Here is a 57,671-nt window from a genome sequence, read left to right as displayed (position 1 = left end):
GATCTCACCAAACGCGATATCGAGCCGACCAGCTTCTTCTCCGAGTTTCGGAAAGCCGACGCTGCCAGCGATGCCACTGATCTTGTGCACAATGCCCTGCAACCCGACAATCGCCGGTAGCGCATAGTCGGGATCATCGAGGTATTTGCAGAACTCTTCCATCTGACCGATCTGGTTCACGAGATCGTTGAGAAAGCTCTCACGGATGTCCTTGAGAGCATCATAGAGTTCTTTGGTCATTGCCATCGTCATTGCTGGTCTCTTTATACTTGGTACTTGTGACTACACGCTTGGTTAGATGGCCATAAGACGTGTCGACACGCGGCTCGGCACGAAGGCATGGCGCTTCTGAACGGACTCCAGTGCCTGATCAATAATCTTAAGCGGGCTCGACCCGAAAAGGCTACCATTGATCTGTTCGCCGACAAGAACCCGGACTTCGTCCTCTGCATCGAACCCTTCTTCGGTACGGTAGTTGACGAGATGGGTGGTGATGAGGTCTTCGAGGTCTTCGCTCGAGAAATTGGGGCTGCGGGGCACAATCGCAATGAAGCAACCGCTTCCGAGGTAGGAAATCACCGGATTGACCGCGCGGGTCGCCTCGAAGATGCAGTCAGCGACATCCGTGAGTATTTCGCGGAACTCATCGCAGCCTTCGTGTGCGTAGAGACCATTCGCATTGCGGATCTGAAAGCCGATAGTCCCAAGCTTGAACATCCCGAGACGTCCAAGCTGTAGCAGGTAGTTCTCCATCGCCAGAGAATTCACCACGCGCGGCACATCTTCGATTTGGATCGCATCGCTGAAATCGAACTTCTCGCCCTCGCGCGCCGGCAGGGCGCCAACGCTCGGCTGTTGGTTGGTATTGGCCTCACAGAGAAGACGCGCCACACGCAACCGCGCCAGAAGCTCTGTCGCATCAAGCGGTTTCGTGAGGTAGTCCGTCGCCCCGTTGGCAAAGGACTCGTCAATATAAGACTTCTCCGAGAGCGCCGTCAGCATGATCACCGGCGTCGACCGGTAAGACGGAAGCTGGCGAATTTGCTTGAGGAGGTCGATACCAGACAGGTTGGGCATGCGAATGTCGAGGAGGATGCAGTCGAAAGGCTCCGGTGCTGCATTGAGGCACTTCAGAGCTTCGGCGCCGGACTCGGCAAACGTATTTTCGGAGTAGCCGAGCCCTTTCAGAGTCGTCTCCAAAAGCCGCAGGATTAGGGGCTCATCGTCAACGGCCAAAATCTTCATGTATCTACTCTCCAGCCATACGGTCTTATTCGGTCAACCGATTTCGGTTTTCTGCCTATGTGGTTCAGCCTAAAGGCGAATTAGGGCGAAAATCAGGCGAAGTTAAAAATTCCTTACGACGCGACATCTTTTCCGAAAATTCCACAAGCCATTATAATTAAACGACTTTATATAGGTAAATCGATCAAACGTCCGGTTTTTCTATGGCAACTGTGACACGCCGGAAGGTATTTGGGATTTTCGCCTTCACACGTTGCTTTGTTTCCGTCTACGATATATGCGAGCGGGCTTTCATCCTCCTATGGTTGTGATTTATGACGAATAAAAAGACACTGCGACCTGCGGGAAAACTCACGGTAGTCGCGACAAATGTTGTCTTGCTCTGTCTGATTGCAGCGTTCCTTTGGATGAAGACCCGGATCGACACGAGCGACCAGCGCGAGCAAGAACAGCTTACCGCGCATGCCGCGATTGCCGAATATGCAGAGAACGTCTCCAACGCAGTGACCAATGCGCTTTTGGTTGGCAGCGCCTTCAAAGGGGCGATCACGCTTGACCCCGATCTCACGCAAGAGAGTTTTACGCGCTTCGCAAAGGAGATCGTCAAAGGCCATGATGCGCTGGTGAATGTTGCGACGATCCGCGACTACACTGTCGAATATGTCCACCCCTTCGACGAGAATGCCCATGTCATCGGTCGCAAGCTCGACGATATTCCGGCGCAGCGCAGGCTCGCCGAAGCCGCCTTACGTGAGAACCGGAATATCCTTCAGGGGCCTGTGCCGCTCTTGCAGGGGTATCCGGGATTCATCCTTCGGGTGCCTGTGATCCTAGATTCCGCTGAGAACGCGCACCCCTGGGGCCTTATTTCCATCGTGTTCTCGGCCGAAGCCCTTCTGGCCGATCTTGAGCGCGACGCCATTCCCGCACCTCTTGTCGTCGCCATGCGCAAGACGGAGGATGGCACGCCGATCCTCGGGGATCAGCGCCTGTTTGAAACAGACGGCATTCGCCGGACGATCGACGTTCCGGACGGGCGTTGGACGCTTGTCGTGCGGCCCAAGGACGGATGGACAAGCGGAACTCTTAGCGCAAAGACAGTGATTATCTTCCTCCTGCTCGCGACCGCCGCGTTGGCCACCACGAACATGCTCTTCTGGTTGCGTCAGGAAGCGTCGATCAAGGCCGAACAGCTCCGCGCGGCGATTGATGTGCTGGGGGATGGGTTCGTGCTCTATGATTCCTCGGATCGGCTCGTGATCTGCAACGAGCGGTATCGCGAAATCTACAAGGACAGCGCCCCCGCGATCAAACCCGGCGTCACGTTCCGCGAAATCCTTCAGTACGGGCTCACGAACGGCCAGTATAAGGAAGCGATCGGGCGCGAGGAGGAGTGGCTCGAGGAGCGGCTCGATGCGCACCGTCAGGCCGATTTCACGCTCGAGCAGCAACTTGGTAGTGGCAAATGGCTCCGCGTGCGCGAGATGGAAACGCCGGACGGCGGGCGCGTTGGCATTCGGGTCGACATTACGGAGCAGGTCGAGAGCCGTAAGCGTGCTGAGATCGCGGAAACCCGGCTGCGCGACGCGATTGATACCGTTCCGGCGGCATTTCTTTTGTTCGACGCGGAGGGCGAGCTTGAAATCGTCAACGCCCGCGCAATGCAGTTCCTGCCGGATGCCCGAGCGCGTCTCAAGACCGGCACGCCGATCCGCAAATTGCTCGAGCGGCTTGTGTTCCTTGAGCTTCCGCATGCATCGCGCGATGAGCGTGAAGCGCGGATCGAGGCTCTCCTCGTGCAACTGCGCCGCAAGGGATCGCAATTCGACCTGCACCTTGGCAATGACCGTTTCTACAAGATCTTCAGCCACCGCACCCAAGAAGGCGGTGTGGTGTGCTTCGGAGTCGATATCTCGGACCTTATGGCCCAGGAACGTTGGCTCGAGCGCACCAACGACCGTTTGCGCGCGGCGATCAAGGAACGCGACACGGCTGAGGCCCGGTTCGCCGATGTCGCCGATATCGCGACGGAATGGTTCTGGGAGCAAGATGCCGAAATGCGGATCACCTACCTCTCGCCCGGTTTCGAAAAGGCGACGGGGACTCCGCGGGAGAACGTCATCGGACACACACGCGCCGAGATCATGCATGAAGGCGCGTATATGAACTACGAAGAGCACCTGCATCAAATGCAAGCGCACGAGCCTTTCCATAATGTTGTCTACCGCAGCAACCTCAATGAGGCACAGGAGACGTGGTTCCGCACCAGCGGTAAACCTGTCTTCGATGAAGCCGGTGTGTTTACAGGCTATATCGGCACCGCCGCCAACGTGACGGAGTTCTATGTCGCGCTTCAAAAGGCGAAGCGGGCCGATGAGGCCAAGACCCAGTTCCTCAATATGGTCAGCCATGAGTTGCGGACGCCGATGACGGTCGTGCTTGGGTTCAATGCTTTCCTGCGCAATCCGGAAGCGCTTCCGGCGACGCGAGCTTTGCGGGAAGTGGTGCAGGCAACCGGCGAAACAGCGCTGGAAGATGGCTATACGGCGATGGTCGACGAAGTGAGCACCATGGCGGGCAAGATCGAGTCCGCAGGCAAGCAGCTTCAGGCGCTGATCGGGGACGTGCTCGATCTATCCCGGATTGAGGCCAACAGCTTGCATATCGACATTGCACCTGTCGATCTGCAGCCGGTTGTGGAGTCGACCATTTCGCAGATGCAGTCTCTTGCGAAGGGCAAGGATATCGAGCTCGTGGCCGAGATCGAAAACGCGACTCTGAAATGCGACGAGACCCGCCTGCGCCAAGTGCTCATCAACCTCATCAGCAATGCGATCAAGTTTACCGACAAAGGCAGCATCACCGTGCGTTCGGATATCAAGGACAGCATGATGCAAATCTCGGTCCTTGATACCGGGATCGGCATCCCCAAGAACGCGCTTGAGGATATCTTTGACCGTTTCACCCAAGCCGATGCCTCGAGCACACGCAACGAAGGCGGAGCGGGTCTAGGCCTTGCCATTTCCAAAGACATTGTCGCCCTCCACGGTGGCGAAATCGACGTTGTCAGCACCTCAAACGACGGCACAACAATCACCTTCACGATCCCCCTTTGGGAGGAGGACGTCGCCGCATAGGGCCGCAAATCCGGTACAAACAGACCCCCGAACCGCCCTTCCCTGTTCACATTTCAGCCCGAATTCCCTGTCAGTGTATCCCGCAATGCGATGACACCTGGAAGAACCGGGGATCGCGTGCCGACATTCATTTTCTTGTCGGCAGGGAGAGCAAGAAAGATATGAAATGTTTGATTTGTGGAACATATCTCTAGCGCTGAACGCGCTGCTGGTCGGGATCATTATCGTCCTCAGCGGTATTGCCTTTGCGCGCAAGAACAAGATTACAGGCCTGCAGGAACAGAAACTCCGCGACAAGGAGCTTGAACTCGCGTTTCAGAAGAAGGCTCTGTTCGAGCACGGATTGGTCAGTGTGACCGACACCGATGGCGAAATCCTCGAAGTGAACTCGAAATTCCTCGGGGCATTCGGATACTCGCGAGACGAGCTTATCGGGACATCGATTCACGAGCTTTACCCGGACGAGGAGAAGCACATCTCGGACGCCATTCGTGCGCAGACCAAGACCGGGCGCATGTGGTCTGGAGAAACCCAGCTCCTGCGCGCGGATGGAAGTCGCGCGATGACCCAGAACACGGTTGTGCCGCTCATGGATGACGACAAGAAGCACGTCAAGAACCTGTCCTTGCGCATCGACATCTCCCGCCAGAAAATCAAGGAAAACCAGAAACTTGTCACAGCCGCCTTTGACAAGATGACGGATGCGGTCGTGCTTTATGATCCGAAGAATTTCAAGATTTTCTACATGAACGCCTTTGCCCTTGCCGAGCAGGGCTGGGACGCGAACGAGATTGAGGGTAAGACCCTTTGGGACACGCGCTATGTCTCCGATCGCGACGCCATGGTCGAAACCTGTCAGAACACGGCGACGCAAGGCAAATGGACCGCACGCATGGAAAACGCGATCAGCGGCGAGATCTACGAGGCGCATTCCTACCGCGTTGTCGTCACAAGCGATGCGCCGCGTATCCTCACGATGTTCCGCGAAGTAACCCGCAACGTCGAGCTTGAGCGCGAGCGCAATCGCCTGATTTCAATCATCACCCATGAATTGCGCACCCCGCTGACAAGTATCAAAGGCGCGATGGGGCTATTGGATTCCTGCGCTATGGGACCGATGCCTTCAGAGGCCAAGAACCTTGTTGGGATTGCCCTGCGCAACAGTGACCGGATGCTCGATCTCATTGCGCAAATCCTTGAGGCCGAGAAGGCCGAGCATGAGGCCCGCCACGAAGTTCTCGTGCCGATCAACATGGCCGAGGCCGTTGCGGCGGCGATTGCGTCCAACCAGGGCTACGGCACGGAGCTCGGGATCACCTACCGCGACCCGGTCGGGACCGAGGAGGTCTGGATCAATGGCAGCGAGCGGATGCTCGAACAGATCCTTGCAAACCTGATGTCAAACGCGGCGAAGTTCTCGCCCGAAGACAGCACGGTCGATGTCTGGGCCGAGCGGAAGGGGCGTCGCGTGGTGCTCTTTGTGCGCGACCATGGCATGGGGGTTCCGAAAGACCTGCAACCCCAGTTGTTCAGCCGGTTCGTCAAGACAGACCAACAGGTGCGCAGCAACGTACATGGCTCTGGGCTTGGGCTCTCGATTGTCAAATCGCAGGTAGACCGCCTTGGTGGCACCATCGACTTTGACACGGCAGAGAACGTGGGCACCTGTTTCCGTATTTCCCTGCCACTTCTCGAAGTCGATCCCGAAGCGATGAAGCCGGGAGCAGTCGGCAACCGGATCGGTGCCTAAGGGTTGAACATGCTGGACAGCATACAGTTCAAAGGGTAGCGTTGATACAAACCTTCCCCTAGCAGAATGAAGCCAGATGCCTGATCTCAAACGCGTTGTGCATATTGACGACGAACCCGACATCCGCGAGATCGTGCGCATGTCTCTTGCGCTTGTCGGTGGTCTTGAAGTCGAACAATACCCGTCGGGAGAAGAGGCGCTCAGCCATATTGCCGACGTCAATCCCGACCTTGTCCTGCTCGACGTGATGATGCCGAATATGGACGGCGAAGAGACCTACCAACACATCCGCGAGATCGACAGCCTCAAGGATATTCCTATCGTATTCATGACGGCCAAGGCGTCGAACGCAGATCTTGCCAAGCTGCGCGATCTTGGCGCAATTGATGTCTTGATCAAGCCATTCGACCCGATGACCCTCGCCGATCAGGTCAAGGCGATTTACCGCGACGCGAAGGCGGCCTAGGCGCGGGGTGCCGCCAGCAGGGCGTTGATCTTTGACAATGTAGCCACGCTGACCGCGACTCCTTCCGAGGCCGCGCAAGCACGTTTGGCACGGCGCCCATCCCCTGGCAAATGCGCTCCCTCTTGCGCATGGATCGCAGCGGCGAGGGCTGCAAGGCGATCCCCAAAAGCGCCACCGGAGGTCACGCCGGGATCGACCGCGACAAAGAACTGTCCGGTCTTGGGCGGACCACCCATCGTTCCCGAGAAAGGCGACGCGTCGATACCAAGAGTGGCTCCCGTCATTGCGGCCGCCATCAATTCCGTCAGTAGCGCAATGCCAACGCCTTTGTAGCCTCCGGACGGCGCCATGGAGCCTTTGAGGCCGATCTCGGGGTCGGTTGTCGGGGTTCCGTCCGGCGCAAGCGCCCAGCCTTCCGGGATCGGTTTGCCTTCGCGGGCGTGTTTCATGACTTCGGACTTGGCAATGGTGCTTGCCGATTGATCGATCAGGATCGTCGGGGCACCGTTTGGACCGGGCGCCGCGATTGAGAACGGGTTGGTCCCGACCACGGGCTTGGCCCCTCCCGAAGGCGCGATAGAAGCCGGTGCATTGGTGAATCCAAGTCCGAGCAACCCCGCCTGTGCAAGACGATAAGTATGATAGCCCAGCACGCCGCAGTTATAGCTGTTTCGAATGGCGAGCGCCGCGATACCTTGCTCTTTCGCGAAGGGCATGAGGCGTTCAAATCCGGCGTCGATCGCAGGGTGCGCAAAGCCCGTTGCAGCATCGACCACCACGACTCCGGGGCGCGGCAGGGACACCTGCGGCATGGCCTGACCGTCTACCTTTCCACATAGGACATGTTCACAGTAGATCGGGATATACGCCAGACCATGGCTTGCGACGCCATCCGCTTCGGTGGCCGCGGTCGCGATGGCGAGGGGGCGGGCATTGGCTTCGGATGTGCCTGCGGCAACGAGGGCGCGCAAGGCGAGATCCTCGATCTCGGCGAGGGTCAGTATTTGCGTGTTGGTCATGGGCACCTCGGATCAGTCATTGTCGGAAAGCCCCGCACCAGCACCGCGCAGGCGGCTATCTTCGGTCGCAGGGGCATAGGTTCTATGGGCATAACCTGTGAGGGTCTCCCAGTCGGCCGCGTCGGGCTGAGCGCGAGACTGATGCGGGCGTGGCGCCGAGAGCACCCCATCGACACAGATCTCGACGTAAGTGGCCTTGGGCACAAAGGGTCTTGTCATCGCAAGCCCCCGCCCGTCCGTGACCGCATGGGCCCCATCACATTCGACCCAAAGCGTTTGCGATGTTTGGCGCGCGGCCATCGCGATGAACGGCAAAAGGAGAACTGGCTGGGCCACCCCTTCTAGCCGCATCGGCTCCTTGAGAAGGTGGGCCGCCCGATCTGAGAGCGCACAGCCCAGCAAGAGCGGGCAGTCTGTGTCTGGATGCGCCCGCCCGAGCACAGAGCAGAGCGCCGCTACCCCATCAATCCCCTGCACGCAGAGCCAGCGCACAGCGCGGCCCGCGTCTTCGGCCACGCCCCAGTCAAACCCCGCACCGCGCGCGGCTTTGCGCGCCATGGCCTCCACCTCGTTCAAGGAAAAGCTCATTGCGAGACCTCCGGGTAGACCCAATCATCCGCATTTGCGATGCAAAGATCTGACGGATAGGGCGCGCCTGCATACATCGAAACCCGCACCCAGCGATCCGAACGGGGATCGAAATGCGTCACGCCGAAAAAAGAAAGCTTGGCGCGGAGCATGTCTATGGGCAGCAAATCCGCCCCGATCGTATTGGAGCGGATTTCGCCATAGGGGGCGAATTTGGTGATCTGGGCGCGGCGGATGGCATTGCGGTGCGCGGGATGTGTGGCAAGGACGTCGGCCACCGGCGCATCGGCGTCCCAACCACGCAGCAACGCATGGGCCGCGGCGGCATCACGCGCGGGAGCGAGAGGTTGTTCAAAGGGCGCAATCGGTTCTTCAAACCGCTCGCCAAGGCGCGGTTCAAGTTTTTCCTCAGAGACGTACCACGCCCGCGCGCAATTCTCCGGCGCGGCCCAGTCCACCTTGAGCGCCCAACCAAAACTGTCCTCTAGGCATTGCATCGCCGCGCGGACGGTCATGGCACCGTCGATGACATATGCATCTGTCGCTGCATCGGCCATGCAAGCGCCGAGGCCATCCACAAGGGCGCCATAGGGTTCAAGGATCAGTGACGCGAGCCATTCCTGCCCCTCGAGGCTCAGATGCGTCTCTGCCCAGCGCATGAGGCGGTCCCAAGCTGCAGCGCTTTGCAGGTCGGCGCTGTCGAGATGGGTGCGCAAGGATTCGACATCGCGGCGCAGGTCGGCCAGTTTGGCGATTTGGATCGGGTGCTCGGTCTTCCATGCCGCCACAGACAAAGCGGCGCGGGAAAAGAAGGCCCGGAACTGGTCACCCTCGGCGACACTGGCATCGCGAAGGCTACGGACGCGCGCAATGGCCTCTTCGCGCGCCATGATCCAGTTATTGAAAAGCACCGGATGGGTCACGAGGAAAGGCGCCATGCCAAGGCCGGTGGAATTGCCGATGCCAAGGCGTTGGGCCGATTGCGGCGCGAGCGGCACCGCGATCTTGCCGCCACGAGCGCGCGCCATGTGCTCGATCAGGTCGCGCACGAACCAACGTGTAAGGTAGACCGATAGCATCTCGGCTTGGAATGGGGCCTGCATCTCGGGGCGATCCGCGATCACTTCGCGATCCGCCGCGCCGAGTTTGCCCGATCCGTAGACAGCGGTTGTGCGCATGAGATAGCCGACCTCGGCAAGGCGCGCGGGGTCGGGCTGTTGCCCGCGCGAGAGCGCATCGACGATATGATCCCAAAGGCGCACCGACCGATTGGCGCGACTGACAGAAATCTCGCGTTCGCTAACGCGCCCGGCCTCTTGCAGGGGGACGTTGCGGGACAGACGGTCGATATCGTCTTGGGTTGGGATGCCGTCGAAAAGCGCGAATGTCGCGTCCCACGCCGTCGCGATCACCCTGTCAGAGCGCATCTCAGGCGGCAGGTCATGGGCGAAGGCGACAAGGGAATAGGCGCGCGCGGGGCCGTGAGCGGTAAAGACGGCGTGGCCAACACCGCCGTCGTCAATGTCAAACACCCTGCGATCAAAGCGCCATCCTTCGTTTGCCATACAGCGGGTCAACTGACGCATGAATGACAGGCGGGACTGATGCAACGAGCCGAGACGGGCCAGTGTCATGACCGTGTCAGGTGCGCGCCGTGCCACCATTACTCTTGCCCTTTCGGTTGGAAGTTCTCGGCGAAAAAACGGTACCAGTTGCCGCCCATGATGCCTGCGACCTCATCCGCATTCATGCCCACCGCGCGCAGTCCATCTTCGAGGTTTCCAAAATCCCGGTTGTCGCGAAACCAGTCTGGCATGGGAGGAAAGCCCGGCGCGGCGGCAGAGCCTTCGCCATAGTCGATCTCCTTGCTCCAGCGTCCAACACGCATCCATTCGACAACGCTATCAGGTTGATCCTGACAGAGGTCCGACCCGATCCCGAGATGGTCTACGCCATAGCGATCCGCGCTGCGTGCGATCATCTCGCAGAAGCCCTGCAAGGTGCAGGCGGATTTGTCGCGAAGATGGTGCGGGTAAAGCGAGAAGCCGAGCATCCCGCCGTTTTCCGTCACCGCCCGGATCACCGTGTCGCGCTTGTTGCGCAGCGCAGGCGCCCAGTCGTGCGGGTTGGCGTGGGTGATGGCGATGGGGCGTTCGGAGACTTCGGCGGCTTCGATCGTGGAGCGATCGCCGGAATGGCTCATGTCGATGACGAGGCCGACGCGGTTCATCTCCTTGATGACCTGCCGCCCCATACGCGTGAGGCCGCCATCCTCGGCCTCGTAACACCCCGTCGCGAGAAGCGATTGGTTGTTATAGGTGAGCTGCATAAACCGCGCGCCAAGCGTGTGCACGATCTCGACAAGGCCAATATCGTCCTCGATGGGCGACGGGTTTTGAAACCCGAAGAACACCGCCGTGCGTCCTGTCTCGCGCGCCCTGTCGATATCTGAAGCCCAAAGACCCTTCATGATGAGGTCCGGGTATTGTTCGAACCAACGGTTCCATTGCTCGAAGTTGAGAACCGTTTCGCGGAAATTCTCATGATAGGCGATGGTGACGTGGATCGCGTCCACGCCGCCTTGACGCAGTTGCCGGAAGATCTTTTCCGACCAATTGGCATATTGCAGCCCATCTATCCGCATCAGACGGGGCCTGCGCTGATATAGGCGGTCTTGACCGTGGTGTAGAACTCCGCTGCGGCCCAGCCCTGTTCGCGGGGGCCGTAGGAACTGTCACCACGCCCGCCGAAGGGGACGTGATAGTCGGTCCCGGCGGTCGGCAGGTTGACCGTCACGACACCGGTACGGACATTGCGGCGGAAATGGGTCGCCTTGGCGAGACTCTTGGTGACGATACCCGAGGTCAGACCGAACGCGGTATCGTTGACCACCGAGAGCGCCTCGTCATAGCCCGCGACCTTGATGACCGAAGTCAGCGGCGCGAACATCTCTTCGCGGTTGATGCGCATGTCATTGCGGGTATTCAGGAACACGCCGGGCGACATGTAGTAGCCCTCATGTGCGAGGGCCAGGCGTTCTCCACCACAGGCCAGTTCAGCCCCTTCCGATTTGCCGAGCTCGACATAGGCGAGGTTTTCCTCAAGCTGCTGCGCGCTGACGACCGGGCCCATCTGCATGCCCTCCTCGAGCGCGTGACCGACCTTCATCGCCTTGGCCCCGGCAACGAGCTTCTCGACAAAGGCATCGTGGATAGCCTCATGCACAACAAGGCGCGAGGACGCGGTGCATTTCTGTCCCGTGCCACCAAAGGCACCACCAAGCGCGAGAGTGACCGCAAGGTCGAGATCGGCATCCTCCATCACCGCCAGCGCGTTCTTGGAGCCCATCTCCATCTGCACCTTGGTGAAATTCTGGATCGCCGAGGCGGCGATGCCCTTGCCGACGGGCACCGACCCCGTGAAGGAAATCGCGTCGATCTTCGGGCTTTCGACAAGACGCTGGCCGATGTTGCTACCCGATCCCATGACGAGGCTGAAGAGCCCCTTCGGGATGTCTTGCCGCGCGATGATTTCGGTCAAGGCACAAGCGGACGCGGGGGTCATGTTAGCCGGTTTCCAGACCACGGCGTTGCCGTAGCAAAGCGCGGGCGCGATCTTCCAAGAGGCGGTCGCGGTGGGGAAGTTCCAAGGGCTGATGACGGCAACGACGCCAATGGGCTCGCGGCGCACATCAACCTCGATATCGGGGCGCACGGAGTCCGCATTCTCACCGATCTGGCGCAGACATTCAGCGGCGTAATAGGTAAAGAACTGCCCGGCGCGATAGACCTCGCCTTTGCCCTCGGCGAAGGGTTTGCCCTCTTCACGACTTAGAAGCGTGCCAAGTTCTTCGGCGCGCGCCATCAGCTCGTTGCCGATACTCATCAGAACGGCCTGTTTGCGCTCAAGCCCGTAGGCGGCCCATTCGCGCTGTGCCTGCCGGGCCTGATCGAGCGTTGCCTCAAGCTGATCGCGGGAGGCCTGCGCATAGACGCCAATCAGGTCCGAAAGGTCGGACGGGTTGCGGTTTTCGATTTCGCTTTCGCCAGCCAGCCAATCGCCGGCGATCAGGTTCATATGGAGCAAGAGAGCCCTCTTTATCTGATAGGTGGTATTGGCTCAGGATGGACAAGGCAGACCGCATCAGTCAAACTCAAACAATTGAAAGAAATTTCAGGAAACCTTAAGTGATGGCAATCAAGATCGAAATGCTGCGCAGTTTCTGTGCTGTGGCACAGGCGGGCAATCTCGCGGATGCGGCAGACCGGCTTGGCCGCACGCAATCCGCCGTCTCAATGACCTTGAAACAGCTTGAAATGCACCTTGGCAGCCCGCTTTTTGAGGGTGAGCGAAAGAACCGTCTCACACCACTTGGCGAACAAGTTTTGCGTCTCGGACAAAGCCAGATCAGCCAGTTCGACAGCACCGTTTCTGCCATCGAGCTTTCGGCGCGGGCACCGCAGGGTCTATTGCGGGTGTCGGCGGTGCCATCCGTCGCGTCTTTGGCCTTTCCGCACTTGGTTCGGCGCATGTCGGCACAGCACCCGGGCCTGCGCATCGAACTGCGCGACGCAGACACGAAGCAGGTTCTAGAAGCCTTGGTTCAGGGCTGGGCCGACATCGGGATTGCCTCGTCAGAACATATGCTGAACGGTGTCGCCACTTCGCTCTTGTTTCGTGATCCCTTCGGGATCGTGCTGGCGGACAGGCATCCGCTTGCAATGCGGACCACCCCCCTCACCATCGCGGATGTGTTTAGCGCGCCGTTTCTGCGCAATGCGCTATGCGACCAGATCGAGACCCCGGCCTTTCGTGCCGCGCTCGCCGGGGTCGATATCACGGTGCACAATACGCAATCCCTTCTCGCCATGGTACGCGAGGGGGATTGGATCACGGTGCTGCCGCAGCTTGTCACCGAGCTTGCCCCGGAGGGATTGGTGTTTCGCCCGGTCGCCGACCTGCCGGACATGCGGCAGGTCTTTCTCTACGCGCGAGAGCAAACCTCATCAGAAGAGATCCTCTCGGACGCCAAGCGCTGTCTTCATGACGCGACCAGTGCCCTAGCCCATACGCTCGCTTGAATAGCTGCCGGGCGAAGCTTGGAATACGACGGTCTTGTTGCCGTCAAGAAAGACGCGATGGTTGGCATGCGCGTGGATCGCGCGGGCAAGGACTTGGCTTTCGACATCGCGACCAAGCGAGACATAGTCCTCGGGGCTTTGCGCATGGGTCACGCGCACGATGTCCTGTTCAATGATCGGTCCTTCGTCGAGGTCCGCCGTCACGTAGTGCGAGGTCGCCCCAATGAGTTTCACGCCGCGCGCATAGGCTTGTTTATAGGGGTTTGCACCTTTGAAGGACGGCAAGAAGGAGTGGTGGATGTTGATGATCCGTCCCGACATCTTCTGACACATCTCATCCGAGAGGATTTGCATATAGCGCGCAAGGACGATCAACTCGGCCCCGGCCTCCTCCACAACTTGCATGATAGCGGATTCGGCCTGAGGTTTATTTTCCTTGGTGACGCGAATGCAATGGAATGGGATGTCGTTGTTCACCACGACCTTCTGGTAGTCCATATGGTTTGAAATCACTGCAACGATCTCAATGGGCAGCGCCCCGATGCGGACGCGATACAGAAGATCGTTGAGACAGTGGCCAAAGCGCGAGACCATGATCACGACCTTCATCTTGCTGGCAAGGTCATGGAAGGCGTAACGCATCTCGAACTCTTGCGCGATGGCGTCGAAAGCGGCGTCAAGTTGCTCCTGCGTGGCGCCCTTCTCAGAGGTAAAGCTGATCCGCATGAAGAAATTGCCGGTCTCCATGTCATCATATTGCGAAGAGTCGGTGATGTTGCAGCCGTGCTCGGCAAGGAAGGTCGCAATTGCGGCGACGATACCCCGGCGACTTGCACAGGCAACGGTCAGGCAATGTTTGGTCATGTCGGTCTCCAAGTGGTCATGGTCCCGCCGGGCGCGGTAAGGAAAAGAGAGAGGGATGTAGCATCCCGAAAGCGGGTCAGTTCGAGGATATTAGGCCGTCTGATCAATGCGCGCCGCAGCCGTCACGAGCGCATGCCAGAGCGCCGCTGCAAAGCTGCGCATCCCCATCACTGCTAGGTGTGTCTCCGACCTGCGAATAAGGTAAACACTCATGTGTTCCAAGCCCGTTCGCGCAGCGTGTCCCGGTGCTATTTGCGCGGGATCGAGATTGACCAATTTCTGCATCAACGCCTCAAGCGCCGCCGAATTTTTCGCCGTGATCTCGATGGCGGTCCAGGCATCGGTTTGCTCGGAGATGGAGCCCCCCGGAACCTCTTCTTCTAGACGTGCGGCAAAATCCTCGTTGGCACGGCCCGGCGCCTCGATCATCCATTGGCCGGGGGCGGTCCAGAACGCTGCGACCGAGCCTTTGTCTGCGCAGTGTCCGGGGTCCGGAAGGCGCAGACCGAAAGGTGATGGCGGGGTTTGATCGCGGCGCAGGGCAAGCGAGGCCAAGGCAAGCTCGGGGTTTTCGGAGAGTGTGAGCGCGTCGTAGGTTTCCTTGCGCGCGGTCTTGGCCCCGAGGGCGGTGATCGGTGTCAGGTCAGTCACGGAGACGCTCTCCTTCCGGGTCGATGAAATGGGCAGAGACGACCTTGAGTCGGGTCTCTTGTCCTTCGAGGGGGTTCGCGGCGACAAGGATTTCGCCCATGCGGGTCTCTCCATCTTCGAGAAACCCGAGGCCTATGGACGATCCCAGATGCGGCGAGAAGGCCGCGGAGGTGATCCAGCCCTGATCCGTCGCCATGGAACGCGCCGCACCTTCCGCGAAGAGATGCGCGCCGGGGGTGACGGTGGCGGCAGGGTCGACAGGAGTCAGACCGACAAGACGGCGACGGTCGGCGGCAAGGCCCTCGCGACGCGACATGATCGCGCCGATCGAGTCCTTCTTCTGCGACACCATGCGCCCAAGACCAAGCATTTGCGCCGTGGTTTGACCGTTCAACTCGGCCCCGGCGGCATGGCCCTTCTCGATCCGCAAGACGCCAAGCGCCTCGGTGCCGTAGGGGGTCACACCGAGGTCCGCGCCCGCCTCCATGAGCCGCGCCATGAGGGCTTGGCCATAGCGCGCAGGCACCGCGATCTCATAGGCAAGTTCACCCGAGAAAGAGATACGGAACAGCCGCGCACGCAGGCCCTTGCAGACGGTCATCTCGGCGCATGCCATGAAGGGGAAAGCCGCGTTCGAGAGGTCGAATTCATCGACGATACGTTCGAGCAGCGCCCGCGATTTCGGTCCGGCGACAGCGATCTGCGCCCAGGCATCCGTGGTCGAGATGACCTGCACGTCAAGGTCCGGCCAGAGGCATTGGCGCGCGAATTCCATATTGCGATAGACCGGCCCGGCATTGGCTGTCGTCGTGGTGACAACGTAGTGATCCTCGGACAGGCGCGCGCAGGTGCCATCATCATAGGCATGTCCGTCTTCGCGCAACATCAACCCATAGCGGACTTTGCCAACAGCGAGCGTGCCCATCATGTTGGAATAGAGGCGGTTGAGGAATTCTCCGGCATCCGCCCCCTGCACATCAACCTTGCCGAGCGTCGTGACATCGCAGAGCCCCACACCGGCACGCACGGCCTTGGCCTCGCGATCGACGGTTTCGCGCCAGTGGGTTTCGCCGGGGCGCGGGAAATACTGTGCCCGCATCCATGCGCCGACCTCGACGAACACCGCGCCCTGTTCCTCGGCCCAATGATGGGTCGGGGTGAGGCGTTTGGGACGGAAATGCGCACCGGTATCGCCACCGCCAAGCACCGAGAGCGACACACCGGTATAGGGCGGGCGGAAGATCGTCGTGCCGGTTTCCGGGATCGTCTTGTCGGTCAGTTCCGCCATCACGGCGAGCGCGGAGATATTGGCCGTCTTGCCCTGATCCGTCGCCATGCCAAGGGTGGTCCAACGTTTGAGATGTTCGACCGGACGCATGTTTTCCTTATGCGCCAGGGCAATGTCCTTGACGGTCACGTCATTCTGGAAATCGACCCATGCGCGACGCTTGCCTGGCACATGCCAGAAGGCAGCTTGCCGGATCGGCGCGTCCTCTGCGTCGGGCAAAGACAACGCAGTCGCGGCAATGCCGATCTCCGCGAGCGCTTTTCGTGCTGCCTCCATGCCGCTTTGCAAGGCGGCGGCGGTGCTGCCCTTACCAGCTGCGGCCCCGGCGGGGAACAGGCCGGACGGCCCGCCCGTGCCCGGCACGAAGGCAAGAAGCGTCTCTTCCCAGACTGGGCGCCCGCGATGGTGCGAGGCAAGGTGGACATTGGGGTTCCAGCCCCCGGCGACACCGAGCGCGCCACAACGGTGCCACGAGGAGCGGCCGTCCTGCGTGATGCGAATTGCGGAGAGGCCAAGCCGCCCCTTGGTGCCATCGATCACGCCGCCCGCGAAAAGGTCATAGTCTCCAAGGCGGGGCGCGTCCGGGCGCGGATCGATCACGCCGAGGACCGGCACGCCCTTGGCCATGAGGTCGAGCGCGGTGCGGTGGCCGTCATCGTTGTTCGCAAAGACCGCGACCGGATCAGCAGCGTTGCGCGTCGGGGCGGTCGCCCAGCGGTTGGCATAGGCGCGCATCGCCCCTGCGAGCATGATCCCGGGGCGGTCATTGTCCGCGAAAGGGATATGCCGCTCGGTCGCGCCCGCCGCGAGGACAGCGCGTTTCGCGGTGATCCGCCAGAGCGACTGACGCACGCGAGGACCGGGGGTTGCGAGATGATCCGCGACCCGCTCCACTGCGCCATAGACGCCATGGTCGTAGACGCCGAACACCGTCGTGCGCGTCATCAGGCGCACATTCGGCAGACTGGCGAGTTCCTGCGCCACGCTTGCGGCCCAACCGGTCGCGGGCGCATCATCAAGCGTATGGCTCTCTGCGAGAAGCCGCCCACCAAGGCGGAAATCTTCGTCCGCGAGGATGACCTGCGCGCCCGCACGGCCCGCCGTCAGCGCCGCAGCAAGCCCCGCCGCGCCGCCACCGATCACAAGGAGATCGCAATGCAGGAAGCCTTTGTCATAAGCATCCGGGTCGGCCTGCTTCGACAGGCGGCCAAGCCCCGCCGCGCCCCGGATCATCGGCTCGTAGAGCTTTTCCCAGAAGGCGCGCGGCCACATGAAGGTCTTATAGTAAAACCCCGCCGCGAAGAAGGGCGCGAAATAGTCGTTCATCGCGAGAAGATCACGGTTGAGCGGGCCAAGGTGGTTCTGGCTCCGGGCGATGAGGCCATCGTAGAGTTCAGTGACCGTCGCGCGGGTATTCGGCTCCTGCCGCGCGCCTTCGCGCAGTTCGACCATGGCGTTCGGTTCTTCCGATCCGGCCGAGAAAACGCCGCGCGGGCGGTGATATTTAAAGCTCCGCCCCATGAGCTGCACACCGTTGGCAAGAAGTGCGGAGGCGAGCGTATCGCCGGGGTGGCCTGCGTAGCTTTTGCCGTTGAAGGCAAACGAGAGCGTCGTGCCGCGATCGACAAGACCGCCATTGAGCCGGGTCATTGCGCGCCCTCCTCGTTAAGTTTCACATCGCGCGCCAGTTCCGCGCCGAGGATTTCATGGGTCACGGTATCGCGCGTCACGACGAGCCAGGAACGGTCGCCCTGTTCATGGAACCAAAGCTCGCGATGGACACCTGCCGGGTTGTCACGCAGGAAGACATAGTCGGTGAACGCCGCTTCGGCATTGCCGCCTGCGGGATCGGGGCGATCCATGAGCGCAGCATCGCCAAGGTAGGTAAACTCCTGTGAGTCACGTAGACCGAGAAGGGGATGGGGGATCAGCATACCGTCACCTCAATGCAGGTTGGGTTGGGCGCCAACGCCCTTTTCGTCGATGACATAGCCGCGCGCGAAACGATCAAAGCGATAGGCTTCGGCTGTTTCGTGCGGGCGGTCGGTGGCGAGGAGATGGGCAAAGGCATATCCCGAGGCCGGGGTTGCCTTGAACCCACCATAACACCAGCCGCCATTGAAATAGAGCCCGTCGATCTCGGTTCGGTCGATGATGGGAGAGCCGTCCATCGACATGTCCATGATGCCACCCCAAGAGCGCAGGAGGCGCGCGCGCCCGATCATCGGCATGAGCGCCATGCCGCCCTCAATCACATCCTCGACCACGGGCAGGTTGCCGCGTTGAGCATAGGAGTTGTAGCCGTCAATATCACCGCCAAAGACAAGCCCGCCCTTGTCGGACTGGCTCACATAGAAATGGCCCGCGCCGAAGGTGATGACGCCGGGAATCGTCGGTTTGAGACCTTCGGACACGAAGGCCTGTAGCACATGGCTCTCGATCGGCAGGCGCATGCCCGCCATCGCCATAACACGGCTCGAATTTCCCGCGACTGCGACGCCGACCTTGCCCGCTCCGATATAGCCGCGCGAGGTCTCGACGCCCTGCACCTTGCCGCCCTCGATGCGAAAGCCCGTCACCTCGCAATTCTGGATGATATCGACGCCGCGCATATCGGCGCCGCGCGCATAGCCCCAGGCGACACCATCATGGCGCGCGGTGCCGGCGCGGGGCTGCATCAGGCCGCCCTTGATCGGGAAACGCGCATTGTCGAAATTGAGGAAGGGCGCGATCTCGCGCACCTCGTCCTGCCCAAGAAGTCGCGCATCCGCCCCCGCCAGAAGCATCGCATTGCCGCGCCGTCGGTAGGCATCGCGCTGGCCATCGGTGTGGTAGAGGTTAATGATCCCGCGCTGCGAGACCATCGAGTTGAAATTCGTCTCCTGCTCAAGGTTCTCCCAGAGTTTCATGGAAAACTCGTAAAACGGCTCGTTGCCCGGCAAGAGATAGTTGGACCGGATGATCGTCGTGTTGCGCCCGATATTGCCCGACCCGAGCCAGCCCTTTTCGAGCACCGCAACCCGCGCCTGTTTGAAGGTCTTGGCGAGATAGAAGGCGGTGGCGAGACCATGCCCACCGCCGCCGACAATCACAATGTCATAGGCGGGTTTGGGATCGGGATTGCGCCATAGCATCCCCCAGCCCTTGTGCCCTGTCAGGGCCTCCTTGACGACCCGGAAACCGGAAAACCGCATCCATTCGCTCCTTTGTATCTAAAGACTTTTCTAGCGGGAGCATGGTCGCTATACTTATATTCACAGGACTTTTGGTTTCTTTTTTGGGACAATTTTTGACACCATGCCAATCCGACGCCTCGCCTTTGTTCTTGTGGACGGATTCGCCCTTCTTTCGACGGCGGCGGCGCTAGAGCCGTTGCGGGCTGCGAACCAGTTCTCGAAACAGCCGCGCTATGAGGTGACGCTTCTTTCGCTTGCGGGACATGTCGCGACATCCTCGCTCGGATCGCCCTTCGAGACCCGACCCTTCGACTCTGTACCGCTTGATTTCGACCTGATCTTCGTGGTGGCGGGCGGCGATCCGAAACGGCTCAACCACCCCGCGCTCATGGCGTGGTTGCGCCGCGCGGGGCATGCGGGGATCGCGCTTGGCGGGATTTCGGGCGGCTCGGTGATCCTTGCCAAGGCGGGTCTCTTGGGGGAGCGGCGCTTTACAGTCCATTGGCATCACTACGCGGATTTCGAGACCTTGCCCGGCACCTGGCTCCTAGAACGACGGCTCTTCGTCATCGACCGGGATCGCTATACCTGCGCCGGGGGCTCTGCGCCGCTCGACATGATGCACGCATTGATCGCGCGCGACCATGGGACGCCCTTTGCACAAAGGATTTCGGATTGGTTCATCCAGACGGAAATTCGCGCCGCCGACGCGCCCCAAACCGCCCCCCTGTCGCCGCGCTATGACGCCCTGCCCCGTGCGGTCACTGCGGCCATCGAGTTGATGCAGACCCATATCGCCGATCCGCTCGATCAGGATCAGATCGCACGCCTTGCAGGCCTCTCGACGCGGCAGCTTCAGCGCCAGTTTCGCGACAGCCTCGGCACCTCGATCATGCAAGAATACCGTCAAATCCGCCTTGAGACAGGCAAAGACCTCTTGTCGACAACGCATCTGCCGCTTGGCGATATCGCTGAGATGACCGGTTTTTCGAGCCAGGCGCACTTCTCGACCTGTTTTCAGGCCGCTTTTGGCGAAACGCCCTCACGCTGGCGCAAAAAAGCGGGCCCAAACACGTCCGGACCCGCCGCTTCAAGAATGGCCTGAGCCTCAGATATCGAGCGTGTGCTGCTTTTCCCAATTCGAGAAATGCGACACGAAGGAATTCCATTCCTGGTGCTTCATCTTCACGTAGGAGGCCGAAAACCCTTCGCCAAGCATCGCCTTAAGCGCCTCATCCGCGTCATAAGCACGGATCGCATCAAGCATGTTGAGCGGGAGTCTCGGGGCGTCCGTCACGGTATGCCCCTCGGCATACATATCGATATCATAGCGCGGCCCCGGATCAGCCTTGCTTCGGATCCCCGAAAGCCCCGCCGCGATGATGACGGCCTGCAGCAGATAGGGGTTCACCGCCCCATCGGGCAGGCGCAGTTCAAACCGCGCCGGCCCCGGCACGCGGACCATATGGGTGCGGTTGTTGCCCGTCCATGTCACGGTATTGGGCGCCCAAGTCGCCCCCGACATGGTGCGTGGCGCGTTGATCCGCTTGTAGGAGTTGACGGTCGGGTTGGTGATCGCCGCCAGCGCCTCGGCATGTTTCATGATCCCACCAAGGAAAAAGCCGCCCTGCTCTGAAAGGCCGACCTCACCGATCTGCCCGCCCGCATCGCCTGCAAAAGCATTGGTCTTGCCGCTCGTATCCCAGACCGAGATATGCGCGTGACAGCCGTTGCCTGTCAGACCCTCGACGGGCTTGGGCATAAAGGTCGCGCGGAAGCCATGTTTCTCGGCCACGGATTTCACCATGAATTTGAAGAAGGAATGGCGGTCTGCCGTCACAAGCGCATCGTCGAATTCCCAGTTCATCTCGAACTGGCCGTTGGCGTCTTCGTGATCGTTCTGATACGGGCCCCATCCGAGGTCGAGCATGTAGTCGCAAATCTCGGCAACGACATCATAGCGGCGCATCACCGCCTGTTGATCGTAGCAAGGCTTCTCTGCCGTATCATAAGGATCGGAGATCTGATCGCCTTCCGGGGTCAGCAGGAAGAACTCCGCCTCGATCCCCGTCTTGACGCGAAGCCCCGCCTCGGCGGCCTCCTTCACGAGCTTCTTCAAGACCTGACGCGGCGCTTGTCCGACGGCCTCGCCTTCCATCACACAATCGGCGGGCACCCATGCGACCTCGGGCTTCCACGGAAGCTGGATGGCGGCGTCTGGGTCTGGCACGGCGAGCATATCGGGATGCGCCGGGGTCATGTCGAACCATGTCGCAAAGCCGGCAAAGCCCGCGCCGTCCTCTTCCATGTCGGCAATCGCCTGCGCGGGGACGAGCTTGGCCCGTTGTCCGCCGAAAAGGTCCGTGTAGGAGACCATGAAGTATTTCACGCCGGTTTTCTCGGCGAAGGCTGCAAGTTTGCTCATCTTCTATTCCCTTTCCCTGTGAAATGCGAAGAGCGGCCTTGACCGCTCTCCGGTTCATTCATTGTTCAGAAACCCGCCTTGCCCGGGTACCAGTTGGTTCCAGCCAGCGGCACTTGTGCCATCGCGGCCGCTTCCATGGTCAGCGCGCAAAGGTCTTCGGGCTCAAGGTTGTGGACGTGGTTATGGCCACAGGCCCGCGCGAGGGTCTGGCATTCGAGCGTCAGCACGTTGAGGTAGTTGCGCAGCTTGCGACCCGCGATCTCCGGGTCGAGCCGCGCCATAAGATCGGGGTCTTGTGTCGTGATCCCCGCCGGGTCGCGGCCTTCGTGCCAATCATCATAGGCGCCGGTCGTAGAGCCGAGCTTTTGGTATTCTGCTTCCCACTTGGGATCATTATCGCCAAGAGCGACGAGCGCCGCCGTCCCGATCGAGACCGCATCCGCCCCAAGGGCAAGTGCCTTCGCGACATCGGCGCCGGTGCGAATTCCGCCGGACACCACAAGCTGAACCTCGCGGTGCATGCCGAGATCCTGCAACGCCTGCACGGCAGGCCGGATACAGGCAAGCGTCGGCTGGCCGACATGTTCGATAAAGACATCCTGTGTCGCAGCCGTGCCGCCTTGCATCCCGTCAAGGACGACCACGTCCGCCCCCGCTTTCACCGCCAGCGCGGTATCGTAGTAGGGGCGTGCGCCGCCAATCTTCACGTAGATCGGCTTTTCCCAGTTGGTGATCTCTCGCAGCTCGAGGAGCTTGATCTCGAGGTCATCCGGCCCGGTCCAGTCCGGGTGCCGACAGGCAGAACGTTGGTCGATCCCTTCGGGCAGATCGCGCATCCCCGCGACGCGCTCGGTGATCTTTTGGCCAAGCAACATACCGCCCCCGCCGGGCTTGGCCCCCTGGCCCACCACGACCTCAATCGCATCGGCGCGACGCAGGTCATCGGGGTTCATGCCATAGCGGCTCGGCAGATATTGATAGACGAGCTTTTCGGAATGGCCGCGCTCTTCCTCGGTCATGCCGCCATCGCCAGTCGTCGTCGAAGTGCCCGCCATGGTCGCGCCGCGACCAAGCGCTTCCTTGGCCGGACCAGAGAGAGAGCCAAAGGACATGCCCGCGATGGTGATCGGAATCTTCAATTCAATCGGTTTCTTGGCAAAGCGCGTGCCAAGCGTCACCGCCGTCTCGCATTTCTCGCGATACCCTTCGAGCGGGTAGCGGCTCATCGAGGCGCCGAGAAACAGAAGATCGTCAAAATGCGGTACGCGGCGTTTCGCGCCACCGCCGCGAATGTCGTAGATACCCGTCGCAGCGGCGCGACGAATTTCCGAGTTCACATCGTTGGAAAACGTCCAGCTTTGGCGCGGTTCGGTTTGGGGTGTCTTGTCCATGTCGCGCTCCTCAGTATGCGTCTGCGTGATCAATGTTGAAATTGTAGAGCTTGCGGGCCGAGCCATAGCGTTTGAACTCTTCCGGCTTGGCGTCGGCGCCTGCCTTCTCAAGCAACTCTGACAGAAGCGCGATATGCTCCGGGCGCATCTCTTTTTCGATGCAATCTGCACCAAGGGATTTGACGCTGCCGCGCACGAAAAGCCGCGCTTCGTAAAGGGAATCCCCAAGCGCATCGCCTGCGTCGCCAAGCACGACAAGATTGCCCTTCTGCGCCATGAAGGCGGACATGTGGCCGATGTTGCCATGCACCACGATGTCGATCCCCTTCATGGAGATGCCGCAGCGCGACGACGCATTGCCCTTGATATTGAGAAGCCCGCCGTGCCCCGTCGCACCTGCATATTGCGAGGCGTCGCCCTCGATGGTGACAACCCCGGACATCATATTCTCGGCCACGCCCGGCCCGGCCGAGCCTTCGACGGTTACCGTGGCGTCTTTGTTCATCCCGGCGCAATAATAGCCGGTCGATCCCTTCACGGTGACAGATAGCGGGCCGTCGAGGCCGCAGGCCACGGCGTGGCTGCCGCGCGGATTGGTGAGGGTGTAGGCCGCATTGGCCTTGTCCTTGGCCGCTGCTTGCAGAGTCGTGTTGACCGCGCGCAGATCCGTTTCGGCCATGTCGAGAATGGTGCTCATGTCTCAGCGCTCCCAGAAGTAAACAGTTGCGGGTTCAGGCTCCCAAACCTTCGCGGCCTCGATCCCCGGCAAGTCGGCAAAGGCGCGGTATTCGCTGGCGAAAGCGACGTAGTCGTCTGTCTCGGCCATGACAGCGGGTTTGCAGGCGATGGGGTCACGCACGACGCCAAAGCCGTTCTTGGTCCCGGTGACGAAGGTGAAGAATCCGTCGAGATCGTCGATCGTACCTTCCAGCGCCTCGCCAAGGCTCGCGCCCTCGGCAATGCGCGACGAGATATAGGCCGCGCCCACTTCGGTATCGTTCTCCGAGCGAGTAAAGACACCTTTCTTGGCAAGCGTCCGGCGCATCTGGTTGTGGTTCGAAAGCGAGCCATTGTGCACGAGGCATTGATCATCGGCTGTTGAGAACGGGTGCGCGCCCATCGTGGTCACGGCGGATTCTGTCGCCATACGGGTGTGGCCAATACCGTGGCTGCCGCCCATCTCGCGCAGGCCGAACCGCGCTGCGACATCCTTGGGCAGACCGACTTCCTTGTAGATTTCCATAGAGGCGCCCGAACCCATGATCCGAAGCCCCATCCCCTCGAGAGCGGTGATGGCCGCTGCCTCTGATGCGTCTGGCACCGTCAGCACGGCGTGGGTGTCGAGCGTCTTGATCGCGACCGGCGCGTCGATCTCGGCAGAGAGCGCGGTGTCGAGCGCGTCAAACGCCGTCTCGGGCGTATCCGATTGCACGGTAATCTTGATGCTGCCCGCTGTCTCCTCACCATAGATCGCGATCCCGGCGCTATCCGGGCCACGATCCGTCATCGTGATGAGCATATCGGTCAGCATGTCGCCCAGTTGCGGGCGCAATTCATCCCGCTTCAGGAACAGGCCAACAATACCACACATGGGGTCCTCCATTCGGTTGTCCGCGGCAAAGCGCCGTGGGACTGTCCTAGCGGGAAATGAATTTTCCCCTCAAGAAACTATCTCTCTTTTGGGGAAATATTTGAGCGCAGATCAGCGCCCGCCCAAATCATGAGCAGTTTTCTGGCGCATAGGTCTCGTGTGCTTGATTTTTGAGCGGTGAAAGAAATCAGAGCTGCTGGGGATAGGTGATGATCGACAAGAATCGCACCGGCAGATCGAGGATCACCTCCGGCCCATGCGGCGCATCCGCGTCGAACAGAAGCGTATCACCCGGCTCAAGGATGAAGATCTTGTCGCCATGGCGATAGCGCACCCGCCCTTCGAGGAAATAGAGCATCTCCATGCCCTCGTGCTGAAAGGTGGGAAAGCGGTCACTCTCGCTTGTCAGGGTGATGAGATAAGGCTCGACCACGACGCCCGAGTTATTCGCGCCAATATGGCCCAAGAGGCTATATTGGTGTCCCGCCCGCGTACCCTCGCGCTCGGTCTCGACACCTTCGCCAGCTTTGACATGCATACAGCCGCGCTCTTCCTCATAGCCGGAAAAGAGCTGCACCACAGGGACTTTGAGCGCATCCGCCAATGTCGAAAGCGTATTGAGCGAGGGAGAAATCACGCCGTTCTCGATCTTCGACAGCATCCCCACCGAAAGCCCCGCCTGCGTTGCGAGATCAGAACCTGTCATCCGTTGCCGCTTGCGCAGCTCGCGCACCTGTCGACCGATTGCCACCTCGAGGTTCTTTTCGCGCACCTCCCGCAGGGCGTGCGGGTTCTGTTGCAGGGTCTTTCGTCCTTTGGGCAAAACGATCTTCTCCGGTCGGGGTGGCGCCTTTCGGGCGGCGGGATGACAGCGTCGCCACCATATTCTTCCAAGGAAACTTAATTGACCACGGAAAAACGTGGGGCACGTTCTACCAATACGTCCGTTCTTCCGCATCCACGCGGGCCATTGCCTCATCACAGGCCGACAGGAAAGCCGATTCAGCATCCGAGAACCGGCGCGTCGGATTGGTCAGGAGATAGATATTCACCCGCGGCAAATCCTCGTAGGGGGGGAGCTGCCGCAGTCGGCCGATCTCCACGTCGCGTTGCGCAACATGAAGCGGCAAGGCGCCGATACCCACATCCGCGAGGATCATGCGCCGCAGTTCATGCAGATCCGCCGACACTCCGCGCCAGCCGCTCGCAATCTTTGCCCGCGCCCTCAAATGCGCCACCGGTTCGAGCGGGCGGCCCTCCGTCTCTGTCTGGAAAGAAACAGACGCCTGTCCTTCGAGATCCGAAAGCGCGATCTCTTCTTTGTCAAAGAGCGGATTGTGCGGGCCACAAAACAGACCGAAGTATTCGCGGTAAAGCACCGACGCCTTAAGACCGGCGGGGATCTTGTGCAGGAGGCAAATGCCATAGCTGATCCGGTTCTGCGCCACTCTGGCAACGATCTCTTCGCTTTCAGCCACAGTAAAAGAGAACGATACCTTGGGGTGCGCGGCGGCAAAATCATGCAGCACTTCATCGAAATGCGGCGAGATCACGTGACTTGCGATGGCGACCGACAAATGCCCGCGCAATTCGGCCCCCCCGATCTCCATCAAAGACGGCAATTGCGAGATCGTTCCAAAGATCGAGGAGCACTCGGAGTAAAGCACTTGCCCGGCGCGTGTCACCCTGAACTCATTGGGTTTTCTGATGATGAGCCTTTGGCCCACCGTGTCCTCGAGCCGCTTCAACGCAGAAGAAATCGTGGGTTGTTTCAGGCCAAGGAAATCCGCCGCGCGCGAGATGCCACGCTGTTCAATCACCACCATGAAGGTCCGTAGAAGATTCCAGTCCAACTGCCAGGGAAAGCGCTGCTCATAGGGCTTTATCATAGATTTCCTCAATTTTGAGAATTGCCATTATTTATTTGCGCAATGGTTTCGCCCATGCAAGCTTTTTCAATAAGGCGGGCAAAACCGCCATCTCGCAACTGGGCTCCGGCCCGTTCAACGCTGCCTTTAGACCCAACAGGAGACAGAAATGACAAAGCGCAGAACTTTCATGAAAGCCGCCGTCGCTGCCGGTGGACTCGCCCTCGCAGGCCTCATGACCGCCGCCCCCGTCGCCGCGGACGAACTTGAAACGCTCAAGGAAAAGGGTGTGGTGCGTATTGCCATGTCCGGCGCCTACCCTCCGTTCAACTTCGTCAATGACCAGAACGAAGTTGTCGGTTTCGACCCGGCCATCGGTGCGGAAATCATCAAGCGCATGGGCCTTGAGACCGAGATCGTCACCACCGCATGGGACGGTATCATCGGCGGCCTTCTGGCCAACAAATATGACGCCATCGTCGGCTCGATGACCATCACCGCAGAGCGTGATGAGGTCGTCGATTTCGTTGGTCCCTACTACACCACCAAACGCGCCATCTTCACCAAGCCGGATTCCGGCATTACCTCGGTGAGCCAGCTTGGCGACGTCAAGGTCGGTGTGACCCTCGGTGAAACCCACGAGGAATGGGCCAAAGAACAGGGCTACACCGTGAAGACCTACAAGGGTCTGCCGGAACTGCTTCTCGAGCTTGAGAATGGTCGTGTCGACGTGATCGTCAACGACTCCATCGCGGCGATCCTCGCGATGACCGAAAAGGGCCAAGAATTCGCGATGATCGAAGATCTCGAGACCGATGCTTTCGGTGCCGGCATCGCAATCCGCGAAGGCAACCCGGAACTTGCGGCGGCCATGCAAGCGGCGCTCGACTCCATGATGGAAGACGGCACCTATACCATGATTGCTGAAAAATGGATTGGTGCGGACATCCGCTAAACCTATCCCCCGGGGTCGCCATCACAGAACGGCGACCCCGACACTCAAGACCCCCGAAAGACTCTCCATGACAACCGACTATGGCAAACTGACCTGGGAAGACGTGCGCGATGCGGACAAGGACCGCGTTGTGATCCTGAACGTCTCCGCAACCGAAGACCACGGCCCGCACATGCCGCTCGACACTGATACGGTGCTCGGTATGGCGGTTGCCAATGGCGTCGCCGAGGCTGCGCCCGATGAAGTCTTTGTGATGCCCCCGATTGCCTATGGTTTCAACGAACACCACAAGGATTTCCCCGGCGTGATCTGGATTCAGCCCGAGACGCTGATCGCCTTCGTGACCGACGTGACCAAATCGCTCGCGCATCATGGTTTCCGCCGAATTCTTCTATTGAACTCGCACGGGTCCAACCACCCGATCCTCGACCTTTCCGCACGCAAGACGGTGATCGAGACCGGTATCATCTGTGTCTCCGCCTCGTATTGGAACCTCTGCGCCGACCGTATCAACGAGGTGCGCGCCTCGGAGGTGGGCGGCATTGCCCATGCGGGCGAATTCGAGGCGGCGATGTATATGCACTTGCATCCCGAACATGTCGATCTCGACAAGGCTACGAACCAGAACCTGCACGACCCGAAGACCAATTTCTTCAACCTCGATCTCGCCAAGGGCGGCGGCAAAGCCATGCTCATGCGCTGGTGGTCCTCGGTGTCGCCAGAAGGCACGATGGGCGATCCGACTGTGGCCACCGCAGAAAACGGCGAAGCCTTTCTCAAGGCCGCGATCGAAGAAACCACGGCACTGGTGCGCGAAATCCGCGCCTTGCCGATCCTTGAACGTACCGACCACCACTAGGAAGGCGGATAGATGGATATTGACCTGATGTTGCGGGTGTACCCGTATTTTCTAGAGGCCGCTTGGGTCACCATACAACTATCGGTCCTGACCATCCTGCTGGGTCTGGCCTGCGGTATACTCGGCGCTGCGGGACGATTGTCGCGCTTTGCGCTGTTCCGCTTCATCGCAGCGGCCTATGTGAGCTTCTTTCGCGGCACACCGGCCCTGATCCAGCTCTTCCTGCTGTATTTCGGCGGCCCGCAAGTCGGGATTCAGCTCGACGCCTTTGAGGCGGGCGTGATCGGTCTTGGCGTCAATATCGGCGCTTACATGACCGAAACCATGCGCGGCGCGATCATCTCGATCGACAAGGGCCAGATCGAAGCCTCCCGCACGCTTGGCCTGTCGCGGTTTGAGACCTTCCGAAAGGTGACACTGCCGCAGGCGATGCGCCTGATGGTCCGTCCCCTCGGGGTCAACATCAACGCCCAGATCAAGGGCACAGCCCTTGTCGCGGCAATCTCCGTTGTGGAACTGACCTACACTGCCCAGCGCTATATCGGGTCAACCTACAAGCCCTTCGAGATGTTCCTGATCGCCGGTATTCTTTACCTCATTATCATCACCGCGGTCGGCAAACTCGTTACTTTCATTGATCGCCGGGTGCGTCTGCCATGATCTGCGCGACACTCCTCCCCCCGTTCCTCCAATCGAAAGGTGCGTCCCATGGGTCTTGATTTCACAGTCGTCCCCTCATACGCCGACGCTCTCCTGCTTGGCGTATTGTGGACCATCGCGATCACTGTCGCGGCCGGTCTCCTGAGCTTCTTCGGCGGCATCCTGTTTGCGGTGATCGCGCTTTACGCGCCGCTCGTCATTCGCCTGCCGTTCCGCTTTGTCGCCTGGCTCTTCATGGGCACACCGCTCCTGTTGCAACTGTTCCTGATTTACTTCGGGCTGGTGCAGATCGGGATCGACCTTCCTGCCTTCGTGGCCGGGGTGATCGGCTTGGGTCTGCACTTCGCGGTCTACAACTCCGAACTGATCCAGACCGCGATCATCGCCGTCGACAAGGGCCAGATGGAAGCCGCGCGTACCCTTGGCCTGTCGCGCAGGCAGGCGCTCATCAAGGTTGTGATCCCACAAGCCGTGCGCGATGTGATCCCGCCCATTGGCAACATGATGATCGCGCTCCTGAAAGACTCAGCGCTGGTCTCGGTGATCGGGGTCACGGAACTCACGCTCTCGGCTCAGCTCGCCATCGGGCGGACCTATCGCCCGTTTGAATTCTACGCCGCCGCCGCCGTGCTCTACTACATCATCAACCTTGGGATGGAAGCGGTGATCCGTCGGATCGAACGCCGCACCCAGCTCTCGCGCTGACCCAAAGAGGATCTGACATGACTGAGAAAACGCCTTTCGTCGAAATCCGCCACGCCCAGAAGTCCTATGGCTCTCTGGAAGTGCTCAAAGACATCAGCCTCACGGTGGAGCGCGGCGAGATCGTCGCCATCATCGGTCCCTCCGGGTCTGGTAAGTCCACCCTGCTGCGCGCGATCAACGACCTTGATCCCCTGACCGGCGGCGAGATCATCCTCGACGGTGTGCAGGTCAACAAGAGCCTGCCCCATCGCCAGTATGAAAAGCACATCAACGAGATGCGCCAGCAGATCGGCATGGTGTTCCAGCACTTCAATTTGTTCCCGCACCTAAGCGTGCGCGACAACGTCACCATGGCGCCGAAGCTCCTCAAGGGCATTTCCGGCAAAGAAGCGGATAAGCTCGCCGAGGAACAGCTCGCCCACGTCGGCATGCTCGAGCGGATCGACTATTATCCCTCACAGCTCTCGGGCGGTCAGAAACAGCGCGTCGCCATTGCCCGCGCCCTAGCGATGCAGCCCAAGCTCATGCTCTTTGACGAGGCCACCTCGGCGCTCGATCCCGAGCTTGTCGAAGAGGTCAACCTGGTGATGAAGAAGCTCGCTGAAGAGCACATGACCATGATCATCGTGACCCATGAAATGGACTTCGCGGCCTCGGTTTGCGACCGCGTGTTGTTCATGGATCAAGGTGTCGTTGTCGAAGAAGGCCCGCCTAGCAAAGTCTTCAAGAACCCCGACAAGGACCGCACCAAAGAATTTCTCCGCAAACACCTCGAAGGCTCAAAGTGACGACCACGCCCTCCCACCTGTTTTACCAGTCCCGCACCCCCCGTCCGTTTCTCGATCGGGGTGAGGGCATCTACCTCTACGACACCACCGGAAAACGGTATATCGACGGCACGTCCGGGGCGATGGTGTCCAATATCGGCCATTCCAACCCCAACGTCCTTGCCAAAATGAAGGCGCAAATGGACAAGGCGACCTTTGGCTACCGTCTGCATTTTCGGACCGAACCGTCCGAGAACCTTGCTGCCAAAACCGCCGCGATGATGCCCGCGGGGTTAGATCGCGTGTTCTTTGTCTCCGGCGGCTCCGAGGCCGTCGAGAGCGCGATCAAGCTCGCCCGGCAATATGCCATCGTGCAGGGCCAAGAAAGCCGCTGGAAGGTCATCTCGCGTTTTCCCTCCTATCACGGCTGTACGCTCGGCGCGCTTGACCTGACGGGCTACGACCCGCTGGCGCGCCCATTCGATCCGATGATGCGCGGGATGCCCAAGGTGGCCGCCCCTGTGACCTATCTCGACCGCGACAACCTCAGCGAGGAAGAGCGCGGCCTGAAATATGCCGAGATGCTGCGTGATGAAATTATCGCCCAAGGCCCGGAAACCGTTCTCGCCTTCCTCATGGAGCCGGTGGGCGGGGCTTCGACCGGCGCGCTTGTCGCTCCGGATAGCTACTATGGACGCATCCGCGAAATCTGTGACGAGTTCGGGATCCTGCTGATCTATGATGAGGTCATGACCGGTGCGGGCCGTACCGGCAAATTCATCGCCGCCGAGCATTGGGGCATCACCCCCGATATCGTCGCCCTCTCCAAGGGGTTCGGCGCGGGCTATGCCCCGCTTGGCGCGACCGTGGCCGGCGCGCGCATTGTCGAGCCGATCCTCGACGCAGGCGGCTTCCTGCATGGCTTCACCTATGCGGGCAACCCGCTGGCCTGTTCTGCGGGCCTCGCGGTGCTCGAGGAACTCGAGGAACAGAACCTCGTCGCAAATGCGGCCGATATGGGCGACGTGCTTCTGTCACGCCTGCATGGGCTGATGGATCGCTATCCGTTTATCGGTCATGTGCGCGGCAAGGGGCTTTTGACGGCGTTCGAATTCGTCTCCGACCGCGACACAATGGATCCGCTACCGACCGCCCTCAACGCCCACTCCCGGCTTGTCGAGCTCGCCTATGAGCGCGGCCTCATCACGTATTCGCGCCGCACACGTGGCGGCACCGCCGGGGATCACTTCCTCGTCGCGCCGCCGCTCATCATCACCGAGGCACAGATCGACGAGATGATGGCGATCCTCACCGACTCCCTCGACGCCTTTGCGCGCGAGGCCGGTCTTGACGTGGAGAGCGCGGCATGAGGCTTCCTGATAAGGTCGGGGCCCTAGAAGAGGCGATCGCCCACATCGGTGACGGTGCCACCGTTATGATCGGTGGTTTCGGCGTCCCTGGCACACCGTTCACGCTCATCCGCGAGCTTGTCCGGCAGGGTCCGCGCGATCTCACGATCATCAAGAACGACGCCAACGAGACCGACATGGGGGTCGATCACCTTCTGGTTTCGGGACAGGTTGCACGCCTTGTGACGACACATATCGGCCTCAACCCGCGCGCCATCGCAATGATGAACGCGGGCGAGATTGAAGTGGAGTTCAACGCCCAAGGCATCCTCGCCGAGCGCATCCGCGCAGGTGGCGCAGGGCTTGGTGGCATCCTGACCGACATCGGCATTGATACCGAGCTTGCCGACGGCAAGGAACGCATGGAGATAGACGGCAAGGCCTATGTCGTCGAAAGCGCCCTGCGTGCCGATGTGGCGCTTGTCCATGCAGATCGCGCCGATCCGTTCGGGAACCTGTCCTTTGCCGCCACCGCGCGCAATTTCAACCCGCTCATGGCCATGGCCGCGACGCGTGTCATCGCCGAAGTCGAACGCGTCGTGCCGCTTGGGGCGCTTCATGCCGATGACGTACACACGCCCGGCCCCTTCGTGGATGACCTCGTAGGGCTCACAGAACTCAGCGAGGAATACGCCGTTGTCCAACGCTAGGAGCAAAATGGTCGCCCGCGCGGCCCGCGAGATCGCCCCCGGCATGGTCGTGAACCTTGGGATCGGCCTGCCGACCAAAGTCGTGGATCACCTTGGACCGGATTTCCCGGTGTGCTTACATACTGAGAACGGCCTTGCGGGGATCGGCCCGACCCATGCGTATGAGACCGCCGACCGCAACTTGATCGACGCGGGCGGGGCCTATGTCTCGACCATCCCCGGCAGTTCCTTCTTTGACAGCGCCGTGTCCTTTGCTCTGGTGCGGTCGGGGCGGCTCGACCTGACCATGCTCGGGGCCTTCGAGGTTGCGCAGACAGGCGATCTTGCCAACTGGAAAATCCCCGGCAAGTTCTCTCCGGGTGCAGGCGGCGGCATTGAGCTGGCGCAAAAGGCCCGTCGGGTGATCGTGTTGACCACCCACACAGACCGCGCAGGCAACCCCAAACTAAAGGACACGTGTAGCCTGCCTGTGACGGCCCGTGCCTGTGTCTCACGGATCTTTACCGACATGGGGGTCATCGACGTGACCGACACCGGCTTTGCCCTTGTTGAACTGGCCGAAGGCACAAGCCTTGCCGAGATCACCGAGGCTACAGGCGCCCCCCTCTCCCTTCCAAAGGGCGACATTCCAACTTTCTGAGGCTGACTGACATGACGACCGAGCTGACACCCCGCATCCTTGACGCGGTGGATGCCTATTTCGACGAACAGGTGGATTTTCTCGCCGCCCTGACCGCCCATCCGTCCACGCGCGGCAACGAACAGAGCGCGCAAGACTTCATGGCGTCCGCCCTGACTGACCGAGGCTACGAGGTCGACCGCTGGCAGATTGACGTGGAAGACATCCGCCACCTTCCGGGCTTCTCACCCGTGCTCGGCCCCTACGAGGACGCGGTGAACGTCGTCGGCAGCCATCGCTCCAAGACCAACACCGGCCGCTCGCTGATCCTCAACGGCCATATCGACGTCGTGCCGGAAGGCCCGCTCGACATGTGGGATAGCCCACCTTACGAGCCGCGCGTCGCGGAAGGCTGGATGTATGGCCGTGGCGCGGGCGATATGAAGGCCGGGCTTGTCTCCAACCTCTACGCGCTCGACGCGCTGCGCCGGTTGAACCTCGCCCCGGCGGCGGACGTGTTCTATCAATCCGTGGTCGAAGAGGAATGCACCGGCAACGGCGCGCTGGCTTGTCTTGCGCGCGGCTACAAGGCCGACGCCGCCCTGATCCCCGAACCCTTCGCCGAACAGCTCGTGACTGCCCAGCTTGGTGTGATCTGGTTTCAGGTCCATCTCAAGGGCCTGCCGACCCACGTCGCCTATGCCGGACAGGGCGCCAACGCGATCGAGGCCGCGATCCCGCTCATCTCGGCCCTGCACGAGATGGAGGCCCGCTGGAATGGCGTCGAACACCGCCACGGTGACTACGCGCACATGGACCACGCGCTCAACCTCAACATCGGCAAGATTCAGGGCGGCGACTGGACAAGCTCCGTGCCTGCATGGTGCGTCTTTGACGTGCGTATGGGGATTTTCCCGGGCCAAAGCATCGAGGATGCCAAGAAAGAGATCGAGGCCGTCCTGATGGAAGCCGCGCGCGAAAACGCTTTCCTGCGCAACTCACTCCCCGAAATCGTCTATCACGGCTTTCACGCCGAGGGGTACGCCCTCTCCGACGACAAGAGCCGCTCTGCCGCCGATGCGATTGGCGCGCTTGATAGTGCACATGGCACGGTCACCGGCGGCGCGCTCGACCGGGCCGCGATCACCGCAACCACCGACGCCCGGTTCTTCGGCCTCTACGCCGACACACCCGCCCTCGTCTATGGCCCGACCGCCGAGGCGATCCACGGCTTCAACGAACGGGTCGATCTCGAAAGTATGCGCCGCGTGACCAAGGCCACGGCCTTGTTCATCGCCGACTGGTGCGGCGTCGAAGACATTTGAACCGGAGACAAGACATGCGCGAACCCGTCATCGTATCCACCGCCCGCACCCCCATCGGCAAAGCCTATCGCGGCGCTTTCAACAATCTCGAAGGCCCGAGCCTCGCGGCCCATGCTGTGCGTGCCGCCGTCTCCCGCGCGGGGCTCGAAGGTGGCGAGATCGAGGACGCGGTTTTCGGCGCCGCCCTGACCCAAGGCTCGACGGGGGTCAACGTCGCGCGCCATATCGCACTGGCGGCAAGCCTTCCCGATAGCGTCGCGGGTCAGACCATCGACCGCCAATGCGCCTCTGGCCTCAACGCGCTCGCCATTGCGGGCCATATGGTCAAGGATGGCGCGGACGTCGCGCTGGCTGGCGGTTTGGAGAGCATCTCCCTCGTGCAGGAAAACCACTGGAACGGACACCGCTATCGTGACCCGTCCGTGCGCGACGGCTATTACCTTTCGATGCTTGAAACGGCCGAAGTCGTCGCCGAGCGCTATGGCGTCAGCCGCGAAGCGCAGGACGCCTATGCCCTCGAAAGCCAAATCCGCACCGCCCGCGCGCAGGATGCGGGCCTCTTTGCCGACGAGATCATCCCGGTCGAAGCAGTGAAACTCGTCACCGACAAGGCCACCGGCGAAACTCGTGAACAGACCGTGACGATCCACGCCGACGAATGCGGCCGCCCCGGCACCACGGAAATCGGCCTTGCCAGCCTGAAACCGGTCCTGGGCGAAGAAAAGACGGTCACCGCAGGCAATGCAAGCCAGCTTTCGGACGGCGCGGCGGCGCTTGTCGTCATGGAGGCCCGCGAAGCCGAGAAGCGCGGATTGACCCCCTTGGGCGCCCTGCGCGGCTTTGCCGTGGCCGGCGTCGCACCGGAGGAGATGGGCATCGGCCCGATCGTCGCCATACCGCGCCTGCTAGAGCGGGCAGGCCTCAAGGCAGAGGAGATCGACCTCTGGGAAATCAACGAAGCCTTCGCGGCCCAGCTTCTGCCTTGCCGCGACACGCTCGGCATTGACCCGGACAAACTCAACGTCAATGGCGGTGCGATCTCGATCGGCCACCCCTACGGCATGTCTGGCGCGCGAATGGCCGGGCATATCCTTCTCGAAGGCCGACGCCGTAAGGCGCGCTGGGGCGTGGTATCGATGTGCGTCGGTGGTGGGCAGGGCGCTGCCGGTTTGATCGAGGTTTTCTAAGCACCCGCCTGTCTGATGGGCCGCGCCACGTCTGGCGCGGCGCCATGCCTCTACAGCGATTGACAGTCTCGCCGACTGCATGGAAGATTTCTCTGACACTGGGAAGAGCAACGCGCGACCGCGCGGCTCCAGCCCCTCTGAAGAAAGGAAACCCCATGCCCGGACCTCTTACGTTCGACGACCTAAAATCACAGGTCGCCGGAGGCGAGATCGACACTGTTCTTGTCTGTTTTGTCGATATGCAGGGCCGCCTCATGGGCAAGCGCTTTCATGCCGGGCACTTCGTTGAAAGCGCCTGGGAAGAGACCCATTGCTGCAACTACCTATTGGCGACCGACTTGATGATGTCGACGCCCGAGGGCTTTGCCTCGACCTCTTGGGAGAAGGGCTATGGCGACTACGTGATGAAGCCCGACCTCGACACGCTGCGCCCCCTGCCATGGCTAGAAGGGACGGTGATGGTGCTCTGCGATATCCTTGATCACCACACCCACGAGGAGATCTCCCATTCCCCGCGCGCCATGCTCAAGAAACAGATCGCCCGCGCCGAGGCGATGGGCCTGACCCCGATGATGGCAAGCGAGCTGGAGTTCTTCCTCTTCGAGAAGAGCTTTGACGAGATCCGCAAATCCGGCTTCCGCGATCTTGCGACGCTCTCGGGCTATAACGAGGACTACCATATCCTGCAGACAAGCCGCGAAGAGCATGTCATGCGCCCGCTGCGCAATCATCTCTGGAACGCAGGGCTTCCCATAGAGAATAGCAAGGGAGAGGCCGAGACCGGGCAGGAAGAGCTCAACATCAAATACGCCCCAGCCCTCGACACTGCCGATTTTCACACCATCGCCAAACACGCGACCAAGGAAATCGCCTGGCAACAGGGCCACGCCGTCAGCTTCCTGTCGAAATGGCACAAGGACAAGGTCGGCTCCTCGAGCCACGTGCATCAATCGCTCTGGAAGGACGGCGCGCCGCTCTTCTATGATCCGGACGATGCGCTCGGTATGTCGAGCCTCATGAAATCCTATGTCGCGGGTCTTCTGAAATACGCCGCCGACTATACCTATTTCCTCGCCCCCTACATCAATAGCTACAAGCGCTTTCAGAAGGGCAGCTTTGCGCCGACGCGGATCATCTGGTCGATCGACAACCGCACTGCGGGCTTCCGCCTTTGCGGTGACGGCACCAAGGCGGTGCGCATCGAGTGCCGGATTGGCGGTTCTGACATCAACCCTTACCTCGCGATGAGCGCCATGCTTGCCGCCGGTCTCAAGGGGATCGAAGACGGGCTCGTGCTTGAACCCGCCTTCTCTGGCGACGCCTATGCTGGTGAAGGCCGCTACATCCCTGAAACGCTACGCGACGCGCGCGAGGCACTTCTGGCCTCTGATCTGTTGCGCGACGCTCTTGGCGAAGATGTAGTGACCCACTATGCACGCGCCGCCGAATGGGAAATCGAAGAGTTCAACCGCGTCGTGACCGACTACGAGATCGCGCGCGGCTTTGAACTGGCCTGACCTCGAAAACGAAAGACCAACCATGACGCTTAACGGAAGCTGGTCCTACCCGACCACGATCAAATTCGGCGCGGGCCGGATCGCGGAGCTTGCCGAGGCCTGCGCGGCGACCGGCATGACCCGTCCGCTCCTCGTCACGGACCGGGGCCTTGCCGACCTGCCGATCACCACTCAGGCGCTCGACATCCTCGAGACCGCGGGTCTTGGCCGTGGCCTCTTTGCTGATGTCGATCCAAACCCGAACGAAAAGAACCTCGCCGCCGGTGTCGAAGCCTACCACGCAGGCGGGCATGACGGCGTGATCGCTTTTGGCGGTGGCTCTGGCCTCGACCTTGGCAAGATGGTCGCCTTCATGGCGGGCCAGACGCGCCCCGTCTGGGATTTCGAGGATATCGGCGATTGGTGGACCCGCGCCAACGCCGAGACCATCGCCCCGATCATCGCCGTGCCGACCACCGCCGGGACCGGCTCGGAAGTGGTCCGCGCGAGCGTGATTACCAATTCCGAAACTCACGCCAAGAAGATCATCTTTCACCCCAAGGTCCTGCCGAGCATCGTGATCTGCGACCCGGAACTGACTGTCGGCATGCCCCGCTTCATCACCGCGGGCACCGGGCTTGATGCCTTTGCCCATTGCGTCGAGGCCTATAGCTCGCCGCACTACCACCCGATGAGCCAGGGCATCGCGCTCGAAGGCATGCGTCTTGTAAAAGACTACCTGCCCCGCGCCTATGCCGATGGCACCGACCTCGAGGCACGCGCCCAGATGATGAGCGCCGCCATGATGGGCGCGACGGCGTTTCAGAAGGGCCTCGGTGCCATTCACGCCATGAGCCACCCTATCGGCGCGCATTTCAACACGCATCACGGCACGACCAATGCCGTCTGCATGCCTGCCGTGCTCGACTTCAACGCACCGGCCATCGCAGATCGCTTCCAACAAGCCTCGGCCTATCTCGGGATCGCGGGCGGCTTTGACGGGTTCCGCGCCTTCGTGCAAGACCTCAACGATAGCCTCGGCATTCCTCGCCGCCTCTCCGACCTTGGTGTGACAGCAGAGAGCATTCCAGCCCTCGTCGAAGGCGCGCTTGTCGATCCGTCCTGCGGCGGCAATCCGATTGAGTTGACCAAGGCCAACCTCACGGCGCTTTTTGAGACCGCGCTCTAAGGGAATTCAGGCCGCCCGAAACCGCGCGGCCTGTTCCTTTCGTCACTCACTTCCCGAAAGATTATCCGGCGCAAAAACGTTGCCGAACGCTCCTGTGCCCCCCTGAGGCGCTTCCGGCTCGTCCGGTGTGTCTTCGGAGAGGTTATTCGGGGCAAAGACGTTGCCGAAGGCCCCACTACCGCCCTGCGGTGCAGGTTCAGGCACCGCCTCGCTCTCTTCCTCTCCCGAGAGGTTCCCCGGCGCAAAGACATTGCCAAAGGCGCCACTATTGGACGGCGACGGAGCTGCCGGGACTGCGTCCTCGGCCTCCTCAGCGGCCTTGGCGCGTTCTTCCGCACGGGCCTTCTGAAGCGCTTCGATGCGTTTCTGAATCTCGATCTGGCGCGCTTCCTTGACCCGGATCTTGCACTGTTCCGGGCTATAGGATTGCGCCGTGCCGACCATCGCGATCACGAAGAAGGACAGAAGGACAAGGATGATCGCCGCCGGATTGCCACGCAGGAAACCCGGCAACACCCCTCTACCCGGCTTAAGCCGCCCCTGGCGCATTGCGTCCTTGCGGCTCTTGTTGCGTTGCACCGCCTCAAAGATAAGCGCGGCAAAAACCGTGAGCGTGATGATGATAAAGGCCAGCGACGAAATCGACGGGTTGATACCAAGGCGCACCTTCTGAGCCAGCACCGTGGTCAGCGTCTTGTAGTCGATGATGGTAAACGTCGTCGTGTTGTAGTTCTCAAAAGAAGCCAGAAACGCCAGCACCGAGGCCGAGGCAATCGCCGGGCGCATGAACGGCAAGAGGATCTTGCGAAACGCCTGTGTGTGTGTCGCCCCAAGGTCGAGCGCCGCTTCCGTCAGGCCCGGATCAAACCGCTGAAGCCGCGCCACGAAAACAAGCATCGCATAGGAGGCAATAAAGGATGACTGACCAAGGATCGTGAGGAAGATCCCGTTGTGGAACAACTCGTAGAAGAACGACCCATCCTCAGCACCAAAGAACCGCCCAACCCGGTCCCAGAACACCAGCGTCGAGATACCAAGCACCACACCGGGAATGAGGATCGGCGCAATGATCATCGTGTAATAGGTCGACCGGAAACGCGGCCAGACCTGCGTGAGCACGATAGATGCCGCAAGCCCCATGGAGACCGAGAGGAGCACCGTCCCGATCCCGATCAGAACGCTGTAGAAAAGCCCGTCGCGGATATGTTTGTCTTCAAACAGGACACCGAACCATTCGAATGTGAAACAGGCCCAGGGCGACACCGACGGGAAGGCCGATGAGTTGAACGCCGTCAGGCTCATCACCACGAGCGGCCCGAGCAGGTAGCTGAAGAAGATCAGAAGATAGGCGCCAAGGGCGATACGGATCAGGGTCGCAGAACTCATTTCCCGATATCCCCCATGTTCACCTTGAAGACCCGCATAAAGGTCAGAACGATGGCGATGGTCGAAACGAGAAGCACGATGGCATAGGCTGCGCCCTGCTGCCAATTGAGCGAGTCATTGAACCACTGATAGACAAGCTGCGTGAACCAGAGGCTGCTTGGCCCGCCAAGGATTTGCGGCGCGGCAAGCGCCCCGGCAGAGAGCATGAAGACCATGGTCGAGCCCGAGGCGATGCCCGGCTTTGCATGGGGAATGACAATGCGGCGGTGAATATGAACCCAACTCGCCCCCATGTCCCGCGCGGCCTCGATCTGGTTGCGATCAAGGCTCTCGATGACGTTATACATCGGGAAAAGCATCAGGAGGATATAGGCATAGCCGAGACCCGCATAGAGCGCGACATCCTGACGGATGAAATCAATCGGCTCGCTCGCAAGATGCAGGAACATCAAGGCCTCGTTGAGTAGCCCTGTCTCGCCAAAGATGATCCGCAAGGCGAAGGCTCGCAGGATTTCATTGATCCAGTACGGAATGATGAGCAGCACCACGAAAAGCCGCGCCACACCAGCCCCCTTTGCCTGCCCAAGAAAATAGGCCAGCGGATAGCACAGAACGATATTGAAGACCGTCACCACCATCGCGGCGAGGATCGTGCGCACGAAGACCTTGAGGTCAACCGTGTTGAAGCTCTGCTTGCTCTCATCCGACCCGTAGATCAGGTATTCGTAGTTGCTCAGCGTGTAGACGTCCTTCGGCCCGCCCACGTCCGCAGGCGGCAGGTTGAACCGGAAGGAATAATCGAGCATCGAGAGCTGCGGCAGCAGGATCAGGAAGATGAGCCAGAACGCCACCAGCCCGATCAGGATACTGCCCATGACGGGGCCGTTGTTCCGGAAGAACTCGGAGAAAGGCAAATTGCGTTTCATTGCCCTTACTCCGATGCCAACTCGCCCGCACGCATCACGACCGCGTTGGACGGCTCATAGCGCAAGGTGAGGTCATGGCCGCGTGTCGAGATACGATCTTGCCCCAGATTGGGCACCGACATCTTGATAAGCTTGCCGCCATCTCCCTCGAGGAAGACACTAAAGGAATTGCCCTCAAACTCTTCATTGACCGCCTTGGCAGACACGAGGTTCTTACCGGTGCCGCCCTGTTCTGGCGCGACCTCGAAGGCTTCGGGGCGCACGAACATCATCGCCTCATCCCCGACTGATAGCTTGCCGATCTCCGCAGGCGTGATCCGCGCCACAAGGTCGCCAGAGCGATTGGTGCTGATGATCGCCTCGCCGCCTTCGATGGATTTGATCCGGCCCCGGAAGACGTTGTTTTCGCCCACGAAAGACGCCACGAAAGGCGTTGCGGGATGGTCGTAAATCTCATGACCCGAGGCGATCTGATCGATCACCCCGGATTTCATCACCGCCACGTTGTCGGACATGGTCAGGGCCTCGCCCTGGTCGTGGGTGATGTAGATAAAGGTGATACCCACGCGCTGCTGAATCTCGCGCAGCTCGGTGCGCATATGCTGGCGCAGCTTGAGATCGAGCGCCGAAAGCGGCTCGTCAAGCAAGAGAACGTCCGGATTGGCACAGAGCGCCCGCGCAATCGCGACCCGTTGTTTCTGACCGCCCGAAAGTTCGCTCGGCAGCTTGTCGCCCTGCCCCGGCAAGGCAATCATGTCGAGAAGCTCATCCGCCCGGCGGCGTCTCTCCTTGGCGCTCGCCCCGGCGACTTCCATCGAGAACGAGATGTTCTCCCAGACGGTCATCAGTGGGAACAGCGCAAGGTTCTGAAAGATCAGCGCAGTGGGGCGTTTGTTCGGGCCGATCCCGGCCATATCGTTGCCCCCGATGAGAACCCGTCCCTCACTCGGCTCGAGAAAGCCCGAGACCGCGCGCAGGATCGTGGTCTTGCCGCATCCAGACGGGCCAAGGAACGAGAAGAAATCCCCGCCGTTGATATTCACATTCGCATCCTTCACCGCCGTGAAGTCGCCGAACCTGATCGTGATGTTCTCCAGATCAACTGCAACACCAGAGCTCATGTACCGTTCCCCGTCGTTTGTTTTTCGTATCGCGGGCTCGTTTGGGTGGCCCGTCAAGAAAACGCCCGGCCACGTCTTGGTGTGGCCGGGCGATGAAGTGCTGTGCGTCAGGCGCTCTGGAACTGGTTCACGAATTCCGTCCGGACATCCGCGTACCAAGGCGCTTCTGCCGGCCATGCGTTGAGGTTGGCCAGCGCATCGCCCGGATAGGCCTCGGCGAAGTTCTTCGCGTATGTATCTCCGGCAAGCTTGTCCGCGCCGAGAATCGGCGAGTTGTAGCCATGTTTGTCGATCGCCGGGCCTGCGTTTGCCGGGTCAAAGGCGAACTTGATAAGCTCATAGGCCGCATCAATGTTCTGTGCGCCCTTCGGCATCGAAAGACCATCGACCCATGCCATCGCCCCTTCGGCCGGGGCCTGATAGGTAACCGGCTCGCCCGCCGTCTTGAGCGCGAGCGGCGGACCATCCCAGGTCTGACCAACGAGAACGCCATCGTTGAGAAGGCCGTTCTTCTGGGTGTCGGCGTCGTTCCAGATGAGCTTGAGCGCCTGTTTGCGTGCGATGCACCAATCGGTGATCTGGGTCCAGACCTCGCGCATCTTCTCTTCCGAACCATAGGCAGCCCAGACAGAGCCCGGCTCCAACTCGCCCGCGGCTTCCATGTAGAGACCGGCGCAAAGCATGCCGGAATGGGCGCGGATCATGGTCTTGCCCGCGTTTTCTTCGGACCAGATCTCACCATAGCTCGGCACGCCAGAGGGATCTTTCGGCGCCCATTTGTCGACACGCCACGCCATGCCTTCCGTGCCCCAGATATGCGGAATCCACGTGTTGCCGTTGCCGCCGAAATCCCAGGCATCCGGGCCGATCTTGGCCATCGCCGGGTTCGCCGCTTCGATCGGAATACGGGTCATGTCGAACGGCTGAAGCAGGTCGAGCGGACCCCACTGAAGCGACCGGTTGTTGGTCGGACCGATCAGGTCCGCGCCGCCCCCCTGCGAGGCTTTCATCTTGTTGATAAGCTCTTCGTTCGAGCCAATGCCGATATAGTTCACCTTGATACCGGTTTCAGCGGTGAACTTCTCGAGCATGTCCTCGGGCCAGTAATCCGACCAATCCATCAGGGTCAGTTCACCCGACGAGGCAAAGGCCTTGCTGACGAGAGCCGGACTCGCGAGTGCCGCGACACCGGCGGCGGCACCCGATTTAAGAACGGCGCGACGGCCGAATGTTCTCTGGTTCTTCATAAGATACTCCCTCCTGGAGAAATGTCAGGAACGACCCAATGCCGTTCTTCCAAGGTTGGTCCTCGTGTCGCAGCGGGCGATCCTCTCGCCCGAGCGACACGCGGGAATACGGCAGCCTTCATCGGCGCTCTCATTGTAAGACGTTAGGAACTCACCCCATCTATGTAACGAAATTCTGAATGGTTCGGCATCGAAGCGTAAACTTTCCTCAGCCCGCTGAAACGGGTGCCTAATTTCCGATCACTCCAAAGCTAAACGCAACTTCGCCTTTGCGTCTACCTTCTTGGAATCCCCGCCGCAGCGCAGCAGACGCCCACAGCAGCGCCACATTTCGTAGAAATCCCAGACAAGACAGCCTCTGGACCCGCGCGCATGTGTCGGTGATACTCGGATAAATTTTTTCCAAACAGACAAAAACAGGCGGCAAAAATGGCGAATCTGGAACGGAGAATCGCTCAGGGACGCGGGGATACGCCCGCAGATATCGTGCTGCGTGGGGGCACGGTTTTCGATGTCGTCACCGGCACGATGATCGACGGCGATGTGGCGATCTGCGACGATACGATCGTGGGGATCGGCGCAGAGTACGAGGGGACTGAGATCATTGATGTCTCGGGACTGACCCTCGTGCCCGGCTTCATCGACACGCATCTACACATCGAAAGCTCTCTCGTTACGCCGTTCGAATTCGACCGGTGCGTCGCCCCGCGCGGCATCACCACGGCGATCTGCGATCCCCATGAGATCGCCAACGTGATCGGCCTGCCCGGCATCCGCTACTTTCAAGACGCCTCTGAGCATACGCTGATGGATATCCGCGTGCAGCTCTCCTCCTGCGTCCCCTCCACCCACATGGAGACGGCGGGCGCGACCCTTAGCGCCGAAGACCTTGCCACGGTTATGGATCACCCCTCGGGCATCGGGCTTGCGGAGTTCATGAACTACCCCGGAGTGATCCATCGCGATCCGGGGTGCCTGGAAAAGCTCTCATTGTTCGAGGGCGGGCATATCGACGGCCACTGCCCGCAACTCGTTGGCAAAGACCTCAACGCCTATATCGCCGCCGGTATCCGAACCGAACATGAAGCGACCACCGCCGAAGAGGCGCTTGAGAAGCTGCGCAAGGGGATGCGCGTGTTGATCCGCGAAGGCTCTGTCTCCAAGGATCTCGAGGCGCTCGCCCCGATCCTGACCGAGGCGACATCGCCCTATCTTTGCCTTTGCACCGATGATCGCAATCCGCTCGATATTGGCGAGCATGGCCACCTCGACTATATGATCCGCCGACTGATCGCCCGGGGCGCCTCGCCCCTCGCGGTCTATCGCGCGGCGTCGCTCTCGGCGGCCGAGGCCTTCGGCCTCAAGGATCGTGGTCATATCGCGCCGGGCAAACGCGCCGATATCGTCGCCCTCGACAGCCTCGAGACGTGTGACGCGCAAATGGTGTTCTGCGCCGGGAGACGTCTGACCGACAAGGCCTTTGGCGCACGCAAGACGCTGCCGCCAGTGGGGCGCAAATCGGTTCTTGCTCCGACCGTCACACCGGAAGATTTCCGCGCCCGCGCCAATCGCGCCGAAACCGATGTCATCGGCATCCTCGAAGGCAAGATCATCACGGAACACCTGCACGAAGATATCCCCGTCCAAGATGGCGACAAACGTCCGGACCCGACGCGCGACCTGATCCGCATCTCCGTCATCGAACGCCACGGCAAGAACGGCAACATCGCGAGTGGCTTCGTCAAGGGCTTTGGCCTGAAATCCGGTGCCATCGCCTCGACCGTCTGCCACGACCACCACAATATCGCGGTGGTCGGGGCGACCTATGACGATATGGCGCTCGCGGCAAACCGCATGTCCGAAATCGAAGGCGGTTTCGTCGTGGCCCGCGACGGCGAAATCCTCGCCGAACTGGCGCTACCAGTTGCCGGCCTGATGAGCCTCGAGCCGTTCGAAGAGGTGCGCGACCGCCTCGTCGCACTGCGAAGCGCCGCGCGCACGCTCGGCGTCACGCTTGAGGAACCCTTCCTGCAACTCGCCTTCCTCGCCCTACCGGTCATTCCCGCGCTCAAGATCACCGACCGGGGCATGGTCGATGTCTTGAAATTCGAGATCCTTTAAAGGTCGATCTCAAGCTGCGGCGTGCCGTCCGACGTGCGTTCTCGTGATTGCCCCTTGGGTCCAACCGTGCCCTGCACCCGTTTGCGAAAGCTCGAAAAGCTCTCGAAAGTGACCACGTCCACGGCTTCATCAAGGTCAAGCGATAGCCGCACCCACCCGTCGCTAAGAGTCTCCACATTGCGCAGGACCGCCGTGAACGGCTGAGACAGGTAGCGCCCGCTGACACGATCTCCGACGACGAACATGGGCCTTTCGGCGATCGCCGCCCGCATGGCGTTCCAATCGCGGAACCCATGCAGGCGCGCTACTTGCTCAAGGGCTTGCCCTTGCCCCAACTTGCGCCCCACGGCCTCGGCATCCTTGCGCAGACGCGCTGCGGCGGCTTTGGCGTCTTGCAAACTTGGCAAACGGGTCATGCGCGATCCTCCACAACCGATGAAAACAGGCCCCAGCGTAGCATCTCCCGCCGGGATCGCTGGTATAGGACAAGTGCCGCCAGCCCCAGAAGCATAAGCTCCGCCATTGGCCCGGCCCACCAGACCGCCTCGCTCCCAAAGAGAAACGGCAGGATAAACGTCATCGGCAAGGCAAAGAGATAGGGCTTCGAAAGACCGAGCACCGCCGCCCTTGGCGCGTCTCCGATGGCTTGAAAATGCGCCGCCAGCATCATCAACGGCCCGGCAAGAACAAAGAGCATCGACATCACCGGCAGGATCGCAGCCGTCTCCGCGATCACCTGCGGGTCATCGACAAAGGATGCCCCGATCTGCCGCGCGAATACCGTGACGAAAACCTGAACCGCCCCGCAATAGACAAGCGCAGAAAACACCGCGACACGCAGGCTCTGGTCCCGCCGCTGCCAGAGGCCGGCCCCGGTATTGTTGCCGGTGATCGTCTGCATGGCCTGCGACAGACCAAGCAGTGGCAGGAAGGCAAAGGTGATGACCCGCGTGGTAATCCCATAGGCCGAGACCGTCGCCGCATAGTTCGGGCTCTGGAACATCTGAAGCGCCATGAGGATCGCCGACGAGCCAAGCGCAATGCCAAGAAAATTGAGGCTCTGCGGCGCACCAAGGGCAAGGATAGGCCGCCACTCGACGGCGCTTACATGGCGCAACACCGCGCCGGGCCGCAGGGTGGTCTGCCCGCGAAGTCGCACCGCAAGGATAATCGCAAGGGCCACGGCCTGCGCCAACACGGTGCCCACCGCCGATCCCACGACCCCGTAGGACCAGACCGCGATCAAGAGATAGTTGAACCCGATATTGCTAAGCGAGACCAAGAGGCTCATCGCCGCCATCAAGCCGACCCGCCCCTCGTTGCGCAGGGCATCGGAATTGACCGACAGGATGAAGAGCACCGGCGAGAACACCACGAGGATCTGCAGGTAGCTCTGCGCCATCTCCGCGATCTCTCCCGCACCGCCTGCCGCGATCTGCACCATCGGCGCACCGACCGCGAGATAGAGCAGGATCAACACCCCGCCAAGACAAAGCGCGAGCCAATGGGCACTTGCGAAAAGGCGCTGCGCCTCTTCGCGACGCGCGCCACCAAGATAGCGCGCAAGGATGCTCGACATGCCGCTCGCAACCAAGGTCGCCAGCGCGACGATGACCATATAGAGCGGGAAGATAAGCGTCACCGCCGAGAGCGCATCCGCGCCCACGTAGTGACCAAGGAAGAACGCATCGACCACGGTCAGGAATCCGTTCATCCCCATGATAAGGATAATCGGCAGCGCGGTTTTCACGTAGAGATGCGACAGGGGCGCATCGAGAAAGGAATTCTGGGAAGACTCGGACATCTCATTACCTCGAACGAGTCTCGCATTTGGTAGGATGGGGCTCGCATTGCCATCCGCGCGAGACGCGGAAAGGTCATCAGAGTGTCGATGAGATACAGAACTTTACCAAGATGTTGCCATCTGCGAGCGGCAGGCGTCTGTCACCTGCCGCGCTAGGTAGTGACGTCCGGACCGCCTGTCAAGCCGCCCTTTCGCACGGAGTAAGGACTGGGCCGCGCGGGACGCTGCGCGGCCCAACCGGCTCAGAAGCGCGTTTCCAAGCTGATATACAACGTCCGTCCCGGTTCATTGACCTGGAACATGGTCGGGTCAAACACGTTGGTGCGGCTCAGGTGGTTGGCATAGGTCTTGTCAAAGACGTTATCCACACCTGCCACCAACGTCGTATTGGCGTTCAACGCATAGCTGCCGAATAGATCAAGCGTTGCCCAACCCGGCGTTGCGCCGGGGTCGCGGGCGGGGTCGATCTTGTCCTGCGCCGTGGCCCAGTTGACGCGCCCACCAGCCCGCCAGGCGTCCACGCCATAAGACGCCGTAATGCTCCCGCTCAGAGGCGGGATCTGCGCAAGATCGCGCCCATCGGTCCGGTTCTTTCCGCGTGTATAAGTGGCATCGGCAAGAAGCTCGAAACCGCCACGCTGCCAGCTTCCGTTGAGCTCGATCCCCGTCAGGACCGCATCAACATTGCGATAGGTGGTGACGCCCGGCACGGTGAACTGATCGCGCAGGATATAGTCGTTAACGCGGTCGGCATAGACCGAGGCGTTGAACGTGTAATTCGCCCCGGCCCGCTCATAGCCGAGGTCAAGCTGATGGTGCTTTTCCGGTGCTATATCCGGATTTCCGACCCAGTTGCTCCGCGCCATCGCACGTTCCGTCGCATCCGCCGTGCGCACCGAGCGCGACAGCCCGATGAAGACGTTGCTTTCGCTGTCGAGCGCATAGTCGATCCGGGCAAGCCCGCCAAGGTTATGCTCTTCGCGTGCCGCGTCAAAGGTCGTACCATATTGCGCGGTGTAGAACGTGTTGGGCGAAGCCGCAGAGCCTCCGGGCACCGTGCCCGCTGCGCCTGCTGTGGCCCTCACATAGTCATAGCGCGCGCCAAGCGTGAGCGTGGTGCGATCCGACAGGGTCGTGACCGTCTCGCCATAAAGCCCGGTCTGGCTGATCGTGACATCCGGCCACATCAGAAAGCGCGCAAATGCCGGATTTTCCGCGAGCACCGGCACAGCCGCCCCACCCGCGTAGAACGTCGCCATGCGGTTGTTCGACACAAGATCAAGACCAACTTTGGCCTCGGTGCCCCCAAAGGCGAGATGCGCCTCGATCTTCCCGCCGTGGGTGTCTGAGGTGGTCGGCGTGCGGGCAAACATCGCCCCCGCCGGGCGCAGCGTGAAATTGTCCATCACGTGATCGACTTCGCTCAGGAATAGGTTCCCTTCGATCCGGCGCAAAATGCCGGCGTCGAGATCGACACCCCCGCGCAACCGGTAGATCGTCGTATCCGAAAGCGGGCTGTCCATCCCCGCACCGGGAAAGAGCGCATCCTTGACCTTGTCGCGTTCGATATCGAACGCAAGGTCCACGCCGTTGCGCTCAAAGCCAAAAGTCAGACCCGCGCTCTTCTGGTCATAGGAACTGCGCACCGGGGTGCCATCGCCATCCTCGTAGTTGTCGGCGGTCTTGGAACCGGCATAGCCCTCCACATAGAACCCCTTGCCAAGGTCGAGCTCGAAATCACCGTTCACGTTGATCTTGCCCGAATTGCTCGACACCCCGGCACTGAGGCCAAAGCTCAGGCGCTTGTTTTCTTCGAACTCCGGCGCTTCGCGCTCAAGGATCACCGATCCGCCCGAACCGCCGGGCCCGTTGGTGACGCTCTGATAGCCACGCTCTACGATGATCTTGTCGGCGCGCGAAATCCCTGCCGTCGCGGCGGGCGGGTCCATCCGGTTGGGACAGCCACCGAAAGTGAAAGAGCCACTATCAACGATGTTGAGTTGGTTTTGGGATTGCCCCCGGATCACGATTTCAAGTCCATGACCGCCCATGCGGCCAGACGCGACGCCCGGTACTTGACGCAGGAACTCGCCGCCATCGGCAGGCGGGGTCGACATCATCGGCTCATCGCCAAGGACGATCTTGCTCGCCCCGACAACGGTCCCGTCTTGGTCGACATAGATCGGATCGAGAGCGATGGCTTTCTCGGCCTCAGCCACTTGCGCAACCGCAACGGAGGACAACGAGGACAGCAGGATCGCATACGCACTCAGGCGCATCATATTGGTATTGTTCATTCTTCTTACCACTGGAATTCAGCATGTCAGACAATTCCGCACGCCTTGAGACGCCCGGAGCCATTCACATCAGGAAAAGGGAAAACCCCTCAGGCGATGGCCGGCGGCGCGCGAATGCCATGCGCCCGCGCCCGGGACTCCCTCGGCGCGATGACGTCATGCTGTGCTTGGTAAGAGACATAGTGGAATGAGACCGCCCGCAGCGCCACGCCGGGGGACGCAAGTTCCAGCGCGGGACCAACGATACAGAACGGACAATGGCCGGTCGTCGAGGGCGCCCCCTCGCCTCCGGCGTCTTCAATGAGATTGCCTTCCGCATCAATCGTAACGGTCTGAACACCATTGGCACCGCAGATAACGATCTGGATGCCATTCTCGCCCGCCACAACGGACGCGCCACCAAAGGCCATGGTGCTCTGAAGGAATAGAAGACCGGCGAGAAAAATCCCGCAAACCTGCCGCAAGGGCGTGATCCAGCCTCTATGCATCTTCATGCTGGAATATGTGCCGCAAGAGCAGCAGCGGGGCAAGCGCAAACCCTCCCCCGCTGTAGCGCATTTTGACGCGTTGGTTATTGCATGTCGGTGAAGACCTGCGATTCAACGCCGGCTTCGGCCAATGCGTCCCGGATCGCGTCGATCGACGCGATCTCCTCCGAGCTCACGATCACCACATCATTGACCACGAGCGTGTAGAGCGTCCGATCCGGCGAGGGATCAAGGCTCGCAAGGTATTCTTCTGCCGTGCGCCGGGACTTCGGTCCCCAAGATCCGTCATAGGCTGTGCCGATGGTAAACTGCACGTCCATCGTGCGTTCGCGGCTAACGGACTCGCCGTTGTTCAATCGCGAGACCGACAGGCGCAGCGCCTCGGTATCTTCGATCCGTTCCGGCACGAAAACCTTCGAGCAGGTCTCAACCTCACGATACCGCGTGACGGTCTTCTTGCCCTTTTCATTGGCCACCGCGCCGCCAATGATCGCCCCGGCCGCAGCGCCCGCGTTCTCACCCGTCGCCACTTTACCGATAACGCCGCCAATCAAGGCGCCGCCAACCACGTTTTCAGGCTTCGCGCCTTCCCTGACCTGATACGGAACCTGCTTGGTCTCGCATCGGGTCTCATATGTGCCTCCGAACACCGGTGTCGCCAGAAGCAAGAGGGCAGCTGTTGTCTTCAGGTACATCATCGTCAACTCCGTTCCACGCAATTGCGCATCTCGACTATACCAAAGAATATAGGACGCCCGTGCTAAAAATCATACTTTTGGCTATTTCAACCGGCATCATCCCGCCCAAAGCACGGGAGTCTCAGGCCCACCGCTCACGCATCGAGACCCCACACACAACACCTTGGAACACAACTGTGGAAACCACCAATAAATGTCCACCACCTGACTTCATCCGAAAATATGTTATTGTTATTAAAGAATAATATTTACTCGCAATCACGCTGAGGCGGCCATTTTGACCACTACACCCACATCAAATGACCATCGAAAGTTCACAAAAAATGCCGCCCGAAGGCGGCATTGCAGATTTTCATCAGGAAAGCTTGGGGGGACGAGGTCAGTGGATCAGGAAATATGCGTCCTCAGACACCCCAACCGGCGGCGTTTCCAAAACGGACTTTATCTCCTCCGGATCCAGATGAATGGCAGCAAACCCTACCTGACCATCGAGACGCACCACGTTGGACAAGTGCCCCTTGAAGAGGAGTTCCAGGATCACCTTCAGCTTCGCCCGGGATTTCTCCGCACACCTGGCCAAGGGCTCCATGCCGGCAGGCAGCTCCTCCACTTCGTCGAACCTGTCTCGCAGGACATCGAGCACTTCATTGATGCTGCGGCCATCGACAGCTTTGCCGACCTTGCTTTGCAGATTCTGATGATCATGGATACGGCTCAGCAATCCCAGTTCGATCAACGCGCTTACGACTGGCCGTGAACAGGTCAAGACATACGGAACCTGGGTCGTCGGCACAGCAAACTTCGCATCCCCGAGCAGCTCAACAACCTTCGCATAGTCAACGACCAAGCGCCCAGCCCCTGTTGCCCCCCCCTCTCCGGGCGACATGCCAGCTGCCTTGAGAAGGTTATGAAGTGTCGAGGGATGAACGTTCTCGGATTTGGAGATCGAACTCAGGGTACTGTATTTCGGACGGGCCACCGGCTGACCCAGAACATTCCGCCCAGGGACCAGAGGCGTATTCTCGATGATCACGTGACGCAGGAGAGCACGGATCGGCCCAGGGTCCTTTGACAGGTGCCCAGAGTTGAGCCACGCATAGAGCATCCCGAAAGCGCTCCGAGGGCTCGCAAATCCCTCACTGCGCGTTGAGGCCTTCAGCGTATCTTCAAGAAAAGCAACCACTTTGGCTTCGCCCCCTGCTGCGAGGCCCCAACCTGCACGTCCGGCGTCGTCCCACATGCGCTGAGACAGCTCAGCGGCCTGCTGCTTTGGGCCGAAGGCGATCAACCCGCCCACCATCTCGACTGCCCGGCTCGCCTGATCAATGCCTTGCCCATCCAACCAGATCGGACCGGAATGTCCTTCCAGACGGTTTTCCACGTAGGTCTGGAGTGGCGAGGGTGCCCGCGGTTCGCATGGCTCCGGCACGGCCAATTCCGCTGCAATGATATCCTGCATGGCCTGCAGCTCATGCAGTTGATCATCCCACGCGCTCTTTCGAGCATCGCGCAGCAGTGTCCCATGGCGGCGGCACGTACGAACAGGCGCAAGGCGCCATGCAAGGCGATGACGCGTCGCAACGTCAGGGCGCCGCTGGTCATATTGGTCCTCAGCGAGGCAATAGGGGCAAATCCTGGTCTCGACCCCGGTGGTGAACTCAGCCGAAAATTCGTGCTGGCGCAGGCTGAAGCGGCGTGCGCCAATCGAGCTAATCGTGTTCCAAACCACCGGCGCCGGGTCCTGGCCAGCGATCTCGCAGAGGCGATGAACCGCCGCCGGAAGCCCCCGCGCGAGATCGATGGCAGGAATACGCAGATCATTGAGAAACGGGACGAGGCGACCTCCTTTGTGGAAGGCCGCCTGACGTGCTGCCCAGGACAAGGGCGTCTCATCGTGAACAAAGGATACTTTGGGAAATAGCTTGGCCATGGCAATCACCGCTTCCGCCTGCCCGTGGACCGACGGGGCTTCTGATCCTCTTCTGGGTCCGTCTCGATCAACCAGTAGTGCTCGACAAAGAAGACATTCTCGGACGCCGAACAGGATTCCTGCATCGCGTAGGCCGAGGCGAAGTGCCCGATTTCGAGATGACTGTCTTCGTTCTCGATCGCGAACTCGAGCGCCAGCAACAGCAGCTCTACCGCCCGTCCAAAACAATACCGGGCACCGTGGAACACCCGTCCGACCAAGTCGGTCTCCATCGGAGCGTGAACCCCGACACGCTGGCAATAATGCTCCATGATCTGGCAGAAATTCTCGCCGTCGGATTGTTCGGTGAGTTCGGGTAGGACAATGGACGTAAAGCGACGCTTTACCTGCTGGTCACTCCGGATCACGGTCGCGAGGTCTTTCGTGCCGGACACGATGATCGTGATGGCATGCTCACCCTGCATCAGCGATTTTAGTGCCCGCAGGATCAGGTTGCGATCGGCACAGAACAAGTCCTGAGCCTCGTCGATCCAGATCACGCTGATCTCCAGCTCGGCCAAGCGATAGCGCAAATCCTGGAACAACGACCAGGCTTCCTGCCGTTTACTCTCCACAGGGTACCCAGATACCTTCAGCAACTCGCCCATCATGCTCTTGAAGGTCGCAGGGCTGGGCACCACGCAACCAATGCAACGCGGAGTGCCATCTTCCTGCGGCCGCAACATCGGCAATTTCTCGAGCGTGCGATTGACGAGATGGGATTTACCGCTCCCGGGCTCCCCAATCACCATCACGCCACGCGTTTCACGGGTCTTGGTGAACCGTTTCGCGACAGGCGTCCGATGACCCGCAGCGTCCTTCTCGAAAAGCCGCTCAATGTGGGACGCGGCTTCCGCGTCCCGATCCGTTCCGATATGCAGCTCACGCAGTGCCTCAAGAGCCTGCTCCGCAGTATGTTGATCCATCATGATCACTCCTCCTCGAAGGTGACGCCCGACGCCGACGAGGTGCCGTTCCGGCCTTTGCGGCCAGCCTGCGCGTCGGTGCTGTCGCCGACTTCACCGTTCAAATCGTCAACCGAAGGCAACTCGCTCCCAAGCTCGCCTTTCGCCTTGGATGGCGCTTTCGGCTCGTAGAATTTCACACCTGCAAGAATGTTCTTTTCCTCACGCTTGAACCGATCTTCGGACCAATCCTCCAGGTTCAGCCCTGCCTTCGCCATCGCCACCTCGTTCCGAGCCTTGATCGCCAAAATAGCTTCCCGGACGACTGCATTGTTGAGCCGATCCGCCTCCGGGTTACCGGCGCGTACATGCCGCACAGCAGTCAGCCAGGTTTGTGCTGCGACGCCCTGGAGGGACGCGTCTTGGGAAGGGACGTTGCACCACTCTTCCCCCATCAGCACCGAAACCGCGCCTACATCTTTGGGATGCCAGCGAACCTTGACGGTCCCAGGGTTCTTCCGACGAAAATGGTTCTGGAGAATTTCAGATTGGTAAGTCACACCGAGAACGGTGATGCCTTCTTTGTCCAAGCGGTACTCGCGCTCCTGCCCGAAACAAATCCGCATCATTTCGGAGTCTGGCGGCGGGGTGACGCCATACAGCTTGTTCAGGCGCCGCCAGGCCTGAACCGGCGTCTCGTTGTCAAGACCGGAGTGCGGAGTGTTGTGGTAGATCTCGACAACCCAGCGGATCAGCGCAAACGTCAGATCATCCAAGGTCAATGCTGCGCGCTTTTCCGGGTCCGCATCACCTTTCTCCATGATGCCACGGAACGTATGGCCCGAAACGCGGGAGGCAAAGTCACCGGAGCACGTTCCGAAAAATCGTTCCATGGTGCCACGGTTCTCAGGTACGCCGTTCGTCGCCATTTCCCACATCACACCGAGATCCTCGGAGGACGTCCGAAACCGCAAAGATTTGTACGCCGAACCACCATCAAAGACGATCAACTCCGGGGTGCCGTGCATGTCCCAGGGCGTATGGGCACCTACAGCGTCTGCCCAGGCTCCCTTGTCCGTCGTGATCATCTGCAACAACTGGACTGCGGCCTCTGCGTTTGGAGTGCGACTAAGCACCAACCCGACAATGCACCGGGTGGCACAACAGATCGCGGCGCTCAGGGTCCACCGTGCCGTCTTTTTCTGCTTGATCTTTCCGGTCTTCGGATCTTCGTGCTCTTCAAAATACAGGCCGAGCGAATGCTTCTCCTCATCGGTGAAGAGCCCATAGATTTCGGTGCTCTCCAACAAGGTCTGCGCATCGACCGTCCATTCGTCGATCTCCACCCGCTCCAGAGGACGCGTCACGGAAAGACCGGTTGTGACGGGGCGAAACTTCTTGCGTGCGGCTGCAGCGCCGTTGCGCTTCAATTCCACCAGGAACGGGTCCAGGCCCCGCACAGCAAGCCGAATGGTCTCTCGGCTTGGCACCTTCATCTTGAGTTTACCTTGCGCTTCGCGTTCCGCGTTTTCTTTTGCAAAGGAAAGCTTCACGTCCTCGACGATCGCATGAATGGTGGGCTTATCCGGCGACATGTAGCCGCGGACCCCTTTCATCATCAGCGCGTACTCGCTTGGTGAGAGACGAGACCCGCGGTTTCCGCGTGCGGACACCCGATCGAGATGTCCAATCAGCCCAAACTTGTTGAGTTCGGCGAGCCATCGGCGCAGCGATCGTGGCGAGGGAACCTTGGCGAAGTTTTCAGACTTCCGAAACTTCTTGCCAGGCTCGGGCAAGTCATCGGGTGCAATGTCCATAACGCGGTCGAGAAGGAGAGCCTTGTTGGCTTTGATCGACGCGTCCGTGAACGTCATCAGGCCCTCGGCATGGAGCTCCAGGGCAACCTGACAGTACAAATCCTTCTTGGCGAGACGGCGCCCGGGACGCCCGGTCAAAGCCGAAATCGATGTCTGGCTAGACATCAGCCGCTTATGTGCTGCAGACGGATTGAAGCAATCGCGTTCGACCCGAATACGGCCCTGCTGACCGAAACGGGCAAGATCTTCGTGCGTGAATTGCTGACAAAGCCCACTCGCGTCATCCCGGCGGAGAAGGTAGCCGGTTTCGGTTTCCATTTCGACTTGGAAGGGGAGATTATCGATCGACACACGGTCGAACTGTCCAAAGGCATAACGGGCGTTGGCAGTGCTGAACGAGAGATCCACGGTGTATCCTTTCATGGGATCTGGGCTGCGCGATGCAGCAATGATGAGTGCGATGGCCATTGGGCCTCGCCATTGGGGAAGTTTCTGGAGGTGGGGCGCGGCCTCAGGCTTCTGGCATCACGCATTGGAAACCTGAGGCTTCGCGATCGGCGGGATCTACAAGACGCTGTGGAACGGATTGTTCATGGAGGACTCGCGATCGCTCAAGACATAGCCGACACCGACGGGCATACGTGTCTTGACGGCAAACTCGGCAACAATGTCGAGGCGCTGCGAAAGCGGTCGTTTGGCGGGCAATTCATCTCGTCCCACACCAAATTCCGCGAGAAGCTTGGCATGATCAAACTGCTGGATGCTGATTTCGACATCTGCGCCAGCCTTGCCACGAAGCATGAGCTCACCAGTATGCTTGGACATCTTCAGACCTCCTTCGCCTTGAAAACCATCACATCATGGGAGAGACGCTCATAGCCGAGCGTCTTCAGATGCCCGGAACGGATCAGACGCACCAAGGCCCGAAACCCCATGCCGTCCAGACGGGTTTTCTCGACGAGATCGCCCATACGGACGACCCCGATCATGGACCGCACCACGTCCTGGGCAACAGGGTCACCAAAGCAGTCCGGGCGTCGCGCCGAGTGAAAGAGACCGGCGTTGTAACGCTCGACCGGGCAGATGTCGTCCTCCGTGAACAGACGGAAGTCATCGAGAACGCCCTGGGAGATCGCCTGAGCTTTGATCCGGGCCAGCTTGATCAGGTACTTCCGGCTGGCACGCTCAACAGGGCGCACTGCGTATCCCGTCACAGTTTCATCGTGGCGGATAACGACAAAGTCGATGAAGTGGTTGTGGACTTCCCCAAACTCATCGAACCACTCAAAGCGAACCTGTTCGATAACCTCCTTGGTGTCAGGGCGATACGCCAAGACCATCGCGCAATCCGCTTCGAGATGGCTTTCAACGCCATGGCGGACCCCATGACCCTCACCAAAGACAATGCCCCCGGTGAAGTGCTGCGTGGAGCCAACTTGCGTCTTGCGGTCACCACGACTGGGTTCGGGAAGGCGGATACCGCCGGATCGAGAAAGGTCAGACATCTTTGCATTCCAAAAATCATCAGGTGCCACTTCCCGATCAGCCGGAAAGCGTGTGACCTTCTGGATCTGCCCTTCAAAGCCAGCCTCTATGTCCCCTCTCGGGTTTCAGCTTGGTCGGCGTTGGGCAGACCTTTCCCGTCGCGACAAATGCGTCGGGGAAAAGCAGGTCGTCATGTTCTGGAAGCATCCGTGTCCTTGAAACCGACCCGATTGGGTGATAGGTTTCAGGGTGAAAGCGGTAGACTTCGGTCTTCCAAATGAGAGGGCGGTCTGTTGGCGCAGATCGCATTTTCGTTTCTTGCTACATCGTCAGTCCTCCTCAGGTGCGGCGATGAGTATTTGGTAGCCACCGATTTTGGCCGCCAAAAGACTTTTTCTTTTTCGGGCACGCGGTTAGTCTTCAGCATCACCCGCCCTCAGATTGCGAAAAAGCAACCTGTGGGCGTTTTCGATTTTTCGCAGGCACATCACCTTGTGCGAACCAGCGCCCCCAACCCTCAGATCACCGAGGTCTTGCGATTCCTACTGACGTTTTCGCAACATGACCTGCCCGGGAAAGAACCTTCACACGCGACACTTCGCGGAAATACCATGGCGTTCACCCGGCTGATCGCGTCCATTTTCGGAGAATCACCACGCGATTTTCGAGGGGCGATTCCACGAGACAGGACTACAGAATCCTGGGCAGGCAATTGGGGGATGAGTTCGACAGCCATCGATACACTCTTCATTCTCAAATCTCGGATGCCAACCGCAGGGGAAGCGATTGGGCGGGTTTGATCCGCCCCACTTGAGTGGTCCAATTTGATTGTTAGTGCATGATCGGCCTTTGGTCCATCTGGATGATGGTTTCGGGGGCCGGTGGGCGATAGCCCAGAGCACTGTGGGGTCGTTTCGTATGAAGTGTTTCCTCCATTCTTCGATCAGGATTTGAGCCTCGCGCAGACTGTAGAAGATCTCGCCGTTCAAGAACTCGTCTCGGAACCGAGCGTTGAAGCTTTCACAATATCCATTCTCCCAAGGGCT

At 60.3% G+C, this 57,671-nt stretch carries 51 protein-coding genes and 1 pseudogene (1 of these 52 running past the window's edge); 19 read left to right on the top strand and 33 right to left on the bottom strand.

What is annotated here, in order from left to right; translation table 11 throughout:
• Nucleotides 1-252, bottom strand: the 5' portion of a protein-coding gene (locus tag MK745_RS15480; protein WP_243614161.1) for an Hpt domain-containing protein. The gene continues 123 nt to the left of window position 1, outside the view; 252 of the gene's 375 nt are visible here — the first part of the coding sequence; it begins with the start codon at nucleotides 250-252; its stop codon lies off the left edge, out of view.
• A 42-nt stretch (nucleotides 253-294) separates the two neighbouring features.
• Nucleotides 295-1,245, bottom strand: a complete 951-nt coding sequence (locus MK745_RS15475) for a response regulator (RefSeq protein ID WP_243614160.1) — start codon at nucleotides 1,243-1,245, stop codon at nucleotides 295-297.
• A gap of 407 nt (nucleotides 1,246-1,652) precedes the next feature.
• Between MK745_RS15475 and MK745_RS15470 the strand changes: the two genes are divergently transcribed.
• The 3 genes from MK745_RS15470 (at nucleotide 1,653) to MK745_RS15460 (ending at nucleotide 6,598) form a co-directional block, all read left to right on the top strand.
• Nucleotides 1,653-4,382, top strand: coding sequence for a PAS-domain containing protein (locus MK745_RS15470; protein ID WP_243614159.1), 2,730 nt, complete (start codon nucleotides 1,653-1,655; stop codon nucleotides 4,380-4,382).
• A 166-nt stretch (nucleotides 4,383-4,548) separates the two neighbouring features.
• Nucleotides 4,549-6,132, top strand: coding sequence for a sensor histidine kinase (locus MK745_RS15465; protein ID WP_243614158.1), 1,584 nt, complete (start codon nucleotides 4,549-4,551; stop codon nucleotides 6,130-6,132).
• Nucleotides 6,133-6,208: 76 nt separating this feature from the next.
• A complete protein-coding gene (locus MK745_RS15460; protein ID WP_243614157.1) occupies nucleotides 6,209-6,598 on the top strand; it encodes a response regulator in 390 nt (129 codons plus the stop codon).
• Here the strand turns inward: MK745_RS15460 and MK745_RS15455 are convergent.
• The 5 genes from MK745_RS15455 to MK745_RS15435 are packed head-to-tail and all read right to left on the bottom strand — an operon-like array spanning nucleotide 6,595 to nucleotide 12,282.
• On the bottom strand, nucleotides 6,595-7,617 hold the full coding sequence (locus tag MK745_RS15455; protein WP_243614156.1) for an Ldh family oxidoreductase: 1,023 nt from the start codon (nucleotides 7,615-7,617) through the stop codon (nucleotides 6,595-6,597). The genes MK745_RS15460 and MK745_RS15455 overlap by 4 nt on opposite strands.
• Nucleotides 7,618-7,629: 12 nt before the next feature.
• On the bottom strand, nucleotides 7,630-8,205 hold the full coding sequence (locus MK745_RS15450; RefSeq protein ID WP_243614155.1) for a DUF3726 domain-containing protein: 576 nt from the start codon (nucleotides 8,203-8,205) through the stop codon (nucleotides 7,630-7,632).
• Nucleotides 8,202-9,869 carry a hypothetical protein gene (locus tag MK745_RS15445; RefSeq protein WP_243614154.1) on the bottom strand — a complete coding sequence of 556 codons (1,668 nt, stop codon included), beginning with the start codon at nucleotides 9,867-9,869 and terminating at the stop codon, nucleotides 8,202-8,204. The genes MK745_RS15450 and MK745_RS15445 overlap by 4 nt, the downstream gene beginning before the upstream one ends.
• Entirely contained in the window at nucleotides 9,869-10,849 is a 981-nt protein-coding gene (locus MK745_RS15440; protein ID WP_243614153.1) for a membrane dipeptidase, read from the bottom strand. Before MK745_RS15440 ends, MK745_RS15445 begins: the two co-directional genes overlap by 1 nt.
• Entirely contained in the window at nucleotides 10,849-12,282 is a 1,434-nt protein-coding gene (locus MK745_RS15435) for an aldehyde dehydrogenase family protein (RefSeq protein ID WP_243614188.1), read from the bottom strand. Before MK745_RS15435 ends, MK745_RS15440 begins: the two co-directional genes overlap by 1 nt.
• Nucleotides 12,283-12,395: 113 nt before the next feature.
• Here MK745_RS15435 and MK745_RS15430 point away from each other — a divergent pair, with 113 nt between their 5' ends.
• Nucleotides 12,396-13,286: a LysR family transcriptional regulator gene (locus MK745_RS15430; protein ID WP_243614152.1), complete on the top strand. Its 891-nt coding sequence runs from the start codon at nucleotides 12,396-12,398 to the stop codon at nucleotides 13,284-13,286.
• Here MK745_RS15430 and purU read toward each other — a convergent pair.
• The 5 genes from purU to MK745_RS15405 all read right to left on the bottom strand — a co-directional run bounded on the left by purU (nucleotide 13,266) and on the right by MK745_RS15405 (nucleotide 19,283).
• Complete coding sequence (gene purU / locus MK745_RS15425; RefSeq protein ID WP_243614151.1) at nucleotides 13,266-14,150, bottom strand: formyltetrahydrofolate deformylase; 885 nt, start codon at nucleotides 14,148-14,150, stop codon at nucleotides 13,266-13,268. The genes MK745_RS15430 and purU overlap by 21 nt on opposite strands.
• Nucleotides 14,151-14,240: 90 nt before the next feature.
• Nucleotides 14,241-14,801, bottom strand: coding sequence for a sarcosine oxidase subunit gamma (locus MK745_RS15420; protein WP_243614150.1), 561 nt, complete (start codon nucleotides 14,799-14,801; stop codon nucleotides 14,241-14,243).
• Entirely contained in the window at nucleotides 14,794-17,739 is a 2,946-nt protein-coding gene (locus MK745_RS15415; protein WP_243614149.1) for a sarcosine oxidase subunit alpha family protein, read from the bottom strand. Before MK745_RS15415 ends, MK745_RS15420 begins: the two co-directional genes overlap by 8 nt.
• Nucleotides 17,736-18,023: a sarcosine oxidase subunit delta gene (locus MK745_RS15410; RefSeq protein ID WP_243614148.1), complete on the bottom strand. Its 288-nt coding sequence runs from the start codon at nucleotides 18,021-18,023 to the stop codon at nucleotides 17,736-17,738. Before MK745_RS15410 ends, MK745_RS15415 begins: the two co-directional genes overlap by 4 nt.
• A 9-nt stretch (nucleotides 18,024-18,032) precedes the next feature.
• The gene (locus tag MK745_RS15405) at nucleotides 18,033-19,283 is read right to left on the bottom strand and encodes a sarcosine oxidase subunit beta family protein (RefSeq protein WP_243614147.1); all 1,251 of its coding nucleotides are present in this window, start codon (nucleotides 19,281-19,283) and stop codon (nucleotides 18,033-18,035) included.
• A 103-nt stretch (nucleotides 19,284-19,386) separates the two neighbouring features.
• Between MK745_RS15405 and MK745_RS15400 the strand changes: the two genes are divergently transcribed.
• Nucleotides 19,387-20,370 carry a GlxA family transcriptional regulator gene (locus tag MK745_RS15400; RefSeq protein WP_243614146.1) on the top strand — a complete coding sequence of 328 codons (984 nt, stop codon included), beginning with the start codon at nucleotides 19,387-19,389 and terminating at the stop codon, nucleotides 20,368-20,370.
• A 3-nt stretch (nucleotides 20,371-20,373) separates the two neighbouring features.
• Here the strand turns inward: MK745_RS15400 and glnT are convergent, their stop codons facing one another.
• The 6 genes from glnT to MK745_RS15370 form a co-directional block, all read right to left on the bottom strand.
• Complete coding sequence (gene glnT, locus MK745_RS15395; RefSeq protein WP_243614145.1) at nucleotides 20,374-21,690, bottom strand: type III glutamate--ammonia ligase; 1,317 nt, start codon at nucleotides 21,688-21,690, stop codon at nucleotides 20,374-20,376.
• Between the two features lie 65 nt (nucleotides 21,691-21,755).
• A complete protein-coding gene (locus MK745_RS15390; RefSeq protein WP_243614144.1) occupies nucleotides 21,756-23,081 on the bottom strand; it encodes an FMN-binding glutamate synthase family protein in 1,326 nt (441 codons plus the stop codon).
• A gap of 10 nt (nucleotides 23,082-23,091) precedes the next feature.
• On the bottom strand, nucleotides 23,092-23,778 hold the full coding sequence (locus tag MK745_RS15385; RefSeq protein WP_243614143.1) for a GXGXG domain-containing protein: 687 nt from the start codon (nucleotides 23,776-23,778) through the stop codon (nucleotides 23,092-23,094).
• A gap of 3 nt (nucleotides 23,779-23,781) precedes the next feature.
• Nucleotides 23,782-24,672, bottom strand: a complete 891-nt coding sequence (locus MK745_RS15380; RefSeq protein ID WP_243614142.1) for a class II glutamine amidotransferase — start codon at nucleotides 24,670-24,672, stop codon at nucleotides 23,782-23,784.
• Between the two features lie 187 nt (nucleotides 24,673-24,859).
• Entirely contained in the window at nucleotides 24,860-25,495 is a 636-nt protein-coding gene (locus MK745_RS15375; RefSeq protein WP_243614141.1) for a helix-turn-helix domain-containing protein, read from the bottom strand.
• A 109-nt stretch (nucleotides 25,496-25,604) separates the two neighbouring features.
• Entirely contained in the window at nucleotides 25,605-26,561 is a 957-nt protein-coding gene (locus MK745_RS15370) for a LysR family transcriptional regulator (protein ID WP_243614140.1), read from the bottom strand.
• A 148-nt stretch (nucleotides 26,562-26,709) separates the two neighbouring features.
• On the opposite strand from MK745_RS15370, the gene MK745_RS15365 reads away from it, so the two are divergent.
• The 12 genes from MK745_RS15365 (at nucleotide 26,710) to MK745_RS15310 (ending at nucleotide 38,361) form a co-directional block, all read left to right on the top strand.
• Nucleotides 26,710-27,495, top strand: a complete 786-nt coding sequence (locus tag MK745_RS15365) for a transporter substrate-binding domain-containing protein (RefSeq protein WP_243614139.1) — start codon at nucleotides 26,710-26,712, stop codon at nucleotides 27,493-27,495.
• A 67-nt stretch (nucleotides 27,496-27,562) separates the two neighbouring features.
• Entirely contained in the window at nucleotides 27,563-28,354 is a 792-nt protein-coding gene (locus tag MK745_RS15360) for a creatininase family protein (protein ID WP_243614138.1), read from the top strand.
• A gap of 12 nt (nucleotides 28,355-28,366) precedes the next feature.
• Nucleotides 28,367-29,014: an amino acid ABC transporter permease gene (locus MK745_RS15355; protein ID WP_243614137.1), complete on the top strand. Its 648-nt coding sequence runs from the start codon at nucleotides 28,367-28,369 to the stop codon at nucleotides 29,012-29,014.
• 48 nt (nucleotides 29,015-29,062) lie between these two features.
• Nucleotides 29,063-29,719, top strand: coding sequence for an amino acid ABC transporter permease (locus MK745_RS15350; protein WP_243614136.1), 657 nt, complete (start codon nucleotides 29,063-29,065; stop codon nucleotides 29,717-29,719).
• Between the two features lie 17 nt (nucleotides 29,720-29,736).
• Nucleotides 29,737-30,507, top strand: coding sequence for an amino acid ABC transporter ATP-binding protein (locus tag MK745_RS15345; RefSeq protein WP_243614135.1), 771 nt, complete (start codon nucleotides 29,737-29,739; stop codon nucleotides 30,505-30,507).
• A complete protein-coding gene (locus tag MK745_RS15340) occupies nucleotides 30,504-31,856 on the top strand; it encodes an aspartate aminotransferase family protein (RefSeq protein WP_243614134.1) in 1,353 nt (450 codons plus the stop codon). The genes MK745_RS15345 and MK745_RS15340 overlap by 4 nt, the downstream gene beginning before the upstream one ends.
• The gene (locus MK745_RS15335) at nucleotides 31,853-32,545 is read left to right on the top strand and encodes a CoA transferase subunit A (protein WP_243614133.1); all 693 of its coding nucleotides are present in this window, start codon (nucleotides 31,853-31,855) and stop codon (nucleotides 32,543-32,545) included. The genes MK745_RS15340 and MK745_RS15335 overlap by 4 nt, the downstream gene beginning before the upstream one ends.
• Nucleotides 32,532-33,185, top strand: a complete 654-nt coding sequence (locus MK745_RS15330) for a 3-oxoacid CoA-transferase subunit B (RefSeq protein ID WP_243614132.1) — start codon at nucleotides 32,532-32,534, stop codon at nucleotides 33,183-33,185. The genes MK745_RS15335 and MK745_RS15330 overlap by 14 nt, the downstream gene beginning before the upstream one ends.
• An 11-nt stretch (nucleotides 33,186-33,196) precedes the next feature.
• Complete coding sequence (locus tag MK745_RS15325) at nucleotides 33,197-34,489, top strand: ArgE/DapE family deacylase (RefSeq protein WP_243614131.1); 1,293 nt, start codon at nucleotides 33,197-33,199, stop codon at nucleotides 34,487-34,489.
• Between the two features lie 14 nt (nucleotides 34,490-34,503).
• Nucleotides 34,504-35,676 carry a thiolase family protein gene (locus tag MK745_RS15320; RefSeq protein ID WP_243614130.1) on the top strand — a complete coding sequence of 391 codons (1,173 nt, stop codon included), beginning with the start codon at nucleotides 34,504-34,506 and terminating at the stop codon, nucleotides 35,674-35,676.
• A gap of 155 nt (nucleotides 35,677-35,831) precedes the next feature.
• Nucleotides 35,832-37,193 carry a glutamine synthetase family protein gene (locus tag MK745_RS15315; protein ID WP_243614129.1) on the top strand — a complete coding sequence of 454 codons (1,362 nt, stop codon included), beginning with the start codon at nucleotides 35,832-35,834 and terminating at the stop codon, nucleotides 37,191-37,193.
• 22 nt (nucleotides 37,194-37,215) lie between these two features.
• Nucleotides 37,216-38,361 carry an iron-containing alcohol dehydrogenase gene (locus MK745_RS15310; RefSeq protein ID WP_243614128.1) on the top strand — a complete coding sequence of 382 codons (1,146 nt, stop codon included), beginning with the start codon at nucleotides 37,216-37,218 and terminating at the stop codon, nucleotides 38,359-38,361.
• Nucleotides 38,362-38,403: 42 nt separating this feature from the next.
• On the opposite strand, the gene MK745_RS15305 is transcribed toward MK745_RS15310, so the two are convergent.
• From MK745_RS15305 to MK745_RS15290, 4 genes are all read right to left on the bottom strand, one after another.
• Nucleotides 38,404-39,747: an ABC transporter permease gene (locus MK745_RS15305; RefSeq protein WP_243614127.1), complete on the bottom strand. Its 1,344-nt coding sequence runs from the start codon at nucleotides 39,745-39,747 to the stop codon at nucleotides 38,404-38,406.
• Nucleotides 39,744-40,673 (bottom strand): ABC transporter permease, encoded by a 930-nt coding sequence (locus MK745_RS15300; protein WP_243614126.1) that lies wholly within the window; start codon nucleotides 40,671-40,673, stop codon nucleotides 39,744-39,746. Before MK745_RS15300 ends, MK745_RS15305 begins: the two co-directional genes overlap by 4 nt.
• Before the next feature lie 5 nt (nucleotides 40,674-40,678).
• Nucleotides 40,679-41,794 carry an ABC transporter ATP-binding protein gene (locus MK745_RS15295; protein WP_243614125.1) on the bottom strand — a complete coding sequence of 372 codons (1,116 nt, stop codon included), beginning with the start codon at nucleotides 41,792-41,794 and terminating at the stop codon, nucleotides 40,679-40,681.
• Nucleotides 41,795-41,901: 107 nt separating this feature from the next.
• Nucleotides 41,902-43,041 carry an extracellular solute-binding protein gene (locus tag MK745_RS15290; RefSeq protein WP_243614124.1) on the bottom strand — a complete coding sequence of 380 codons (1,140 nt, stop codon included), beginning with the start codon at nucleotides 43,039-43,041 and terminating at the stop codon, nucleotides 41,902-41,904.
• A 429-nt stretch (nucleotides 43,042-43,470) separates the two neighbouring features.
• Here MK745_RS15290 and ade point away from each other — a divergent pair, with 429 nt between their 5' ends.
• Complete coding sequence (ade, locus tag MK745_RS15285) at nucleotides 43,471-45,162, top strand: adenine deaminase (protein WP_243614123.1); 1,692 nt, start codon at nucleotides 43,471-43,473, stop codon at nucleotides 45,160-45,162.
• On the opposite strand, the gene MK745_RS15280 is transcribed toward ade, so the two are convergent.
• From MK745_RS15280 to MK745_RS15235, 10 genes are all read right to left on the bottom strand, one after another.
• Entirely contained in the window at nucleotides 45,159-45,578 is a 420-nt protein-coding gene (locus MK745_RS15280) for a glyoxalase superfamily protein (protein WP_243614122.1), read from the bottom strand. The two genes, ade and MK745_RS15280, sit on opposite strands and share 4 nt — an antisense overlap.
• Nucleotides 45,575-46,966 carry an MATE family efflux transporter gene (locus tag MK745_RS15275; RefSeq protein WP_243614121.1) on the bottom strand — a complete coding sequence of 464 codons (1,392 nt, stop codon included), beginning with the start codon at nucleotides 46,964-46,966 and terminating at the stop codon, nucleotides 45,575-45,577. Before MK745_RS15275 ends, MK745_RS15280 begins: the two co-directional genes overlap by 4 nt.
• A gap of 242 nt (nucleotides 46,967-47,208) precedes the next feature.
• Complete coding sequence (locus MK745_RS15270; RefSeq protein WP_243614120.1) at nucleotides 47,209-49,263, bottom strand: TonB-dependent receptor domain-containing protein; 2,055 nt, start codon at nucleotides 49,261-49,263, stop codon at nucleotides 47,209-47,211.
• Between the two features lie 89 nt (nucleotides 49,264-49,352).
• A complete protein-coding gene (locus MK745_RS15265) occupies nucleotides 49,353-49,757 on the bottom strand; it encodes a DUF2946 family protein (RefSeq protein ID WP_243614119.1) in 405 nt (134 codons plus the stop codon).
• 77 nt (nucleotides 49,758-49,834) lie between these two features.
• Nucleotides 49,835-50,449, bottom strand: a complete 615-nt coding sequence (locus MK745_RS15260) for a hypothetical protein (RefSeq protein WP_243614118.1) — start codon at nucleotides 50,447-50,449, stop codon at nucleotides 49,835-49,837.
• A 379-nt stretch (nucleotides 50,450-50,828) separates the two neighbouring features.
• A complete protein-coding gene (locus MK745_RS15255) occupies nucleotides 50,829-52,379 on the bottom strand; it encodes a TniQ family protein (protein WP_243614117.1) in 1,551 nt (516 codons plus the stop codon).
• Between the two features lie 5 nt (nucleotides 52,380-52,384).
• Entirely contained in the window at nucleotides 52,385-53,347 is a 963-nt protein-coding gene (locus tag MK745_RS15250; protein WP_243614116.1) for a TniB family NTP-binding protein, read from the bottom strand.
• A 2-nt stretch (nucleotides 53,348-53,349) separates the two neighbouring features.
• Complete coding sequence (locus tag MK745_RS15245) at nucleotides 53,350-55,608, bottom strand: Mu transposase C-terminal domain-containing protein (protein ID WP_243614115.1); 2,259 nt, start codon at nucleotides 55,606-55,608, stop codon at nucleotides 53,350-53,352.
• A 96-nt stretch (nucleotides 55,609-55,704) separates the two neighbouring features.
• Nucleotides 55,705-55,965 carry a hypothetical protein gene (locus MK745_RS15240; RefSeq protein ID WP_243614114.1) on the bottom strand — a complete coding sequence of 87 codons (261 nt, stop codon included), beginning with the start codon at nucleotides 55,963-55,965 and terminating at the stop codon, nucleotides 55,705-55,707.
• A gap of 2 nt (nucleotides 55,966-55,967) precedes the next feature.
• A complete protein-coding gene (locus tag MK745_RS15235) occupies nucleotides 55,968-56,645 on the bottom strand; it encodes a hypothetical protein (RefSeq protein WP_243614113.1) in 678 nt (225 codons plus the stop codon).
• A gap of 273 nt (nucleotides 56,646-56,918) precedes the next feature.
• On the opposite strand from MK745_RS15235, the gene MK745_RS15230 reads away from it, so the two are divergent.
• On the top strand, nucleotides 56,919-57,425 hold the full coding sequence (locus MK745_RS15230; protein ID WP_243614112.1) for a hypothetical protein: 507 nt from the start codon (nucleotides 56,919-56,921) through the stop codon (nucleotides 57,423-57,425).
• 31 nt (nucleotides 57,426-57,456) lie between these two features.
• Here the strand turns inward: MK745_RS15230 and MK745_RS15225 are convergent.
• Nucleotides 57,457-57,671: pseudogene (locus MK745_RS15225) on the bottom strand (integrase core domain-containing protein); the annotation flags it as partial.

It is taken from the genome of Shimia aestuarii (genome assembly GCF_022814865.1).
GTDB classification, from domain to species: Bacteria; Pseudomonadota; Alphaproteobacteria; order Rhodobacterales; family Rhodobacteraceae; genus Shimia; species Shimia aestuarii_A.
The sequence above is the reverse complement of the archived record's forward strand: the minus strand, read 5'-3'. Positions and strand labels throughout refer to the sequence as shown.

Coding starts and splice junctions, on each gene's coding strand:
- MK745_RS15345 (WP_243614135.1), top strand. CDS start 29,737: ATGACTGAGAAAACGCCTTTCGTCGAAATCCGCCACGCCCAGAAGTCC.
- MK745_RS15390 (WP_243614144.1), bottom strand. CDS start 23,081: ATGGACAAGACACCCCAAACCGAACCGCGCCAAAGCTGGACGTTTTCC.
- purU (WP_243614151.1), bottom strand. CDS start 14,150: ATGACCAAACATTGCCTGACCGTTGCCTGTGCAAGTCGCCGGGGTATC.
- MK745_RS15275 (WP_243614121.1), bottom strand. CDS start 46,966: ATGTCCGAGTCTTCCCAGAATTCCTTTCTCGATGCGCCCCTGTCGCAT.
- MK745_RS15245 (WP_243614115.1), bottom strand. CDS start 55,608: ATGGCCATCGCACTCATCATTGCTGCATCGCGCAGCCCAGATCCCATG.
- MK745_RS15355 (WP_243614137.1), top strand. CDS start 28,367: ATGGATATTGACCTGATGTTGCGGGTGTACCCGTATTTTCTAGAGGCC.
- MK745_RS15325 (WP_243614131.1), top strand. CDS start 33,197: ATGACGACCGAGCTGACACCCCGCATCCTTGACGCGGTGGATGCCTAT.
- MK745_RS15260 (WP_243614118.1), bottom strand. CDS start 50,449: ATGATGTACCTGAAGACAACAGCTGCCCTCTTGCTTCTGGCGACACCG.
- MK745_RS15305 (WP_243614127.1), bottom strand. CDS start 39,747: ATGAGTTCTGCGACCCTGATCCGTATCGCCCTTGGCGCCTATCTTCTG.
- ade (WP_243614123.1), top strand. CDS start 43,471: ATGGCGAATCTGGAACGGAGAATCGCTCAGGGACGCGGGGATACGCCC.
- MK745_RS15335 (WP_243614133.1), top strand. CDS start 31,853: ATGAGGCTTCCTGATAAGGTCGGGGCCCTAGAAGAGGCGATCGCCCAC.
- glnT (WP_243614145.1), bottom strand. CDS start 21,690: ATGAGCAAACTTGCAGCCTTCGCCGAGAAAACCGGCGTGAAATACTTC.
- MK745_RS15400 (WP_243614146.1), top strand. CDS start 19,387: ATGCCAATCCGACGCCTCGCCTTTGTTCTTGTGGACGGATTCGCCCTT.
- MK745_RS15365 (WP_243614139.1), top strand. CDS start 26,710: ATGACAAAGCGCAGAACTTTCATGAAAGCCGCCGTCGCTGCCGGTGGA.
- MK745_RS15405 (WP_243614147.1), bottom strand. CDS start 19,283: ATGCGGTTTTCCGGTTTCCGGGTCGTCAAGGAGGCCCTGACAGGGCAC.
- MK745_RS15360 (WP_243614138.1), top strand. CDS start 27,563: ATGACAACCGACTATGGCAAACTGACCTGGGAAGACGTGCGCGATGCG.
- MK745_RS15380 (WP_243614142.1), bottom strand. CDS start 24,672: ATGTGTGGTATTGTTGGCCTGTTCCTGAAGCGGGATGAATTGCGCCCG.
- MK745_RS15295 (WP_243614125.1), bottom strand. CDS start 41,794: ATGAGCTCTGGTGTTGCAGTTGATCTGGAGAACATCACGATCAGGTTC.
- MK745_RS15240 (WP_243614114.1), bottom strand. CDS start 55,965: ATGTCCAAGCATACTGGTGAGCTCATGCTTCGTGGCAAGGCTGGCGCA.
- MK745_RS15430 (WP_243614152.1), top strand. CDS start 12,396: ATGGCAATCAAGATCGAAATGCTGCGCAGTTTCTGTGCTGTGGCACAG.
- MK745_RS15455 (WP_243614156.1), bottom strand. CDS start 7,617: ATGACCAACACGCAAATACTGACCCTCGCCGAGATCGAGGATCTCGCC.
- MK745_RS15255 (WP_243614117.1), bottom strand. CDS start 52,379: ATGGCCAAGCTATTTCCCAAAGTATCCTTTGTTCACGATGAGACGCCC.
- MK745_RS15460 (WP_243614157.1), top strand. CDS start 6,209: ATGCCTGATCTCAAACGCGTTGTGCATATTGACGACGAACCCGACATC.
- MK745_RS15235 (WP_243614113.1), bottom strand. CDS start 56,645: ATGTCTGACCTTTCTCGATCCGGCGGTATCCGCCTTCCCGAACCCAGT.
- MK745_RS15320 (WP_243614130.1), top strand. CDS start 34,504: ATGCGCGAACCCGTCATCGTATCCACCGCCCGCACCCCCATCGGCAAA.
- MK745_RS15270 (WP_243614120.1), bottom strand. CDS start 49,263: ATGAACAATACCAATATGATGCGCCTGAGTGCGTATGCGATCCTGCTG.
- MK745_RS15465 (WP_243614158.1), top strand. CDS start 4,549: ATGTTTGATTTGTGGAACATATCTCTAGCGCTGAACGCGCTGCTGGTC.
- MK745_RS15315 (WP_243614129.1), top strand. CDS start 35,832: ATGCCCGGACCTCTTACGTTCGACGACCTAAAATCACAGGTCGCCGGA.
- MK745_RS15440 (WP_243614153.1), bottom strand. CDS start 10,849: ATGCGGATAGATGGGCTGCAATATGCCAATTGGTCGGAAAAGATCTTC.
- MK745_RS15300 (WP_243614126.1), bottom strand. CDS start 40,673: ATGAAACGCAATTTGCCTTTCTCCGAGTTCTTCCGGAACAACGGCCCC.
- MK745_RS15470 (WP_243614159.1), top strand. CDS start 1,653: ATGAAGACCCGGATCGACACGAGCGACCAGCGCGAGCAAGAACAGCTT.
- MK745_RS15265 (WP_243614119.1), bottom strand. CDS start 49,757: ATGAAGATGCATAGAGGCTGGATCACGCCCTTGCGGCAGGTTTGCGGG.
- MK745_RS15350 (WP_243614136.1), top strand. CDS start 29,063: ATGGGTCTTGATTTCACAGTCGTCCCCTCATACGCCGACGCTCTCCTG.
- MK745_RS15410 (WP_243614148.1), bottom strand. CDS start 18,023: ATGCTGATCCCCCATCCCCTTCTCGGTCTACGTGACTCACAGGAGTTT.
- MK745_RS15280 (WP_243614122.1), bottom strand. CDS start 45,578: ATGACCCGTTTGCCAAGTTTGCAAGACGCCAAAGCCGCCGCAGCGCGT.
- MK745_RS15435 (WP_243614188.1), bottom strand. CDS start 12,282: ATGAACCTGATCGCCGGCGATTGGCTGGCTGGCGAAAGCGAAATCGAA.
- MK745_RS15385 (WP_243614143.1), bottom strand. CDS start 23,778: ATGAGCACCATTCTCGACATGGCCGAAACGGATCTGCGCGCGGTCAAC.
- MK745_RS15445 (WP_243614154.1), bottom strand. CDS start 9,869: ATGGTGGCACGGCGCGCACCTGACACGGTCATGACACTGGCCCGTCTC.
- MK745_RS15415 (WP_243614149.1), bottom strand. CDS start 17,739: ATGACCCGGCTCAATGGCGGTCTTGTCGATCGCGGCACGACGCTCTCG.
- MK745_RS15475 (WP_243614160.1), bottom strand. CDS start 1,245: ATGAAGATTTTGGCCGTTGACGATGAGCCCCTAATCCTGCGGCTTTTG.
- MK745_RS15250 (WP_243614116.1), bottom strand. CDS start 53,347: ATGATGGATCAACATACTGCGGAGCAGGCTCTTGAGGCACTGCGTGAG.
- MK745_RS15290 (WP_243614124.1), bottom strand. CDS start 43,041: ATGAAGAACCAGAGAACATTCGGCCGTCGCGCCGTTCTTAAATCGGGT.
- MK745_RS15370 (WP_243614140.1), bottom strand. CDS start 26,561: ATGATAAAGCCCTATGAGCAGCGCTTTCCCTGGCAGTTGGACTGGAAT.
- MK745_RS15450 (WP_243614155.1), bottom strand. CDS start 8,205: ATGAGCTTTTCCTTGAACGAGGTGGAGGCCATGGCGCGCAAAGCCGCG.
- MK745_RS15310 (WP_243614128.1), top strand. CDS start 37,216: ATGACGCTTAACGGAAGCTGGTCCTACCCGACCACGATCAAATTCGGC.